The organism is sulfur-oxidizing endosymbiont of Gigantopelta aegis, assembly GCF_016097415.1.
Lineage (GTDB): Bacteria > Pseudomonadota > Gammaproteobacteria > GRL18 > GRL18 > GRL18.
On record NZ_JAEHGE010000004.1, the window covers coordinates 1 to 47,704 of the forward strand.

At 40.1% G+C, this 47,704-nt stretch carries 55 protein-coding genes and 1 pseudogene; 7 read left to right on the forward strand and 49 right to left on the reverse strand.

The genetic code is table 11. The annotated features are described in order from the left end of the window. From JEU79_RS24835 to JEU79_RS24930, 21 genes are all read right to left on the reverse strand, one after another. The coding region (locus tag JEU79_RS24835; RefSeq protein WP_214660676.1) for a TrbJ/VirB5 family protein at window positions 1–474 on the reverse strand (474 nt) is incomplete at its 3' end. Between the two features lie 38 nt (window positions 475–512). Beyond that, window positions 513–812, reverse strand: a complete 300-nt coding sequence (locus tag JEU79_RS24840; RefSeq protein ID WP_198266608.1) for a hypothetical protein — start codon at window positions 810–812, stop codon at window positions 513–515. Window positions 813–828: 16 nt separating this feature from the next. Then, window positions 829–1,932 carry a TraG/VirB4 family ATPase gene (locus JEU79_RS24845; RefSeq protein ID WP_214660677.1) on the reverse strand — a complete coding sequence of 368 codons (1,104 nt, stop codon included), beginning with the start codon at window positions 1,930–1,932 and terminating at the stop codon, window positions 829–831. Window positions 1,933–2,006: 74 nt separating this feature from the next. Then, on the reverse strand, window positions 2,007–3,005 hold the full coding sequence (locus JEU79_RS24850) for a transposase (RefSeq protein ID WP_246540715.1): 999 nt from the start codon (window positions 3,003–3,005) through the stop codon (window positions 2,007–2,009). Between the two features lie 77 nt (window positions 3,006–3,082). Then, a complete protein-coding gene (locus tag JEU79_RS27205; protein ID WP_198245627.1) occupies window positions 3,083–3,307 on the reverse strand; it encodes a hypothetical protein in 225 nt (74 codons plus the stop codon). 66 nt (window positions 3,308–3,373) lie between these two features. Then, window positions 3,374–4,723 carry a VirB4 family type IV secretion/conjugal transfer ATPase gene (locus JEU79_RS24855; RefSeq protein ID WP_198266610.1) on the reverse strand — a complete coding sequence of 450 codons (1,350 nt, stop codon included), beginning with the start codon at window positions 4,721–4,723 and terminating at the stop codon, window positions 3,374–3,376. Between the two features lie 10 nt (window positions 4,724–4,733). Then, a complete protein-coding gene (locus JEU79_RS24860; RefSeq protein WP_174484148.1) occupies window positions 4,734–4,985 on the reverse strand; it encodes a VirB3 family type IV secretion system protein in 252 nt (83 codons plus the stop codon). Between the two features lie 9 nt (window positions 4,986–4,994). Beyond that, a complete protein-coding gene (locus JEU79_RS24865) occupies window positions 4,995–5,315 on the reverse strand; it encodes a TrbC/VirB2 family type IV secretion system protein (protein WP_174484147.1) in 321 nt (106 codons plus the stop codon). Between the two features lie 69 nt (window positions 5,316–5,384). Continuing rightward, window positions 5,385–6,338, reverse strand: coding sequence for a P-type conjugative transfer ATPase TrbB (gene trbB, locus JEU79_RS24870; RefSeq protein ID WP_174484146.1), 954 nt, complete (start codon window positions 6,336–6,338; stop codon window positions 5,385–5,387). Beyond that, a complete protein-coding gene (locus JEU79_RS24875) occupies window positions 6,335–6,769 on the reverse strand; it encodes a hypothetical protein (RefSeq protein ID WP_174484145.1) in 435 nt (144 codons plus the stop codon). Before JEU79_RS24875 ends, trbB begins: the two co-directional genes overlap by 4 nt. Then, window positions 6,766–8,868 (reverse strand): IncP-type conjugal transfer protein TraG, encoded by a 2,103-nt coding sequence (traG, locus tag JEU79_RS24880; RefSeq protein ID WP_246540716.1) that lies wholly within the window; start codon window positions 8,866–8,868, stop codon window positions 6,766–6,768. The genes JEU79_RS24875 and traG overlap by 4 nt, the downstream gene beginning before the upstream one ends. Beyond that, window positions 8,865–10,682, reverse strand: a complete 1,818-nt coding sequence (locus JEU79_RS24885) for a DUF3363 domain-containing protein (RefSeq protein WP_198266611.1) — start codon at window positions 10,680–10,682, stop codon at window positions 8,865–8,867. The genes traG and JEU79_RS24885 overlap by 4 nt, the downstream gene beginning before the upstream one ends. A gap of 472 nt (window positions 10,683–11,154) precedes the next feature. Then, window positions 11,155–11,748 carry a lysozyme family protein gene (locus JEU79_RS24890; RefSeq protein WP_198266612.1) on the reverse strand — a complete coding sequence of 198 codons (594 nt, stop codon included), beginning with the start codon at window positions 11,746–11,748 and terminating at the stop codon, window positions 11,155–11,157. Next, window positions 11,736–12,182 carry a S26 family signal peptidase gene (locus tag JEU79_RS24895; protein ID WP_198266613.1) on the reverse strand — a complete coding sequence of 149 codons (447 nt, stop codon included), beginning with the start codon at window positions 12,180–12,182 and terminating at the stop codon, window positions 11,736–11,738. Before JEU79_RS24895 ends, JEU79_RS24890 begins: the two co-directional genes overlap by 13 nt. Before the next feature lie 55 nt (window positions 12,183–12,237). Beyond that, on the reverse strand, window positions 12,238–12,648 hold the full coding sequence (locus tag JEU79_RS24900) for a hypothetical protein (protein WP_198266614.1): 411 nt from the start codon (window positions 12,646–12,648) through the stop codon (window positions 12,238–12,240). 84 nt (window positions 12,649–12,732) lie between these two features. Next, on the reverse strand, window positions 12,733–13,032 hold the full coding sequence (locus JEU79_RS24905; RefSeq protein WP_174484139.1) for a TrfB-related DNA-binding protein: 300 nt from the start codon (window positions 13,030–13,032) through the stop codon (window positions 12,733–12,735). Beyond that, window positions 13,007–14,026, reverse strand: coding sequence for a ParB/RepB/Spo0J family partition protein (locus JEU79_RS24910; RefSeq protein WP_198266615.1), 1,020 nt, complete (start codon window positions 14,024–14,026; stop codon window positions 13,007–13,009). The genes JEU79_RS24905 and JEU79_RS24910 overlap by 26 nt, the downstream gene beginning before the upstream one ends. Window positions 14,027–14,028: 2 nt before the next feature. Further along, window positions 14,029–14,868, reverse strand: coding sequence for a ParA family protein (locus tag JEU79_RS24915; RefSeq protein ID WP_174484137.1), 840 nt, complete (start codon window positions 14,866–14,868; stop codon window positions 14,029–14,031). Window positions 14,869–14,996: 128 nt separating this feature from the next. Further along, window positions 14,997–15,416, reverse strand: coding sequence for an antirestriction protein (locus JEU79_RS24920; protein ID WP_198266616.1), 420 nt, complete (start codon window positions 15,414–15,416; stop codon window positions 14,997–14,999). Window positions 15,417–16,064: 648 nt separating this feature from the next. Next, window positions 16,065–17,009, reverse strand: a complete 945-nt coding sequence (locus JEU79_RS24925; protein WP_198266617.1) for a coiled-coil domain-containing protein — start codon at window positions 17,007–17,009, stop codon at window positions 16,065–16,067. 918 nt (window positions 17,010–17,927) lie between these two features. Then, entirely contained in the window at window positions 17,928–18,974 is a 1,047-nt protein-coding gene (locus tag JEU79_RS24930) for a hypothetical protein (protein ID WP_246540717.1), read from the reverse strand. Between the two features lie 302 nt (window positions 18,975–19,276). On the opposite strand from JEU79_RS24930, the gene JEU79_RS24935 reads away from it, so the two are divergent. Further along, window positions 19,277–19,555 carry a type II toxin-antitoxin system RelE/ParE family toxin gene (locus JEU79_RS24935; RefSeq protein ID WP_174482312.1) on the forward strand — a complete coding sequence of 93 codons (279 nt, stop codon included), beginning with the start codon at window positions 19,277–19,279 and terminating at the stop codon, window positions 19,553–19,555. A 5-nt stretch (window positions 19,556–19,560) separates the two neighbouring features. Then, window positions 19,561–19,854: a HigA family addiction module antitoxin gene (locus JEU79_RS24940; protein ID WP_343075030.1), complete on the forward strand. Its 294-nt coding sequence runs from the start codon at window positions 19,561–19,563 to the stop codon at window positions 19,852–19,854. A gap of 212 nt (window positions 19,855–20,066) precedes the next feature. On the opposite strand, the gene JEU79_RS27210 is transcribed toward JEU79_RS24940, so the two are convergent. The 13 genes from JEU79_RS27210 to JEU79_RS25005 form a co-directional block, all read right to left on the reverse strand. Continuing rightward, window positions 20,067–20,390, reverse strand: a complete 324-nt coding sequence (locus JEU79_RS27210) for a hypothetical protein (RefSeq protein ID WP_246540718.1) — start codon at window positions 20,388–20,390, stop codon at window positions 20,067–20,069. Between the two features lie 75 nt (window positions 20,391–20,465). Continuing rightward, window positions 20,466–21,368 carry an ArdC family protein gene (locus JEU79_RS24950; RefSeq protein WP_198266618.1) on the reverse strand — a complete coding sequence of 301 codons (903 nt, stop codon included), beginning with the start codon at window positions 21,366–21,368 and terminating at the stop codon, window positions 20,466–20,468. Between the two features lie 865 nt (window positions 21,369–22,233). Next, entirely contained in the window at window positions 22,234–22,419 is a 186-nt protein-coding gene (locus tag JEU79_RS24955) for a hypothetical protein (protein WP_198266619.1), read from the reverse strand. Then, window positions 22,412–22,630, reverse strand: coding sequence for a DUF2688 domain-containing protein (locus JEU79_RS24960; protein WP_198266620.1), 219 nt, complete (start codon window positions 22,628–22,630; stop codon window positions 22,412–22,414). The genes JEU79_RS24955 and JEU79_RS24960 overlap by 8 nt, the downstream gene beginning before the upstream one ends. Beyond that, the gene (locus tag JEU79_RS24965) at window positions 22,617–22,799 is read right to left on the reverse strand and encodes a hypothetical protein (RefSeq protein ID WP_198266621.1); all 183 of its coding nucleotides are present in this window, start codon (window positions 22,797–22,799) and stop codon (window positions 22,617–22,619) included. Before JEU79_RS24965 ends, JEU79_RS24960 begins: the two co-directional genes overlap by 14 nt. A gap of 1 nt (window position 22,800) precedes the next feature. Continuing rightward, the gene (locus tag JEU79_RS24970) at window positions 22,801–23,019 is read right to left on the reverse strand and encodes a hypothetical protein (RefSeq protein ID WP_198266622.1); all 219 of its coding nucleotides are present in this window, start codon (window positions 23,017–23,019) and stop codon (window positions 22,801–22,803) included. Between the two features lie 18 nt (window positions 23,020–23,037). Then, on the reverse strand, window positions 23,038–23,523 hold the full coding sequence (locus tag JEU79_RS24975; RefSeq protein WP_198266623.1) for a thermonuclease family protein: 486 nt from the start codon (window positions 23,521–23,523) through the stop codon (window positions 23,038–23,040). 17 nt (window positions 23,524–23,540) lie between these two features. Next, window positions 23,541–24,233 carry a YiaD family glycine zipper/OmpA-like lipoprotein gene (locus JEU79_RS24980; protein ID WP_198266624.1) on the reverse strand — a complete coding sequence of 231 codons (693 nt, stop codon included), beginning with the start codon at window positions 24,231–24,233 and terminating at the stop codon, window positions 23,541–23,543. Between the two features lie 27 nt (window positions 24,234–24,260). Beyond that, window positions 24,261–24,734, reverse strand: a complete 474-nt coding sequence (locus JEU79_RS24985) for a hypothetical protein (RefSeq protein WP_198266625.1) — start codon at window positions 24,732–24,734, stop codon at window positions 24,261–24,263. Window positions 24,735–25,180: 446 nt separating this feature from the next. Then, window positions 25,181–26,155 carry a toll/interleukin-1 receptor domain-containing protein gene (locus JEU79_RS24990; RefSeq protein ID WP_198266626.1) on the reverse strand — a complete coding sequence of 325 codons (975 nt, stop codon included), beginning with the start codon at window positions 26,153–26,155 and terminating at the stop codon, window positions 25,181–25,183. Between the two features lie 8 nt (window positions 26,156–26,163). After that, window positions 26,164–26,913, reverse strand: a complete 750-nt coding sequence (locus JEU79_RS24995; RefSeq protein ID WP_198266627.1) for an ImmA/IrrE family metallo-endopeptidase — start codon at window positions 26,911–26,913, stop codon at window positions 26,164–26,166. Beyond that, window positions 26,910–27,347, reverse strand: coding sequence for a hypothetical protein (locus JEU79_RS25000; protein WP_198266628.1), 438 nt, complete (start codon window positions 27,345–27,347; stop codon window positions 26,910–26,912). The genes JEU79_RS24995 and JEU79_RS25000 overlap by 4 nt, the downstream gene beginning before the upstream one ends. After that, window positions 27,340–27,891 carry a sigma-70 family RNA polymerase sigma factor gene (locus tag JEU79_RS25005; RefSeq protein ID WP_198266629.1) on the reverse strand — a complete coding sequence of 184 codons (552 nt, stop codon included), beginning with the start codon at window positions 27,889–27,891 and terminating at the stop codon, window positions 27,340–27,342. Before JEU79_RS25005 ends, JEU79_RS25000 begins: the two co-directional genes overlap by 8 nt. 150 nt (window positions 27,892–28,041) lie before the next feature. Between JEU79_RS25005 and JEU79_RS25010 the strand changes: the two genes are divergently transcribed. After that, entirely contained in the window at window positions 28,042–28,266 is a 225-nt protein-coding gene (locus tag JEU79_RS25010) for a DUF2188 domain-containing protein (RefSeq protein ID WP_198266630.1), read from the forward strand. Window positions 28,267–28,487: 221 nt separating this feature from the next. Here the strand turns inward: JEU79_RS25010 and JEU79_RS25015 are convergent, their stop codons facing one another. The 6 genes from JEU79_RS25015 to JEU79_RS25040 all read right to left on the reverse strand — a co-directional run bounded on the left by JEU79_RS25015 (window position 28,488) and on the right by JEU79_RS25040 (window position 38,432). Then, on the reverse strand, window positions 28,488–31,634 hold the full coding sequence (locus tag JEU79_RS25015; RefSeq protein WP_198266631.1) for a type I restriction endonuclease subunit R: 3,147 nt from the start codon (window positions 31,632–31,634) through the stop codon (window positions 28,488–28,490). 7 nt (window positions 31,635–31,641) lie between these two features. Continuing rightward, complete coding sequence (locus JEU79_RS25020; RefSeq protein ID WP_198266632.1) at window positions 31,642–34,065, reverse strand: S8 family peptidase; 2,424 nt, start codon at window positions 34,063–34,065, stop codon at window positions 31,642–31,644. Continuing rightward, window positions 34,065–35,075 carry an AAA family ATPase gene (locus tag JEU79_RS25025; RefSeq protein WP_198266633.1) on the reverse strand — a complete coding sequence of 337 codons (1,011 nt, stop codon included), beginning with the start codon at window positions 35,073–35,075 and terminating at the stop codon, window positions 34,065–34,067. The genes JEU79_RS25020 and JEU79_RS25025 overlap by 1 nt, the downstream gene beginning before the upstream one ends. Beyond that, on the reverse strand, window positions 35,072–36,259 hold the full coding sequence (locus tag JEU79_RS25030; protein ID WP_198266634.1) for a restriction endonuclease subunit S: 1,188 nt from the start codon (window positions 36,257–36,259) through the stop codon (window positions 35,072–35,074). The genes JEU79_RS25025 and JEU79_RS25030 overlap by 4 nt, the downstream gene beginning before the upstream one ends. Further along, window positions 36,256–37,791 (reverse strand): type I restriction-modification system subunit M, encoded by a 1,536-nt coding sequence (locus JEU79_RS25035; protein ID WP_198266635.1) that lies wholly within the window; start codon window positions 37,789–37,791, stop codon window positions 36,256–36,258. Before JEU79_RS25035 ends, JEU79_RS25030 begins: the two co-directional genes overlap by 4 nt. Before the next feature lie 77 nt (window positions 37,792–37,868). After that, complete coding sequence (locus JEU79_RS25040) at window positions 37,869–38,432, reverse strand: recombinase family protein (RefSeq protein WP_198266636.1); 564 nt, start codon at window positions 38,430–38,432, stop codon at window positions 37,869–37,871. A gap of 207 nt (window positions 38,433–38,639) precedes the next feature. On the opposite strand from JEU79_RS25040, the gene JEU79_RS27875 reads away from it, so the two are divergent. The 4 genes from JEU79_RS27875 to JEU79_RS25055 are packed head-to-tail and all read left to right on the forward strand — an operon-like array spanning window position 38,640 to window position 40,960. Further along, on the forward strand, window positions 38,640–38,861 hold the full coding sequence (locus JEU79_RS27875) for a recombinase family protein (RefSeq protein ID WP_281401116.1): 222 nt from the start codon (window positions 38,640–38,642) through the stop codon (window positions 38,859–38,861). 32 nt (window positions 38,862–38,893) lie between these two features. Then, window positions 38,894–39,151, forward strand: a complete 258-nt coding sequence (locus JEU79_RS27880) for a recombinase family protein (protein WP_281401117.1) — start codon at window positions 38,894–38,896, stop codon at window positions 39,149–39,151. Then, window positions 39,058–39,357, forward strand: a complete 300-nt coding sequence (locus JEU79_RS25050) for a hypothetical protein (protein ID WP_198266649.1) — start codon at window positions 39,058–39,060, stop codon at window positions 39,355–39,357. The genes JEU79_RS27880 and JEU79_RS25050 overlap by 94 nt, the downstream gene beginning before the upstream one ends. Further along, window positions 39,314–40,960 (forward strand): AAA family ATPase, encoded by a 1,647-nt coding sequence (locus JEU79_RS25055; protein WP_198266637.1) that lies wholly within the window; start codon window positions 39,314–39,316, stop codon window positions 40,958–40,960. The genes JEU79_RS25050 and JEU79_RS25055 overlap by 44 nt, the downstream gene beginning before the upstream one ends. A 786-nt stretch (window positions 40,961–41,746) precedes the next feature. On the opposite strand, the gene JEU79_RS29065 is transcribed toward JEU79_RS25055, so the two are convergent. From JEU79_RS29065 to JEU79_RS25095, 9 genes and pseudogenes are all read right to left on the reverse strand, one after another. Continuing rightward, the gene (locus tag JEU79_RS29065; protein ID WP_425511205.1) at window positions 41,747–42,040 is read right to left on the reverse strand and encodes a DUF5658 family protein; all 294 of its coding nucleotides are present in this window, start codon (window positions 42,038–42,040) and stop codon (window positions 41,747–41,749) included. Between the two features lie 10 nt (window positions 42,041–42,050). Next, window positions 42,051–42,398, reverse strand: coding sequence for a hypothetical protein (locus tag JEU79_RS25060; protein ID WP_198266638.1), 348 nt, complete (start codon window positions 42,396–42,398; stop codon window positions 42,051–42,053). Next, window positions 42,388–42,699 (reverse strand): chalcone isomerase family protein, encoded by a 312-nt coding sequence (locus JEU79_RS25065; RefSeq protein WP_214660678.1) that lies wholly within the window; start codon window positions 42,697–42,699, stop codon window positions 42,388–42,390. The genes JEU79_RS25060 and JEU79_RS25065 overlap by 11 nt, the downstream gene beginning before the upstream one ends. A gap of 16 nt (window positions 42,700–42,715) precedes the next feature. Then, window positions 42,716–44,005, reverse strand: coding sequence for a TraB/TrbI/VirB10 family type IV secretion system protein (locus JEU79_RS25070; protein ID WP_198266640.1), 1,290 nt, complete (start codon window positions 44,003–44,005; stop codon window positions 42,716–42,718). A gap of 36 nt (window positions 44,006–44,041) precedes the next feature. After that, entirely contained in the window at window positions 44,042–45,016 is a 975-nt protein-coding gene (trbG, locus tag JEU79_RS25075) for a P-type conjugative transfer protein TrbG (RefSeq protein WP_198266641.1), read from the reverse strand. A 52-nt stretch (window positions 45,017–45,068) separates the two neighbouring features. Then, window positions 45,069–45,764, reverse strand: a complete 696-nt coding sequence (gene trbF / locus JEU79_RS25080) for a conjugal transfer protein TrbF (protein ID WP_174484153.1) — start codon at window positions 45,762–45,764, stop codon at window positions 45,069–45,071. Window positions 45,765–45,785: 21 nt separating this feature from the next. After that, window positions 45,786–47,042: a type IV secretion system protein gene (locus tag JEU79_RS25085; protein WP_198266642.1), complete on the reverse strand. Its 1,257-nt coding sequence runs from the start codon at window positions 47,040–47,042 to the stop codon at window positions 45,786–45,788. 9 nt (window positions 47,043–47,051) lie between these two features. Next, a complete protein-coding gene (locus JEU79_RS25090) occupies window positions 47,052–47,309 on the reverse strand; it encodes an EexN family lipoprotein (RefSeq protein ID WP_198266643.1) in 258 nt (85 codons plus the stop codon). A gap of 74 nt (window positions 47,310–47,383) precedes the next feature. Then, window positions 47,384–47,704, reverse strand: a pseudogene (locus tag JEU79_RS25095) (hypothetical protein); the annotation flags it as partial.

The window sequence follows — 47,704 nt, forward strand, 5'->3', positions numbered from 1 at the left end:
GTTAACAGCATCTGTTAACGTGCTATTCCATGTTTGTCTGGCATTTCTTAAATTGCTGAAGTTATAGGTTGACCAGTCGCCGCCTTGCGGGAATATGGCGTTCATCTGTGATCTTATCCGGGCGGCATCATATTGAAGTGCTGCAACAGAATTCATGACATTGGTTATTTCAGCAGACTGAATCACATTGTCATTGATCAAACCAACCCACTCAGAAGCGCCTAGCCGATCCAGATTCTTGACCCAATTCGCAACCATTTGTATTTGCTGTGCAGTCTGCGTCACAGATTCTATCGTCTGCAAAACATTTTCAGCACTGGTAATAACTTGCTCTGCGGTTTGGGCGGCCTGTTCTGCCGAATCTGCCGTCCAGAAACCGGTTTGTATACCGATATGAGCAATATCAACAACTGGAATACCTGTTGCATTGACATGTGAAAACGGTATCAATGAGACAACAGACGTTGCAACCATGATTTTAAAGTTTCTCATGAGAACATTTTTTTTCAACATCATAACTCCCTCATATATTCAGAAACCAAATATTCACAAGAAATTGTTGTTGTTTCAGATGAAGCTGAAATCATTTTGTTAATGATAGTTATTGTTTTTTCATAATCTATATTTTTATGTTCAAAGCATTCATTAATCATTTTTTTAAATAAAAATACCCCTTCGTTAGCCTTTGGATCAGTTGGATTCAGTTGAAATGATCCCGGCTTTTTAATCAAAACCTTGTCGGCTGAATATGAAACAGACAAGTGAAATAATAAAAAAAACAGAACAAAAAAATAAGAAATTAAACTTTTCATTGCTATCCTCTAAAAATTAAGAAGCTACAGATAACGGTTCACTGACCATATCCGCTGCCCAGGTTAAATTACGTTGGCGTAATAATAATTCAGCCCATTGCTCCGATGAATGATTCTTTTCCAGATCATCCATAAAAGCTTGATCAGAAGGTGAAGAACGACCGACGAATGCCAGAGCAACATCCCCCAGTTCAAGATCAAACAGTCGTTTACCTTTGGGTGAACGGTAAAAATATTCTTTTTTCTGAACAGCTCTACTCAAATTAATAATTTCAGTTTCAGACAGTCCTAATTTGGTATAGGCTTCCGATGTTAAAGGATCGGTGGCACTGTTATCTGGCAAGAAGATTTTTGTCATACAGGCCGAAAGCAGAGTAGAACAGATTGGCGAATTAATGGCATCTTCAATTTCCTGAGTAGCAAACACCACAAAGACATTCTTTTTTCTGAGTGTTTTCAGCCATTGCCTTAACCGTGTAGCAAAAAATGGGTGATCCATAAACAGCCAGGCTTCATCCAGAATCAACAGAGTAGGGCGCCCATCAAAACGCTGCTCAATTCGATAGAATAAATAACCCAACGCGGGAACAATCGCGCTATTTCCCAAATCCATTAATGACCCCATTTCAATCATTGTCCAGAAGTCATCCTGCAACGTGTCGTTGTCACTATCGAATAACTGCCCATAGGTTCCCTCAAGCGTGTATTGCATCAACGCATCCCGAATATCTTGATTCTGGATTAATTGCTGTAAGCCGCCTATCGTTCGTTGTTTCCTAGGTGAAGTTGCCAACGATTGAAGCGCATTATGAATTTCTGTTTTATCCTTTGGCGTTAAGGTTAAATTCTGTAAATCCATAAGCGTTTCTATCCAACCTTCCGCCCAGTTCAAGTCCGATTTTTGATCAATATTGACTAACGGCTGAAAGGCAACGGGACGATCTTCATTGCCAGGTTCATAGATAGACCCACCGACCGCCATTGTTGCCGCTCTTGCAGTGCGATCTTTATCAAAAAAGACCACCTGTGCTTTCGGGTATCTTAGCCATTGCATAGCCAGTATGCCGAGCAATGTTGATTTACCGCTACCGGTCGGCCCAGCAATAAAGGTATGGCCCACATCACCGACTGATAAAGATAATCTGAAAGGGGTATTACCGGCATAAGCGCCAACTTAAGCCCCCAACCACTTGATTAAACACGACTTACGCCCAGCTCTCTGCATTGTCGAATCATTCCCAAAATCGGTTCAGGTAGACTCTGCAACGAACGTTTTCTCGGGCGTTCGCTAACGCTTTTCAAATAATCACGCTGAAAGCGTTCTTGCTTCGGAAAACAGGCGTTCAATCCTGATTTAATGTCCTCAGCAATCGTTTTATACAAACGCCAGGGTGTCAATGCACGCGGCCCATCCATTTTCGTCAAGGCCTTGGTAAAACACCGCTGCGCGATCTTTTCCGTAACCACCGCATACAGAAGTTTGCCCTGTAAATACAATTCGGCCAATTGACTGTCTTTACGGGCACGTAATTGATTGATCGCCAACAGGCTTTTCAGCCGTTTGATCACCAATTCCACCTGCCAGCGTACACGATAGAGCGCGGCAGCCGTTTCGGTGCTGAGCAACTCGACCGGCACGGACGTTAAAATTAAGACCCATTCACTGAGATAGAGCGTTTTTTCCTGGGCTGTACGTCCTTTGTTCTGCGCTCTGAGTTTCGCTTTACGCCGGGCTTGCGCCGCTTTTTCGGCAGGTAACGGAACCGCATGTACCGTGCAGGCGATTCGTTTAGTATCATGGCACAAATAAACCGGAATAGCCCCCGCTTGTTTCCCGAGACGTTGTAATTTCGTTTCCCAGTCAATTTTTATCATTTTGCCGTGCTCGTCAAGCTCGTATAAATTCATGCTGTGTGCGTTATAGCGCAGCACAATATCGCCACCTCGGTCAATAAAAGGCACCAACGACTTCGGTTGATTGTAGCCACGATCAATCAACACGACATCGCCCGATTCCAGCACATAATGGTCAAGGCTTTCGCCAATCTTGTCCGTACTGACTTCAACCTGGCGCAATGTCAGTGAAATCAAATCTATCGCGATATGTAGCCGATACGTGGTTTCTGTCGCACCGGGTTCCTGCACGGTCGAGCCATCAATAATAACGAAGCTTAATGAACCACTGTCAACCACCTGATGCAACCCAAATACGCCCGATAGCAAGGATTTTACCCAAGGAACGCAGGCCGCCAGTCTTTTTTACCGCCGTATCACTTAAGTGAGCCCTGTAAGTGAGCCACCTCGCCGGCGCAACTCCGCAAGGAGAAATCCAGACCACAGTAGAGCATCACCAACTGTAACAGTTGTAAGGGCGAACGGATCTTGCGCGCACGCGTGAAGGCTTTAAATTCATAGGCTTGTTGTTGATAATCTTCTGGAAGTTCTTGCACAAATTGTTCAAAACGAGTATCTATGTGAGGTGGCTGCTTTTTCATAGGGTTTTCACTTTTGTCGGCAAAAGACTCTATGTGGTGGCCACACCTTTATTTTTCAACACGTAATCAATGATTTAATGGCTTAAGTTGGCGCTTATGGGTATTACCGGTTGTATTACAAACCAGTAAAGGGGCCGCTATCCCCGTTTCTTTCGCCAGGTGATAATCATGTCGATCACCTGACCAAATGGCACTCAACGGGAATATATGTGCCACATTCAAGGTATTAATCAAGGGGCGGCGCACGTTGGAATATACATGACCTGGCAGCGAAGACAACCAAGCATGAAATGAATTGGTTGTTTCATGCCGCGTAGTAAAGCCCTTGCTATTAATCACCTGCATCACGGTATCTAACCGTTGATGACATATATCCAAATCTGGATGCCAGACAGTAATTGTCGAAGTGTAATAACCATACGCCACAACATCATTACCCAGTTCCTCTAAAGCGGCTTCCGCATCAACCGCATTACTTTCAGCCTCGGTATCGACAATACGTGACTCTGTACCTGATGCCTGTTCTTTAACCAGAGTAAATAATGACTTTCGTTTTGAAAACCAGTTCTTGCGATATTTATCAACCTCATTCTTTGCATCTTGATTGTCCAGACAGATAAACCGGCTTGACCAGCGATATTCAAGAGCCAGGTGATTGAGTCCATCCAAAATACCCGGCCATGCTTCCGATGGAAACCCGTTTATCGTAGCCGTCATGACATAGTTATTTCCCAACACAGGAATTTCACCGGGTTGATACGCCTGATCGGTCAGAATATGATCCAGATAGATTGGGGTATCAGGTGTTTTTACCGGATGTCTTCTTGATGAAACGGTGGAATGTAAATAAGTCAGCGTTTCATCATCATTCAATTCAACAACTTCTGGAAAAACATCCCGCATGATTCCGGCAATATGTTTGACCGTTTTAATGAAATAACTCAAGTCTCGCTGGTTATCATAATCCTGGTCGTGTGCATCACGATTCGGATCATCAATAAAAACAGCTTCCACTTTTTTAACCTTATCGGGTGGCATAACCCAGGTAAACGTTAAAAAATAATTGGATTCAAAGTGATCTCCTTCATCTTCATAATGTCCACGCCGTTCTTCATCGACAATCCAGCTTGCAGAATTTGGCCACTGACAGGACACATATTCATTTGTCCTGAAACGCTGGGACTCAGAGAAGTACGCCCATCCAGAACCCAGCCGTTTAAGAACATTGTTCAATCGTGCGCTACTGGATTGAAGTTCAGCCGGTGAAGAACTTCCCAAGTCAGGACCACGAAAAGCAATGGTTTTTTGCAAAACGCCATTTTTTTGCAAAATGACACCAGGGGCAACTAACATCGCCCAAGGCAAATAGTCACTTAACCACTTTGTTTTTTTCCGGTATTCGGATAAATTAAACATGCCATAACTCCTACGGGTCTAACCGGCGAGGGGCTTTCATTGCAAATTTGAAAACATCAAAAAAATAGGGATCTTTTTTAGTCAAAATTGCAAACCCGATATGAAAAATAAAAAAGATGGGGAGCACCCATATTTCCTGCAACCCGAAACCTACGGCGCAGGCGGTCGTCCACAAGATAAACGCCAACGTTCTAGGCAAGCCGACAATCAATATTGGGGTAATTAATCCCCGATGAATAGGGGCTGTGTAGCCATCTTCCATTGTTTTCTCCTAAATAAGCAATCCACCGGTAAAACCAAAGAAGGTCAAGCTCCAGGACAAGGCATTAAACGCAATAGTCAAACCTAAAACAATCCACATGGCACGGCGAATTAAACCACCACCTTCAGAAAACGCCAGACCAAACCCAAAAACGACAATTGAAATCGCACCGATTACACGAGCCACAGGCCCAGTTAATGAATTCAATAAATTGTTAAGCGGGGTTTCCCAAGGCATACCGGTTGTTGTCGCAGCCTCCGCATTTGTTCCCATGAGAAACATTAGGGTAAAAAGACTCAAGAAGAAAATGGTATTACGTCTATATTTCATAATGGTTCCTTTTAAGTTAAATGTATATAGAATTATATACTATGAAGTAAAATAAATGATTTCTTTTCGTTAGTCAACAGGTGAAATTAACCACTCACCATTTTTATATCCAGTCACCTCAGAGATACCCGATAGACACCGACCGGCAGGCGAGTTTTTATCACGTTTGATATGAACGCACAGGTCAATAGTCTGGGCCACAAACGCCTTTGGAGCCACCATATTATTTTCTTCAATCAATTGACACATGCGGGTTAACATTTCGCGGGTACTGTCTGCGTGAATGGTTGCAACACCGCCAGGGTGTCCTGTATTCCACGCCTTGAGTAAATCAAGGGCAGCTTTATCTCTAACCTCCCCAATGATGATCCGGTCAGGCCGCCACCTTAAACTGTCAAATAAAGCGCGCTGCAATGATACATTAGCATCCGTATAAAAGTGAACCTTGTTAAGTGCATTACACTGTAATTCTCGATTGTCTTCAATAATGATGACACGATCACCGGTTACTGAGATGACATCGAGCAAAGCATTTGCCAATGTAGTCTTACCAGAACCGGTTCCACCACCTAACAAGATATTTTTTCGATCCATGACCGCGTTATGCAAAATCTGCGACTGGCTCACCGTTAGAATGCCCTTGGCGACATAATCATTCAAATTAAAAACTTTTTTGGCCGGCAGCCGGATACATAGTGCAGGACTGTCTACCATTGGCGGCATGGATGCCTGGATTCTCGCATTCCATTGGGGTAGTGTACCTGCAACACTGGGGTTATCGGTTGAAATAGTCGTTTGCATGATGGAAGCAACCAGACGGATGGCCCGTTCTATTTCTGCCGTGGTTATTTGAATATCGGTTTGTTCCGGTGGCTCGCCTATCCTTTCAACCCAGACGCGGGTATCTGGATTGATCATCACTTCAACCACATCAGCGTCATTTAAAAGATGCAGAACAGGATCAAGAGCTGTAGTTAATTGTGTTTGCTTTCGTCGAACAACTTCATCACTAATATCTTTCATGGCTTATCCTCCCTTGCAGCGTCTAATTCATCTTCTGATATGGGTGAATCCTGAACCAAATCATCAACAAAATAATGCCCCCCTGATATTTGTGTCGCAACGTAATCACAAAACTGCTCATAGCGTTGTGCGGCATACCGCTGGGCATTTTCCTTGTCGTTGTCTGGAATACGCGGCGTATGAGCAAACCAGAGTTTGACAAACACGGATAAGGCTTCTGCCATCAATTGAATATCCCGATTGGCTTTAGCCAGAGCGCGTGTGTGCTTGTCCAATCGCCTGAACAACAATTTAGTATCAGTTGTTTCATCCAGATAAGCGCGTATCGCTGCATTGGTGACGCTGCTAATAGACTTGCCTGATTTCGCGCAATACTGACGCAAGTTCTTATCCAATTTAGGATCAAGATAGGTCTGGAACTTTTTATTCATAAAGGCAAGTCTCCCCCACTTTGGTCTCTGGATAATTCCTGTAGCCGTCCTTGTTGCCGCTGATTAATAAGGCGGCGTTGGGCTTGTTGATTATTGATATTTCGGTCTTCGTCTCTTTCATATTCCTTTTCATCTTTTATGCGGTCATCTTCTAATGATTCCATTTGTAGTGCTAATTCGTGTTCATCGAGACCACGTTCATTTTCATTATCTATTCCTGTATTGATACCGTCCTCATGAACAGGGGATATATCAAGAGAACCATCAGGATCAATGTTCTCATGAGAAACAGACATTTCTTCCGTCTTTTCGATATAAACCCAGGGATGCGTTATAGGTTTGGGAAATTCCTTGCGCTGTTCTTCTTCAGAATTCGGCGCCGGTAAATTAGCGCGTTTCATAAAACGAGGATCGTTGTAATAGGTAACTTTACGCCCGTAATAAGGGAACAACCCACCGATCAGAATTAAATTCGCATGAGGTGGCATATTGAGAATTTCACCAGGCGTTAATAATTGCCTGGGGGACTCCTGCTCGCTCACCATCACATGACCTAACCACGGGGCCAGACGGGAACCGGCATAGTTGGCCATTTTTCTAACCTGGGTGGATTGTCCCAGTAAATCCGATATGCGCTTTGCCGTTTTCTCATCCAGTGCGCCATAAGTAATCCGAATATGCGAAGTATCCAGAATGGCGTTATTGGAACCGTAATGTTTTTCGATCTGATTCAGAGATTGCGCGATTAAATAGGCACGAATTCCGTAACCAGGAAAATAAGCCAAGCCTGATTCTAAAAAGTCCATCCTCCCCAGCGTTGGAAATTCGTCAATCATCAATAACATTTTGTGCCGGTAATCCGGCTGCGAATGGTCATGACTCATGGACTCGGTAATCCGCCGCCCGATTTGATTAAGAACAAGACGAATTAATGGCCTAGTATCTTTAACCTCACTTACAGGAATAGTAAAATACAAACTGACAGGATTTTTTGAGTTCATCAGATCTTTTATTGAAAAATCAGATTCTCGAATATTGTTAGAAATTACAGGGTCACGATAGAGCGTTAAAAATGATGTTGCGGTACTCAGAACCGCTGACAATTCATTCTCAGATTTATTCAGCACCTCACGGGTCATACTAGCGACGATAGGATGAGGCCGATCACCTAAATGCCTATAGGTCATCATGTAAGTTAATGTCTGTGAAATATTTCTTCTTGGATCAGTCAAAAAACTGGCAACACCTGGAATACTTTTATCTTTTTCGGCATACAATACATGTAAAATAGCCGCAATTAAAAGTGCCTTACTGGTTCTTTCCCAGTGATCATTCTTATGGTTTGGATCACCGGTATCAACAATCATTTCTGCAATACCTTGTGCATCCCTAAATTCATTATCGCCTTTTCTGATTTCATACAATGGATTAAATTTCACGGATGAAACAGATGTGGGTTCAAACCGTAAAACATGGGAGAATTTTTTTCTGAAACCGGCTGTGATTTCCCAGTTTTCCCGCTTGATGTCATAAACAATGACGCTACCCTTCCAGGTCAATAAAGTTGGTATAACTAACCCTACACCTTTACCGCTTCTAGGCGGTGCAAATACCAGCGCATGTTCCGGCCCATTATGTTGCAGCAACTGACCATCAACCGTTTGACCGATAACAATGCCTTCACCAGCGAACAAACCCGCCTCTTTCAGCTCTTTTTCAGTGGACCAGCGAGCCGTTCCATAGGCATCCCCCGCCTTATTTCTCCTTGCCCTCCAAACCGCAATATAAACCAGTAAAATAGCCTCTATTGCAAATGATCCATAAATGAATAAATAAGACGTTGCAAAAACACCTCTCGCATAAACTTCATAGTAATACGTCCATTCAAAAACACGCCAGGGTATATAGACGGGATAGCCAAATAAAATAAACCAGGGATCACCCAGATTTTCTTGATACCCTAGTTCATATGCACAGTATTGCGTTGCCCCCCAAACACCCAGCGTAATTATCAAAACGCCCGATATTAAATTAATGTAATAAATTGAGCGAGAATCCTCTTTTATAATGCCCCAAGGGGCTTGTGTATTTTCGGTCATCGCTGTAGACCTTTTGTTAATGTTTTGACAATAGGTATATTCTGTTTTGAAAGGCCAAATGACACTGGCTTACCCAGTGAGCGTTTCATATTATCTCGCCAGGGAACCAGAGAGAACTCTTTATCAATACCATTGTTATGTTCAGATGTAATCAAAGCATAACCTTGGCCGCTGGGTGCAGTGATTTTTTTATGCAGCGTACCGGTAAACATTTCCTGTTTTAACGGCTTGTAACGTCTTAATGAACTGTCTGCGTAATCTTGTACTAACTTTTGTCTTTCAATGTTATCCAGCATTTTTAACAGCCCTTTTTCATTCCCCTTTAAGCCCAATTCCTTTTGCATAAATTCTTGCCGTTTTTTGATGGCCTGATTCAATTCTGACCCAAAAGAATAAGGCGCATTGTTTTCTACATGAATGGTATCAATCCACGCCCTGCCTTCGGCCTTTATTTGCTGCTGTAACAATCTTTCATCTATCGTACTGATACGAACCTTTCTTGGGTTTGGTGATTCCTGGTCACGCCGTGACAATTCAGCCGTTAAGTTGTCTTCAATCTTCCACAAACCACTACCTAATTGTTGAGCCAGCCCAAACCTGGATAAGCGACTAACACGGCGGCTAATCGCATCGGTATACCCCTCTGGTGTTACACCATTAGGAAGTAATTCAGGGTGCTTTATAACTTGTTTGACATGCTCTTTCTGGTCATAAATACCTTGATTTGATCTAGCAAATGTTTCTATTACGTAATCACTTTTCTTAATCCATGAATCCTGATAGTTTTCAACACTGACAATTGACCCGCGTTTGTATTCTGTAACATCAGTTCCTTTGTCCATTACAATGTAATTAGAACTTCCATCCTGACCTTCAACAATCATATAAAAACGGTCGTTGAGTTCATCATGTAACCCACTTCTCACAAGCCGACCTGTCACAACATTATCATGATCATCTTTATCATATATTCTGTATTTTGTTGGATCAGCCTTAATTTCTTTGTGCAGCGTTTTTATGATGTCACCACGCTCCCCCATTTCACGCAGATTAGTATCCCATCCATCTTGTAATATATATTCATGACTATTATCTTTTATCGCTAACCCGTAACCTACAAGATGATCCAGCCTAGCAATCAATTTTCCGTGTAATTTACGCGCATCTATATCATCAGGATAGACACTCATATCAACAATATTCCCATGAGAAACTTTATCAATTTTCCAGTCCAGTGATGTGAATCGTTCTTGTGTAATTTCCTTATTCAATGTTGTATCTATTTCATGTTCACTACGATGACCAAGTTCTTGTGTTGCCAGTTCTCTTGCTCGGTTCCTTATTCCATTCGATATATACTCACGATCAATCCAGACTTCTTCACCGTTTTTATCTAATCCACTAATCACTAAATGGGTGTGAGGATTGTCTGTGTTGTAATGATTTGCGGCCGTCCACACCAGATCACGGCCAAGGTCTGTTTGCACCCTTTCCATTAACTCGCGAGTGTATTCTGTAAGATTAAGTTCGTGTGCATCTTCCGGTGAAATGATAACCCTGAATTGGTGTGGCTCTCCTTCTGTATGTTCTGCCCATTCAATGTTTTTTTCTGTCCATTCTGTTAGGTCTTTATTCGATGTTTTACTATCAAATAGTTCCGCCTCTTTTCCGTCTTTTCCGGCCCCGTCTCTTTCAATATATTTCATGTGCAAACCGGCTGATTTTTTCCCGTAGGAGTTATTCATTTTAACAACACGGGCTTTGACGACAACACGCCTTGCTGAACTGCCTACGTTATAAACGGATTCTGCCATTCTTCCTCGCCTGGGACTTCCACCTCGGCTTGCACCTTTCCTGCCGTTTTTTTTCTGTCTCAATCCGACGCGCTTTGAAACATTGTTCCTGAAGCTTTTAACCATTGGAACAGGTTCGGATTTAGCCTTGCTTGTGGATGGACTAAAGATAGGCAGATCATCTAGGGAATCGGGGTAATTGGACATAAATCACCAATGTATCTATAATATTGCTAATAATATCAATAGTATATCATATTAATAGATATATAAAAACAAAAATGGATACACACTTATATCAATGTAATCAAAAACCTGTAAGGTTTTAGATACATTGCTTTATCTTGCCCTATCTATTAAACGCCTACACATGACCACTTTTTCTTTATTGGCATAAAACCAAGTTAAAGTGTTTGCTTCGCAAACGCTAAAATTTAATTGGGGCTTTGCCCCAAACCCCAAGGTATTTAAACAAGGATGATAGGTATTATTTTTATTTATCATCTAACATTTCACCACGTTCTTTGTCTATGTTGAAGTCTATAAAAACACTCTCTTTACTTCTTTTACCTTTTCCTATATCAAGGTGAACCGATTGGTTTTTTATCAAAGAGTTTTCATTTTTTTGGTTACTTTTTGACACAAATTGAATGCCTTTATGGATCACTTTATTGGTAAAAATGATTGACTTTTGACCTGTATATTTTGCATATTTTTTTATTGAACAGGTCGATATATCAATTTTACCTTCAGCTTTACAATGATCCATAAACATATCAATATTGGCTGTTCCTAACTGTATATTTAAACATTCATCAAGAAGATCATTGGCTGTATATCCGTTATTAATAGCATCACTTAAAGGGATTCCCATTAGTCCAATATAGGATTCCTTACCTGATTTCATAATTTCATTGATAGCACTAATTGAGTCATCTTTGTTCTGATAACCAACACCAAATTTAGAACCTTCAACTCTAACGTATATTGGATTGTTAAAGCTCTCATTCATGATGATTGACTGAATCAAATTATCATCGAATTTAATTGATAATGAGCATGAAAGAATCAGACTTAAAATATCCATAGTGGCGTTGCCTTTGCAATTAACTCGGCAGCAGGTATAGGACCATAATATCTTGAATCGAAGCTCTTGGAATTATCTATAAAGACAAAAACTTCTCCTTTTTTTACTGTTCCACAATATTTGAACCAGGGCATTTCTCTACCGTTTGAATCGTATTCTTCAATGGGACCATACGAAATATTGTTAACGATTACAGTTCTATTATTCGTACAAACAAAATCACCTGCCTTTGCACTAACAGGCTTTGTCAGTGTATCGCTTACGTTTAGCCACCTTCTATGAATGACCATTTCTTTTACCTGATCGGGAACATCAAAAACAATCAGATCACCATTTTTTACAGATTCAATATCAATGTCATTATTCAGATAATAAAAACCTTTTGGTATGCTATCTGTATGGTTATAAACGAGATATTTTTTGCCAGAATTCATAAAAATTATGGCTATAAATATGAATGTAGACAATACCAATAAAACAGGAATCAGATTAACTGGTTTCCTTTTCAAGGAGAGATAATAGATGTTTTTTTCCATAGCTTTTAGAATTAATAATTGCTTGAACCCTTAACCAAAAATCATCATCAAACTGATTTGGATCATAGCCATGATCTTCTAACCATTTCAGAGTTTTTATCAATTTATTTTTTTGCATGATATTGTTCCCATGAGAAATCAGATTGACTCCAGGACTTACAAATGGAATGGATATATCACCAACACCACGAAATAAATAAACATTTGTTTTTCTGACAACCGTTTCATAAAGAAATAATTCATTTTCACTCACTAGAGCAATTTTACCATTATCACTATTAACTATTTTAGTTGGCCTTCCATAAAGTAATTGCGTGTAAAATTTGTCATCTTTTCTGAACAATGAAACAGCAATAGTCATCAAAAAAATATTTCTAAAAATCCCCAAACAACAATCATGAATAATAAAAATTGTACAAATTTCATAATAGTGGCCTCACAAATTGATTTATAAAATTGAATGCTTAATCAGCAATTGTTGTTGAATTTTTTCAAATCTTTCTTTCAACTCAGGTGGAACAATGAGTTCTATTGAAGTCCACCCTTCAGGGCAATCAATTGATTCCAGATAACTTCGCCATACACGCAAAGCAGCTTTGTGAGCTGCTTGACGTGTGACACCAAACTTACGACCGACTTCTTCAGAACTCTTTTGATTAACGAGTATTTCATAAGCCATAAGTCGTGTTCTTTCGCTTATTTTTATGTTACTTATAACAGTATTAAACTTTTTCTTTGTTAACTTCATTGACAAAATTCATCCAGTCATCGTTAGATATTTCAATATCAATTAATACGCCGTCATCAAATGTGAAAGACAGTAACTTTCTATCTTGTAATGACTCAACTTTAAATGAATCTGGTACACCACCTACATTTAATAGCTTATCCTTTTTAACCTTTTTAGGTTTATTTTGTTCTTTTTTTCCATTTTCCATAGTGCTATCAGAGCTATCATTTAATACCGTTTCTATCGTATTAATTGACTCAATAACATCATCATTAAGTTTTACAGCATCAACATCATTTGAAGAATCAATATCAATAACATTGTTTTTCTTTGGCTTTGAAAGCCGTCTTTTTATATCTTCAACTTGCGTTCGCAATGATGTTCTTATTGTGGGTGATAGTATCCATGAATCGACTAATATTTTGGCTTCATCATGATTTTTACTGTCAAGTAAGGCCAACTCATAGAAAGCAGCAAAGTCATTGCTATAGCCTAATTTTATAAAGTCCCATAGATAGGAATTAGCTTTATATACGCGAACTCTTTTGCTGACATACTGGCTTTTTTTGCCTAACAATTCCGCCGTTTTTTTGGTTCCATGTGCCTTTGCTATTTTGGCAACAGCTTCTATTTCATCAGCTAATGACATATTATCGCGTTGTATGTTTTCAACCGTTTGGATAGTTAAAATCATACTGGATTCAATATCTCGAACTATGCAAGGAATCGTATCAAGTCCGGCCTTTTTTGAACCATCATAACGACGTTCCCCACAAATTATCATGTGGTATCCATCGTCATTTTCAGGACGTACAATAATAGGCTGGATCACACCCTCTTCCTTGATACTATTAGCCAGTTCATTATCTGCTTCCTTATTCCTGTCCCTTCTGGGTTGATCAGGATCAGGAATGACTTTATCAAGTGAAAGCAAGGTTATTTTTTCTCCCTTTTGAGGCTGATCAAGACTCAATGCGAGATTATCTATAGAGATAAGATTAATATTTTTCATCGTTAAGCCTCGTTCATTTCCATTTTATCGAGTAAGATTTTCATCGTATTTTTTATCTCTTTAGCGGCAATTCTGGTTGAACCTGATCGAGCCTGATACCAGACAGGGCGACGTGAAAAAGCGGAATTACTGATTGCTGACCTTTCAGCAATAACCTGGGAAATAACATTATTTCCTAATTGCTCTTTCATATAATTAGCCACCTGTTTTTGCAATGGGCTATGCGTGTTCAACCTGTTTATTACTAACCCTAGAAACTCCAGTTTTTTGTTTTTTTCTTCCTTAATGGCTCTGATTTTTTCAAAAAGACTGGCAACCCCATCAGATGAAAAAGCGTCTGGATTGATTGGCGAAAAAGCATAATCAGATGCCATCAGTGGAGCCAGCATACCAAAGCCTTTTGTTGGCGGCGTATCGCAAACAACCAAATCAAAATATTCAGACAAAGATCGTAGATTTTTAGAAAAAATTGATGCTGACTCAATCGGCAAACGCTCAACACTGAGCAACACATCATTCGCCGGAATAACAGAGAATCTATGCTTAACTGCATTATCTAATGAATCATGTAAAACATTATCCGGCTCTATATCGCCCTTTTTATGCGGCACAAAACAGACTGTTTTAGTTTGTAAATCCGTCATATCGAATAGATCACTGGCGGTTAAACACTCACCAACCTGATCAAGAGCAATAAACTGTTTAGTGGCATTGCATTGGCTATCCAGGTCAACAATAGCCACACTTAAACCCTGTTTTACGGCATAACAAGCCAAAGCAACACTGAGCGTTGTTTTACCAGTTCCACCTTTATGAACGGTGCATGTAACGATTTTACCCATTATAAAATCCTTAAAGAAAGCGATTAAAGCCGACACCAAGTATATAAATGTATATACCTAGTGTCAACCTTTATGTAATCATGTTACTGAAAATAATCCAAGAACAAAATAATTGTTCTCATGAGAATCTAATCTATTGCTTTGGCAATAACTCCGCCTTCGGGGTGTGACCAGGAATATTCCAGAAGCCAATGATACAAATTAATAAATTGATCACCACCACCAATGGATGACATATGGTTATAAGAAAACAGGCAAGCGACAATACCGGCAGCTTCCAGACTTAGCGATCCATCAAAGTAGTTATTAGCCCAGATCAAATTCAATGATTCAGCATCAAGACTGGGAGCCATAAAGAACCCCCCGTTCGATAATTCATAGAAATTCCAATATCCCCCCTGGTAATCAGAGCAAAGTTTTTCCATGTAATGATAAATAAGGTTTTCACAAATAAGAAATTTACCACCGAAATATTCAGGCAGTTTATTCATACGGATAGATTCAGGAACAACAACTGAATTTACAACAATTTCAACTTCTTCACACATAATTTAATCTCCTAGTGTCTTAAAAAAACCGGTTGGGGCGTGGTGTCCCTCAACCTTGTATATAATTATATATACTTTTATATACTGCGTCAACCTGTTTGTAAACTTTTTAACGTTTCACATGGAACAATATATTAATAAATACAATAACATAGGATTGACAAACCACCCTAGAAGTGATGCTCTTGGTGAGCTGCCGTGGAGAGCTACGAGAACCAAGGCGGTTCTCGTTTTAAATCAGCACGGCTGCGCCGTTCCTCATTTGTCTTCGCTTTTCACACCTGGGCTTTATTGGTGTTGCCCCCGTTTCGCCGCGTGATTCAATGAGACCGGGCAATTCCATTCTGCCAGGAGAAAAGCGAAGCGTACCTTGCAGAATGGAATTGATTGGTCTTGAATTCATGTTAACAGGAGAACGGGTTAACATTAAGAGCGACCAGGTTAACTAATTGCGTAACCCCGCGATAGGGATTGCAGAGGAAATGAAAGGAAGAAGCTGAGTTAGAGACGCTTCGGAAAAGAAAGTGGAGGGACGGAACTTGCTTGTCCGTTAGCTGAACTTACTCAGCCGTTTATTTCATTTCATTGGAACGGAAAGCCCGGTCCGTAGGGATCGCCCAAAATGTTCCCATGAGAAACTTTTTAACACTAATTTTTGCTTTTTCCCTGATTAGATTTAGCCAAATTCACCAGCTCATTTTGCAGAGATTCATTCTTTTTGTTCAATGATTCGATTGACTGGTTCAGGTTATCGCATCGTTCGTTAAGCCTGGCATTTTCTAACTTTAATTCGGCGTTTTCATGTTCCGTATCGGTGAATTTCTGGAACTGTTTTTTGTATTCTTCCTTTGTTTTTTCTGCCTGACGAGTTAATGAATCGATTTCATCTTTAAGAGACTGGATCAGAGAATTGGATTTTTCAGCATTAATTTCATCTGTTTGAATTTGATTTTGTAACTGCTTGACAGTGGCTTCAAGCGATTCAATTTCTTTCATCTGCTGCTGATTAACGGTGCATAAATGCGCGTTGGTATCCGCCGATGATTGAAGTTCATGATTCAGTGATTTTAATGACTCCCCTCGTTCATCTGCGATAGCCTGAAACTTCGCAACATCCTGGTGTGCAATATCCAGTTTTTGTTCAAATTCTCTCACTCGTTGCTGTTGATTTTCTAGTTGACTGGTCAGGGAATCAATCTGGTTTTCCAACAGGTCTATTTGCTCGCGGTCGTCCCGTTGTTGCATCAGAAACTCGTCTTTTTTCAGCTCATACGCCTGGGTAGCGACTTCAATAGCCTTGTTGATTTCACCTTGAATGACCGGCCAGGTGGAAACCAGGGACTTCTGAATATTCTCACAAGTCGCCCCTACCATATCCTTGAACCAGGGTGACTGAGGTTGTTCAGTAGCGGATTCATCTTCTTTAACAAAGTCATGTTTAAACTTGTCAAGAATTTCAGAACAGCGGCTATAACGGCCACCAACGGCCTGCTGAAGTTTTGCTGGTTTAATGGCATCAATGTCTATACCCTCCGCTAAAAGCTGATGGATAGCATCAATGTATTTTTCTTCGGGTATTTCGGGTCTGGCCATGAGAAGTCCTGCGATCTTAAGAATTAGTTAATTAGTTTGTTACTAACAAACTAATTAACTAACATATTAACAAATAACGAACAAATGTCAATAAAAAGGGTAACGTGGTCAGCTCACCTGGTTATCATAGACGTTACTCCTTGTTCGCTGCTGGTTAGCTCCGGCTCCCCTGCCCCATCACTCTTGGTTTAAGTACCTTGGGTGAAGCCGAAGGCTGAGGGCAAAGCCCTTATTAAAATGAAGTTATCCTGTAAGGATTCCTTATAGTTGGTGCTTGGAAAGTTATTTAAAGGTGTTTGTGTCGAAAAAGAAAAAAGGGTTAGTTTTTAAGTCATCTCTTTCTTTGATAGGGTTTATTGTTGCTTATAGAGCGAATAAGGCAAGTGAGATGGGACAGTAGGGGTGAAGCCGGAGGCTGAGGGGCTTAAGCCCCTTATAAAAGAAGTTGTCCTTTATGGACTCCTTTTAATTTTTTGCCTAATGAAGTTATCAACAAATTGAAAGGACGAATAAATAAAGATTAAATATAAGAATAAAAGAAGAAAAGAATAAGGATTTAGATAGTCATAATAAAATCAAAAAAAACAATACCTTAAATAAATAAAATTTTTTAAAATCGCGGTTATAACTACCACTTTCTTTTAACTCGCGGTTATAACTACCACTTCAGGGGCGAACTCGCGGTTATAACTACCACTTCTCGCGGTTATAACTACCACTTCAGGGGCGAACTCGCGGTTATAACTACCACCTTTTGAAAAAAAATAGGCTTTCTTGTGGCTAAAAATTGACCAATAATTGTACCTCGCGGTTATAACTACCACTTACACGCGGTTATAACTACCACTTCTCGCGGTTATAACTACCACCTACACGCGGTTATAACTACCACTTCCTTGAAGTTATCCACAGAATTAGCTATCTATCTATTTGTATTCCAACAGACAAAGCTTTTGTTTTTCCGTCTTTACAGCGTTTGTTAGCGGCTTTTTGCTCAGAGACAAAGTTTGTTGTTGGTGAAACTGTGTATTTAACATCAACAATTTTCCGGCCTTCTTTTCGGATGTCTTCAGTGAAATTGGCAATGACCCCGCGATCTATAAGCTCTGTGAGTGATGATCTGACTTTCTGCCTATTTTTGTCTTCTGTTTTTTGTTGTAACAGGCCGCTATCACGATAGACCTTGGAATACATAAAGTGATAGGTATTCATAAGATTTGCTTGCTTGAAGCGGTTGATTAACTGTTTATATATCCATCGGGTTAGTTGTTCATTACAGCTCATTAGCCGTTCATAGTTGAATTGCCTGTATTCTAAGGTGTTCACGCTATGACTGATAAAAAGGGGCAGGCGTGCAATGTGTTGCGAGTTAGTATCAGCTAAATAGTCATGACGATTTACACTCACCAGATCTTGTAAAATAGATCCTTTCCAAATTTCTTTCTTTTCTTTATAGAGAGTGATTACACACGAACTCATGACTTCTATGGCGTGTTTGATTTGTTTTTTATCGCGGCTGCGCCCCCTGTTTTTCAGTTCCTTTTGAATCATGCCCAGTGTAAACCGTACCCAACTTTCCGTTTTTTGGGGATTATGAATTCCGAATTGCTGATCTGTAAAAATCTTTTTTAATGCTTCTTCAACTAATTCTTCGGTAACACTGGGAAAAAAGGCTTTGTATTTTCCGTTTTCCTGCTCAATTAAAGCAGGTTGTATTTTTACCGTACAGGGAGAATCATTGTATGAAAAATTCCACTTATAAGGCTCTGCAAGCCCCCCTTCTGTTCTTAATTGACTAATTTGTCGAGGGGTAAAGAAATACTTGGGAATGCTTTCCCAGACCTCAACCATATTAGAGACATCGTTTTTATTATTACTTAAAAACTGGGTAAACAGGTCATATTGAACACTTTTAATTGATTCTTCGGGCGGTTCTTTCATAGGCATTTTTTTCTTATCTCGCACAATATACCCCTTATCCTGATAGGAGTATATAATACTATATACTTTAGGTTATAATATCAACTTCCTTCTTTCCCGAATGAAACATTAACAAATAGAAATAAAAAAGGGCAAACAAGAAGCTTGCCCTTTTGGGATACAGTTAAGTATCACCCTTGGCGGTCATCGGCTCCTCAGCCTGTACCGCGTTTTTAATATTACGCCAGTTAACACGAAAAAACAATGGATTACAAAAAAAAGTAATAAATTTTGCACCGCAAATATTTACTATTGCACAACATTAAATTAGCATGTAAAATCATCTCATGATAAAGAGCTTCAAACACAAGGGATTGCAAAAGTTTTTCACCTCGGGCAGCACGGCAGGGATACAAAGCAATCATGCTCCCCGCATAGAGGAACGCTTACAAGCTCTACACACTGCAAATACAATTGAGGATATGAACCTACCAGGCTGGCGGTTACATGCCTTAAAAGGCGATAAAACCGGCCTATGGTCAATTAATGTCAGTGGTAACTGGCGGATAGTCTTTGAGTTCAAAGACGGCCACGCTTATATTGTCAACTATGAAGATTACCATTAAAAATTATGATTGAACAACACAACCCCATGCACCCTGGGGAATTCATCAAACGGGTGTATTTAATACCCTGTCATATCGGCTCAAATGAGCTTGCCAGAAACCTTAAAGTCAGTGATGGCTTGGTTAGCCGGTTAATCAATGGAAAAACGGACGTATCACCGGCTATGGCCCTGAAATTGTCAAAAGTGTTGGGACGCTCCCCTGAAAGCTGGCTGCAAATGCAGGACAATTTCAACCTGCATCAAGCCAAAAAAGAACTGGATTTAAGCGAGTATGAACCGCTTGAACTAGCAGGGTGACACCGAGGACCACCAAGCGAGCTGGCCGCGTAACCCCGCGATAGGGATTGCAGAGGAAATGAAAGGAAAGGATGAGTTAGGGAAGCTTCGGCCAAGAAAGTGGAGGGACGGAACTTGCTTGACCGTTAGCTGAACTTACTCAGCCGTTTGTTTCATTGGAACGAAAAGCCCGGCCCGTAGGGATCGCCCAAAATATTCCCATGAAAAACGTTTTAAATATTCTTTTTCTCATGCTCAAGCAACGAATCTATTTTTGAAGCTAACGCATAAGTATTGTTGAACCCCTGAAAACCGAGTCTGGTATTCGGAAGAAGATTAAAGGCGTGGACACACGCCTTTAATATATCTTTATATACTTTTAACTCGGAATCACGCGCGAAATGTTCAGCTCTGCCGATAAAATCAGAATCCCACGTTTGAGCCAGTAAAATCGCTTCCGCTAATGTGCAACCATTGGGGTAAGACTCCCTAAGCTTTCCTGCCAAAATAACATTAACGCCATAAAAAGCCTGTTTCCCCGCCTCTGCTTTATTCATTTGTTTATCCTCTTAAATATCATCTTGTCATGCTTACCAAAAAGGCGGTCTTTCGACCGCCGAGCTATAGGAGGATCAGGCGGCATTCTGAGACAGAAAAGACTGGGTAGCCTGCTCTATCCATTCATGCGCTTTTTGTGCTTGCGCTGCGGCCTTGAAAATGGCTTTTTTGTCTTCTCTTAACACACCCAGCCAATGATCTATATAAGACGCATGATCTTGAACGGAACCGGATAAACCTAAACCGGCCATACAGAAATTAGCCCCAAGTTCTGCAACCAGCTCTTCAAAGGCATAAGCCCCTTTAGCCTGCTTGGAATCATAAGGAACACGATCACAACGGCTTTTATGTTTGGTTGCATGAACTAACTCATGTAAAGCCGTGGCATAATAATCATTCGCCGAAATAAAGCGGGTTCTGTCTGGCATAGTAATTTCATCGGTAGATGGCCGGTAAAACGCCCGTGTGCCGCCTTCATGAATCACCACACCTGAAGCCATCAAAACAGTTTCAGCGGCTTCTATGGAGTCAAAACCGCCCTCAAAATTGGTTTTAGGTTCGGGTAATTCAATCCCTTCTATCTGATCCAGATTAAAAACTATAAAAGAGCGCAACATCGGAATTTTTTCTATAATTCCCTCCCCATTTTCGTTGAATTCGCCGGTTTCTTTTTCCCATGTTTTATAAAAAATAACCATGGTTCCCTTTTCGCCTTTTTTAACGTGTCCGCCTTTTGCCGCTGCTTGCTTATAGGTCATCCAGCGAGACGACGAAAAACCGCGCAACTGCTGTTCCATCCACAACAGACAAACATTAATGCCACGGTAAAAATCACCGGATGAATGGTTAACCGGTAACGTCATTTCACCGGAACGATCCCAAGGGCAAACCCAAGGACTCACGCCTTGCTCTAAAGAATCAATAATTTTATCGGTAACTTCTTGGTATAAATCGCGCTTTGATTTTGAATAAGCCATGTTATGAACTCCTAGTGTCTTAAAAAAACCGGTTGGGGCGTGGTGTCCCTCAACCTTGTATATAATTATATATACTTTTATATACTGCGTCAACCTGTTTGTAAACTTTTTAACGTTTCACATGGAACAATATATTAATAAATACAATAATATAGGATTGACAAACCACCCTAAAAGTGATGCTCTTGGTGAGCTGCCGTGGAGAGCTACGAGAACCAAGCCGGTTCTCGTTTTAAATCAGCACGGCTGCGCCGTTCCTCATTTGTCTTCGCTTTTCATAACAAGGGCTTTATTGGTGTTGCCCCCGTTTCGCCGCGTGATTCAATGAGACCGGGCAATTCCATTCTGCCAGGAGAAAAGCGAAGCGTACCTTGCAGAATGGAATTGATTGGTCTTGAATCCACGCAATAGGCGAAACGGGGGCAACATCATTGTTGGAAAGGTGAATACATGATTTTAAAAAGTAAACAGTTGCGGTAGCATCTGTTTGCCCATAATCTAAAAATCAGGATAGTTGCGATAGCATCTATCCCTCATCAGAATAAAGATGAATTATGAAGGGCTTTGCCCTCAGCCTTCGGCTTCACCCAAGGTATTTACAACAAAGGTGATAGGATGGGGATATGAAGAATACAGGGTTACGTGGCCAGCGGACCTGATGGCCCTCGATGTTACCCCGCCGCGATAGGGATTGCAGAGGAAATGAAAGGAAAGGATGAGTTAGAGAAGCTTCGGCCAAGAAAGTGGAGGGACGGAACTTGCTTGACCGTTAGCTGAACTTACTCAGCCGTTTATTTCATTGGAACGGAAAGCCCGGCCCGTAGGGATCGCCCAAAATGTTCCCATGAGAAACTTTCTATCGCTGTCATGATTCAACGTTTAACAAACGCATAGCTGCAACCCGCCCCTGCTCCCATATATCATATTGCCAGCTAGATTTTTCGTAAGGATTTTCATTAGAACTTTTTTTAACACAACCCGCTTTATACCCTTCTGCTTCAATTTTTGTCCCTGCATTGCTTTGGTATTCAAGGTCAATAAATTCAATCATGGCTATTAGTTTGATAAAACTTTTCAGCTAATGCACGACCTTGTTTTAAGGCTATTTCCTGCTCGTTTAAAGGCGAACAATCACTGCAATAGCCTGCGTATTTTGCATGAAGAACATCGAGGCCGTGAATGGATCGGTTCGTCGTCGTAATTTCCTTACCACAGCCGCCTTTACACGGAAGAGTAAAAAACTGAACGCTATTTTTTCTCATAAGGGATTTCCCGTTCAAAATGTGGACCCTCTTTAGAATCCAGTTCAAAAAAAGAACATTGATCAATTTCAGCCGCAAGCAGCATCAATTGTTTCTTTTCCAAAGTCGAATAATAACGACAATGCTCAACAAAAAACCGGCCCGAATGCGGAATTGAAAATTTACACAATTCACACTGCATAATCACAACCTTTTTTCTGAAAGCCAGAAGACCTGGCAAATTCCTCAACCAGCGCATAATTAATCGACTCGCCCGATTCAATATCCCAACTCGGCACCTGATGAGTTTCTTTTAACCAAAGCAACAAATCATTCCAAACATCAGAACGAAACAGCTCATCATCCGACATATCAAAATATTCACAAGCCTGAGACGACAAACGGAACATGCAGAGACCTCCCGAAAATTAATGGCGAGATTGCCTGGCAAGCTTACGCCAAACCCAAGGTTCAATTCGCTGATCAGCCTGCAACCTCCAAAGACCTAAACCAGCGCGTTGCGCAGCCAACTGAAAAGCAGGTAAATCAGCATCCTGATTATATTTAGGATAAACCCAGGCATACCCTAAAGCCACCATTTCACGATTAACATTTAAACCATCATTTACAAAGACAACACCCAAAACACGTTTCCAACGATCCGGTTTAGGTTGCTCAACAACATGAACAACCTGACCAAAAACCAAACCGGACAAAACTTGTTTAGCCTTTTTACCTAAAGGCTGTGATTTTTCAGGACTATCAATATAACTAAGACGAACCTTAACAGAAGTCTTATCATCCGTTAAAACAACAATCGTATCGCCATCGACAACTCGAACAACACGACCATCCAGACCAAAGACCAGAGAAGGAAACCACAAGCCAGCAACTAAAAATAAAAATGTTCTCATGAGAAACTTTTAAAAAATTATATATTCACCGGCTCGATACTCAACTCAACCCGCCGATTCAAAGCACGACCATCACGGGTACTATTGGAAGCAATAGGAAACCGCTCGCTCATCCCCTGTACATAAAGCCTGGAAGGATTCACCCCTTGATGAATCAGATAAGAGGAAACAGACCGCGCTCTATCCTCACTCAATAACTGATTATGTTCAAAGCTGCCTTGAGAATCCGTAAATCCAAAAACTTTCAAGCGGGTATTGCCGAACTCATTCAAAACTAAAGCAACCGAATTGAGCGTTTCATAGAAATGCTGATTAATAGTTGAAGAATTCACTTCAAACGTAACATTAGCAGGCATAATCAGTTTAATATCCTGCCCTTGCCGAACAACGCGAACCCCTGTTTTTTCCAGTTTTTCACGTAGAATCTTTTCCTGGCTGTCCATATAGTAACCCGAACCGCCACCAATAAGAGCACCAGCTCCCGCACCGATACCCGCACCTAAAGCGGCGCCCTTACCGCCGCCGGCAATCGCACCGATAATAGCACCCAGCGCGGCTCCACCCGCTACCCCATAACCAACCCCTTTAGTCGTATTATTCACCTTTTTTTCACCGGTAACGGGATCAGTGCTATGGGTGGCATTGTTGAGCGTAGCACAACCACTCAGAAGAAAAACATTAAGAAGAAATACAACAAAAATCTTTTTCATAAATAATCCTAATCTAAATCAAAAAACTTAAGAATCCGTATTACCGGTGACCTGGTTAATATCACAACGCAATTGATTAAGCATTGCAGACAACTGAAGATGGCATTGATCGTAAAGCTCATGAAGCAAACGAATCTGTCTTCTTACGGTTTCTCGTTCTTCATAACGGGAAACCTTAGCGATGGCCTGTTGCTGTTTGTCAGAATCCACCCCGACATGGATATATTTACGCTTTCCTGCTTCATCGGTCGGCAAGAGCATATACATAATATTGGGTCTGTCAGTTTTATAGTGGATACGTGCTAACAAGCAACCTTGATCCGTTAAAGATTTATCCTTTTTCCTCAGCTTAACAATAATCTCATTAAGCTTTACCAGCTCCTTGTCTATAGTGCAGCCATGCGACATAATAGAGGCGGGATCATCTTCTGCTAGTGTCTTAGATGATTCTACAAGCGGTGAACGTGGTGGTTCACCGCTTACTTTATTTTCATTCGACATAAAGAAAATCCTTAAATGTTCTCATGAGAACATTTGTCAAATTAATGAACATTAACATCAGAGTTAATTCCTAGTGTCTTAGCAAAAGGCTGAAAGTGGTGTTTCAACCATGTATATAATTTTATATACTCTTGTTTTGGATGTCAACATACCCGCGAAGACAATCCTTATAAGTGGGAAAAGTTTCTCATGGGAACATTGAAGGCTTGATAGCCGTATTTAGTATTTTTAAGTCTTACAGACTGGTCTGATTAATACCAGGCGGGGACTGTTTGTTTTGTAAAACCCTTCTAATTTTTCATTTTATTTTATAATCATTACTTTATGCAGTTTTTTAATGATGAGTAAGACAGTAAATTAATGAAACCAGTGGATAAAATCACTTCTTGTGGACAGGCTTACATTTAAGCATGAGAATTGAAATTTATAAATACAAACCGTTACACCTAGTACTGCCTTTTTACTGGTTCAAAAAACATAGTCCAATAATATTCTGCTGCTCCTTCATTGGTAAGAATTTTTTCTGTTCGATGCAAATGTGACATTCCCATTGACTCCAAGCCTAAAATGTTACCATTGTCTTTGATACTCATACTTTCATTGAAGCTATTCCCTTGACCAAGCCCAGAGCTACTATACATTATCGATGATGAACCTTTTGAGCCAAGAAAATCGCCGAGCCAAATACCGCATTTAGAAGCTTGTTTCCCATTGATGTATATTATGGATTCAAATGAACGAGAATCAACCTTTTGAAAATTGGTATTTGTCCCAGGGTTTCGGATTTTAAGTTCTTGTAGTGATCCTTCAAAAAAACGTGCCATATAATCGAAAGCCTTAGTAATAAAAGTGTCTTTGTCGTGATCTGAAAAAGCCTTTGGTATGGCTAGATTACTTGAACGTGGCAATTCTGGTTTACTGGGTACTGAAGTTGGAATGCTTATACTTTTAAATGAACTGGTTGCCGTGGAAGGTATTTTCGCAGTCAAGTGTTTGGCTACTGTTTCAATGTTTTGGATAATTTCAAGGAATGCATCATCTAAACTGAGATATTTTTCAACTGGTTTACCATCTTTTGTCGCTGCTTGAAGCTGTCCAAAAGGTAGTCCAGTCCAATGACATGGACGCAGGATAATAGGAACAACAACTGCTTCCTTACGATTGTGGCGTGCAAGTGCTTCTGTCATTTCTAGTTCATAGCAATAACGAGAGGAAATGAAATCAGAGCTTATTAACAAGAGTATGATATCAGCTTGGCGTAACTCATCATCAATCCGGTCTGCCCATTTTTCACCTGAGATAATTCGCCGATCATGCCAGGTTTCTACAATGCCCTGATGTTGTAAGCATGTTAGATGTTTTTGGAGTTCGTTACGATAATTGTCATCAACATGAGAGTAAGATATAAAAATCTTTATCATATATTTCTTCAATTGAAAGTTAGTAAAGACAAAACATCACCTTCTATTGTTTGTATGCTTTGTTCGTAAATATTTTGATTATAGGCTTCTCTGCAATTGAACCATTTATCTGCGCCTATTTTTCTAGGTGATGTTTGATCATGTTCTCTGCCATATAGAATATCCATTGCGCTACTTTCATAATGCAATTCATTTTTTGGAAAAAAATGAATTGGTATCTTTGTGTTGCGTGTAAACCATTTTCGACCTAATTGCCCATTACATACAAGTACAGAAGGCCAAGAACCACGTTCAACCAAACTTATTGCTGTCGCAGGTATACTTGTTCCAAAAGATTTGGCAGTTTTTCTTATGGTGTCAAAATTTAGCTTTTTAAACTTATTCAAATATGGGCGTACAATATAGTTTGGCAATAATAAATTAGAAGCAAATTTATCAGCCTGTCTTTCTAATATTGCCACATCCGAATGATGACCTCCGATATCATCGGCCCTACAAACTAGGGTTCTACCTCTGTGATAATACCAGTGTCCAATTTCATGCCCTATAGAAAATTGTTGCCTCACTTTTGGGCTGCTAGAGTTAACTGTAATAATGGCTTTATTATCAGAACCAACAATACGTGCTTCACATCCATCTAGCGGTCTTCTTTTTATTGTTGCACCAACATGATATGCGATAGCTTCAAGGTCTATTTCTTCTGGTTCAGTAATTCCTAGTTCTTGAAGCAGTTGCTCTGCTTCAGTAAGTCCATTCATTTTTTATTGCCTTCTTCGTCTATTAGACCAAGTTCCAGCATATCTTCAAACATTCCCTCAATATCATTTTCTGTTTGTATACCTTCACCTTTACGGGCTGCAAGTGTCAATTTTTGGTTAAGTTCCGGATCTTTTGTCGTAAAGTTTTCTATTACAGATTTTTTTTGAGCATTAGAAAGGGATATGACATTACTTTTTGTGGTCATTTTTTTATATTCATTAACTTGTTTTTTAGCTTCAGTTAATTTGATTTTTGATGCACGTAAAACTGCACTATTTATAACGTCACGTATATGATTGTTTTCTTCTGATAGATCATTAAACTGTTCTCCTGCCTCTAATAATATTTCTTTATCACTGAGTTCAATAATATCTTCTACTAATGCATCAGTCAGTTTTTCAAGTTGCTCTATGCTGGTGATTTTTTTAGTCATTTTCTCTACCATTTGGATAATGTTTATTTAAACTTCTCCTTAGCCTTTTTTGTACACTACCGTATTTTGTTCTATCCCATCCCCAAAATTCACATATTTCATTGGGTGTGAATCCATCATAAAGTCCCATTAAATAAGAAGTTATATCTTCATCATCTTTGAACAATTCTAAAATCGAGTTCAATTCTTGATAAGCAGTGGCCTTTTCTTCTGGTGAAACAGATTTATCCTGTAATGATGAAGTTGAATCATCAATAGATTCATGCTTTTCGTTTTTCCTCCTTTCGTTGAAAGCAATACTCCGCATGGTTTGAGATATAAATGCTATTAAAGAGACATTAATAGGATATTTTCTTTTTCCTGAAAGGGCTCTAAAAATGGCTTCATTTAGTATTTCATCAACATCCATTGAACAATGATAAGAGTATTGTTTTGCAATACTATGTAATCTACAAATATCGACCTCTGATAAATTCTTAATTGCATTGTTAATATCTAATGGCGACCAAAATTCATCTGCTTCTTCGACAAATTCTACATGCATGTTTTTTCCTATAGTACGTACATATATGAATGCTCATAGCAATATAAAATGCGGACAAAAATAATTTTCAGTTTAATGTCCTGGATTAATAACCTGGTGAGCATTAAGTAATAATGGGGCTTCCCAGACAGAAACGAAAGAGGCTTAAAAATGAGTAAGAAAAATCAACATGTTGTTCCACACGGTGATGACTGGGCTGTAAAAGGCGCAGGTAATAGCAAAGCCACATCAGTGCATTCGACTCAAGGGGAGGCAATTGAACGTGCTCGTGAAATTGCACAGAACCAGCAGTCAGAGCTTTTGATTCATGGTGAAAATGGCCGTATTAGAGAGAAAAACTCTTACGGAAATGACCCTTATCCACCAAAAGGGTAATTAACCTGGCTTCGGGTACTTATATCCGAAGCCAACCTGATTTTTAATTAAAGGAACATAATAAAAATACAAGGCGCAGTTATAAAAGATCAAGGTGTATCATTTGCAATTGTTATCGTGAAACAATTTGTAATCCAGTCACAAATAGAGTTTCAGAAATCGGTAAGGTCTTTTTCAAGTTGCTTTCCGGTTTTATCTTTATAAAAACGCTAGGGCTAAAATTATGTTGTCGTTAATTCAGTAGCGATCATTTCAGCTTGTTTAAGGACGGTTTCAGTAGCAAGTAATTGCATATCTGGCGGATAGCCAAATTGTCGTAAGGTTCTTTTTACAATCACTTTTAATTTGGCTCTTACACTTTCTTTTATCGTCCAGTCAATTGAAGCATTTTCCCGTACTCTTTTCGTCAATATAACCGCTAATTCGCGTAATTGATCGTGCTGCATGAGTTCTTTTGCACTTTCATTATTGGCAACTGCCGTATAAAACGCATATTCAAAATCAGTAAGCCCAAGTGTTTTCGCTTCATTATCTGAGGCGACAATTTCCTTACTGATTTTAATCAGCTCATCCATGACCTCAGCGGCAGTCAGGATTTTGTTCTGATATTTTTTAATCGCTATTTCGAGCATTTCCATTAAGGATTTGCTTTGTACTAGGTTCTTTTTAGCCCGAGCTTTCAGCTCGTCATTAAGCAGTTTTTTAAGCACTTCCAAAGCTACGTTTTTATGCTCCATGCCTTTAAGTTCGAGTAAAAAATCTTCGGAAAGAATGGAAATATCCGGCTTTTTGATTCCGGCAGCATCGAATACGTCAATGACCTGTTCAGATACCAGGGCTTTGTCGATTACTTGGCGAATGGTGGTTTCAATTTCTTCATTGGTCTTGCCGGAGCCCGTGCCATCAAATTTAGCTAGCCGTGCTTTGACCGCTTGAAAAAATGCCACTTCATCTTTGGCTGCCATGGCTTGTTCATGAGGAATAGCAATGGCGAAGGCTTGGGATAATGCGGTAACTTCGTTGATATAGCGTTTTTTGCCGTCTTTCAGACCCAAAATATGTTCTTCGGCGGCCAGGATAAGGGAAAGTTTTTCGGAAGTATCCGCTTCAAAATAATCTTCATAAGCAAACCCGTGATACATTGCAGAAATCACTTCGAGTTTTTCCAGCATCACCTCAACTGCTTGTTCTTGCACTAAAGTCGGATCACCTTTACCGCCCGCATCAGAATAAAAGGATAAGGCTTCTTTTAAATCGGAGGCAATGCCTAAGTAATCCACCACCAGGCCGCCCGGCTTATCCAGATAAACCCGGTTTACCCGTGCAATGGCTTGCATCAAATTATGGCCTTTCATTGGTTTGTCGATATATAGCGTATGCATACTTGGCGCATCAAAGCCAGTGAGCCACATATCGCGGACAATAACGAGCTTTAATTCATCGTCATTGTCTTTCATACGTTCAGCTAGGGCTTTACGTTGCTTTTTAGTGGTGTGATGTTGAGCCATTTTGGGCCCATCTGACGATGAGGCCGTCATGATGACTTTAATAGCGCCTTTATTTAGATCATCAGAATGCCATTCCGGTTTGAGTTTGATGATTTCATCATATAAATCCACGGCAATGCGACGAGACATGCTCACGATCATGCCTTTACCGGCAAACACTTCCTGCCGTGCTTCAAAATGACTGACAATATCTTTAGCAATATTTTGAATTCGCTGATGACTACCAATTAACGCTTCAATTTGCGTCCATTTGGCTTTAGCTTTTTGCGTATCAGTCAGATCTTCTTGGTCTAGCTCCTTGTCTAGCTCGGCAATTAGTTTTTTTCCTTCATCGCTCAAACTCACCTTCGCCAGGCGGCTTTCATAATAGATGCGAACCGTAGCGCCATCTTCGACCGCTTGGGCAATATCGTAAATATCAACATAATCCCCAAATACTGCCGGTGTGTTGACATCGGTTTTTTCAATCGGTGTGCCGGTAAAGCCTAAATAAGTGGCATTGGGCAAAGCATCACGCAGATATTTAGCAAAGCCGTAAACGACTTTTTTACCGATGACTTCCCCGTGTTCGTTTTTTTCATCCGCAGTTTTGGCTTTAAAGCCATATTGGGTGCGGTGCGCTTCATCGGCAATAACGATGATATTACGCCGGTCGGATAATTCATCATAGACATTACCTTCTTCCGGCTGGAATTTTTGGATCGTGGAAAAAATTACGCCGCCTGAGGCCACTTTTAACAGTTCTTTGAGTTGTTGTCTATCTTCGACCTGCTTAGGTTCTTGCCGTAATAACTGAGCTGAGGCGGCAAAGGTATCAAACAATTGATCGTCAAGATCGTTACGGTCGGTAATCACCAACACGGTTGGATTATCCAAAGCCAACACGATTTTGCCGGTATAAAATACCATGGAAAGTGATTTGCCAGAACCTTGCGTATGCCAAACTACACCGGCTTTTTGGTCTCCACCAATGCTTACAGCGGTCAAGGTTTTATTAATCGCTTTATTCACAGCATAGTATTGATGATAAGCCGCGATTTTTTTAACCGTGTTAATGCTAATTACACCGGTTTTTAAGTCTTCTTTTTTGGATTTTTCAAACACCACAAAATACCGGATCAAATCCAGCAAGGTGGTTTTGTTCAGCATCCCGTTGATTAGGGTTTCAAGCTGGCTGACCAGGTGTGAAGCTTCCGCTTTGCCATCTTCGCTTTTCCAGGCCATAAACCGGCTTAATCCTGCCGATAAAGAGCCTGCTTTGGCTTCCAAGCCATCAGAGATCACCAATAAAGCGTTATAGGTAAACAGGCTTGGGATTGTCTGTTTGTAGGTTTCTAACTGTTTATAAGCGGATTTAATCGTGGCGTTTTCATCGGTTGCATTTTTAAGTTCAATGACGACTAGCGGTAAGCCATTGACGAAAAGGACAAGATCAGGGCGTTTATTTTGGTTATTTTCAATAACCGTGAATTGATTAGCGACCACAAATTCATTGTTTTCTGGGTGTTCAAAATCAATCAGCCAAACCAGATCACCGCGATCCTGTCCATCTTTCTGAAAGCTAACATTGATCCCTTCAGTCATCATCCGGTGGAAAGTTTCGTTATTCGTCAGTAATTCCGGTGAATGGATGCGTTCTACCTCTTTTTGCGCTTCTTGTAATGAAGAGAGTGGAACGGATGGGTTGATGCGCTGAAAGGCTGAAAACAGCCGGTCTTTTAAAATCATCTCATCATAATGGCTACGCTCTGGCCTTTCGCCATCAGGGGCAATATCCGGTGCATGGATGTATTGATAGCCTTGTTTTTCAAACAGCTTGATAGCAAAGTCTTCAATGGCGTTTTCGGTGAGATTGGTCATTTAATTCTTATCTAACCCTTGTTCTTGTCTGAATATTTGTTCTGATGGCATTATAAAGTTCTATTTCTTTTTCATGCTCAAATATCACTGAAATGCAATAATCTTGCTCTCTGTTTGCATCCGTTATCCATTTATTAAAATTCAAAAGAACCAGTGATACAGGCGAGGAAGGTCTGCTATTAGGTTCTCTCTGATATAATTTCCATGCCTTTTGGTGACAACCTGCTTTTCTGATGTTTGCGCCTGGAAAAAAATCGATCTCGTATTTTTTCAAATCATTAGGTACTCCGATCTGTTCAGAATTTTCTGAAATTACACCATATTTTTCTATTAAGATCTGGGGATTCACTGAATGAAATAGGTGAAATTCCATGCGGTTACCTAAATAACTATCACCACGTGTTGCACGGGTTTCAGGCGTAAAAGTAAGGGTGATGCTTATTTTTTTCTTTCCGGATTCAGTAAAAAAAAGTTCTGGTAGTTGGAGTGAATAAACCTTGATTTGGTTAAGTGCGATTTTCCCTTCATCCCAAAGAACTGCTCGGTTATCGAAGGAATATAAAGATTTATCGTAATTGCTCAATCCGTAACCACAAACAGACAAATGACATTGTTCAGCTTTTTTCTTGTTTTCAGTGCAATAAAAATCCTTATTTGGCGAGAAAGGGTAATCTGCTCCTGCCAACAACATGTTCTTAATAAAGTTGGCTGATTTATCCGGAAAATGGTTAGCTATTTTCCCAGCAAGATGAGCAACCTTTGGTGCCGAAAAGCTTGTGCCTGTATAAAATTGGATAATATTATCCATCACCCTATTATTTAAAAGAGCAAGCTTACCGCCTTTATCTTCCACAATACGTCCATAATTGTCTGAAAGAATCAGGTTTCCCCCGTATTCAACCAACTCCGGTTTAATCATTCCATTGATTCCAAAACCAGTTCTAGTAAATGGGGAGGGTTGATTGTATTTTGCTATTGCTGTTTTAATATCCTCCGCACCATATCGCTCATTTTCAATTCGAATTTCATCTGCAATTGAGCCAATACTCAATGCCAGAGCAGATGTTGCGGGGTTTATGATCTTAAAATCTTCATTTTCTATAAGATATCGTGGATAGTTTTCAGTAATTTCATTAATGGGTTCAAAAAAATTTAGCGGGGATTGATTACCAGCAGATACTATGAAAACAACGTGAGGAAAAGTAAAGGCAAGTTCATCAATCAAAGCTGCCAGTGGCAATTGACGAGAATAATGCTTGTGCCATATTTCATGGTGATTACCTAACGAAATGTTGACTACTTTGATTTGGTACTCAGAGTTGGATAAGAAGTTTTCTACAGCATCTTTAAACTGATGTTCGATTAGTTTTTCTGGATCATAAACTGCCGATACTGTCCCTGTAATACCATTTGTTTCTGCATACATCACCTTGGCAGAGAATAGCCAGTTTGAAGGGGAAAAGTTTTTGTTATTCAGGCACTCCTCAATATCACCATAAACAGCACAACCGGCCACGGCGGTTCCATGTCCAACAGTATCTTGTGTTTCTGTTTCTCCCGATTGGAAGTTTTCTTCATCGCCAACACATGTTTGCAGCATAGGATGATTAGAAACAATCCCTGAATCAATCACTAAAATTCCTGTAGCATTTTCTTCAGGTGCTTTGAATTCAATGCTTTCCACATCGGGTTGCATCATTTCAAAGGGGTTAAATTGAACCATAGAAGGCCTATCGGCACGGGCAACTTCTTTTAATTGAATGACTTCATCAAAAATAGTTTTAGTGAGTTTTACCCTGAGTAAGACAAAGGATTTTGTTATCAGAGTGTCAGAAATTCTGAATTGGGAAAAATCAGGGTAAGATTCTTTCATTTGTTGGATGAACCGTTCATTTCTCTGCTTATCATCCATTTTCCACAATTCAAGATCAATAAAATCAGCAGTATCATCCAAAGGTTGTATTTTTAGTCGTTCACCAATCTTTTCTTCCAATGGGATTTCATCAAATGACTCAATGGCATGGAAAAAATCGTAGTTTGCTCCTTCCTCTGAGCCATACGTGCTCAGTTTTTTTTTGAATCGGCTTAAGTCATCATCGTCGCTGAATACAACCCAAAAGCCCTTTCTCCCTTCTGCAACTGATAAAACATGGATACCCATAGATACCAACGTTTTCTCAAAAGCATCAGGCGAGACGCTTTGGTTGATTTCTATTTCAAATATCAACGTGGGGTCAATTTTCCCGGAAAGCTGGTTTTTTAATGTGGAAAATTTACTGCTTAAGCTTTCGGCTTTTTGGGTTGCTTGTTGTGAAAAGTGGGCTTTGTTTCTACCTTGCGGTAATGAGAACCCACCCCCAGTATTCCTACGTTTTTGCCGTTCAATATTATCTTGAAATAAAGGGAGTTTCAGATGTTGATGTTTTTCCATTATTCATCCCTCTGTCCATTTTTTTTAATTTTTTCTCGGCGGATAAATTGTTCAATTGCTGTTTCCAAGTCCCCCATTTCCAAAATGTTTCTTGCATCAATAATGACGGACTTCATAGCCTCTTCTGTGACCATTTTTATATCCGCTGGTGATAATCCCTGACTGGTTATTGCAGCTTTTGATAGGTTAATTTTTTTATCGCGTTTGATTGGTCGTAAAAAACGCTCAAAAAGTTTTTTACGAGCTTCTTCATCAGGCAGTACATAATCAATAACTGCATCGAAGCGCCTCCAAATAGCACTGTCGAGCATATTCTGGTGATTAGTGGCAGCAAACAAGATGCTATCGCCTTTGAAGTTATCCAGCATTTGCAAAAAGTTATTGACCACCCGTTTGATTTCGCCATGTTCATAAGCGTCATCACGGTTTTTGCCGATAATATCAAATTCATCAAAGAGTACTATCCAAGTATCGTTTTCAATAAAATCAAAAACTTTTCGTAGATTTCCTGCTGTTTCTCCCAAATAGGATGAGATAATTGCATCAAAACGAATATAAACTAAGGGAATATTTAGCATAGAGCTAATGATTTGTGCGGAAAATGTTTTGCCTGTTCCTGGATCCCCACAGAGCAGAATTTTCTTTTTATAGCTTAGGTTATAGGTCGCTAAAATATCTGCATCCTTAAATTCACGGACAATGCGTTCTAGCTGGTCTTTGGTGTAACTGGATAAAATAAGGCTGTCGAAATCCTGTTCAAAATGCTGTATTTCCAACAAAGGAAAGCCTTTCTCCGTATCTCTTGGAATCGGAAGGCTTTGTTTGAAGCGTTTTGCATTGTTCGAAACGCACGCAGATTGATACAGTGCTTTTTCAAGCTCCTTGGCAACAATTGTATGTTTCTTGCGTTTTTCCCTTTCAATATATTCTCTTGCTGTCTGTATAAAGGCTTCGTTATCCTTGTTATTAAATGACAAGAAGAGTTGTTTTATTAGTTCTGAATTCGTCATGTTTTTAACTCCTTGTCATATTGTATCCGAACTTCACCGCTCATCAGTTTGGGTAATAGGGTATCACGGAGTTTTTCTAGTGATTTTATTTGTTTTGAATTTGCTATTTCCTTGTCGAGTATAGGATTCATTTGTTTTGACATGGCTTCGATTTCTTCAGGAGAAGGAATCAAAACTATTGCTGTATCCAAGTCGCCGCGTTTGATATGCCCCATTGTGGTTGCATGGCTTCTTGAAATGGATATGAATTCATCAAGGTGGTGTTTGCACCACATGAGATAAAACCACTTTGGAAAATCATCTGAGGCAACCTTAAAAAGGTGTTGATTCAACACGCACCTTTCACCATCCCAAACTTTAACCATCAATGATGCTGACCATGCAAAAATTACATCACCATTTTCTACAATATATTCAGGTTTAACCTCGCTCGTAACCCAATCAGATGATTCTGAAATTCCATTGCTAAGTTCCTTGATTTTTAAAACTGGGAGTTTTTCTAAATCATTTTTAGGTGGAAATTTCTGACAAGCTAGACCATTCAAGAAATTAGCAACGTTGCTTAATGGCTTCTCCTCCCAATCCTCCTGTGCCTCCTCAATAAACCACTGGCGAAACAACGTTTCCGCCATCGCCTCCAGGGTTTTGTTCTGGCGGTGCAGAAGGTCGATTTTATCGTCTAGACTGGACAGGACGGAGGCTATGGCTTTTTGTTCTGGAAGGAGTGGAAGGGCTATTTCAAAGTTTTCGATCATTCCTTTTGTTAGCGCTCGTCTTGTAGCGCCTATTTCTGATTGCGATAAAAGCTCCTCTTTCATCGCTTGAAGCAAGTAAAGAATAAATAAATAATCGGCCTGTTCTGAATTCAAACGAACTATAGATACATGCTGATTAACTCTTGCGGGTAAGATCGAATTCGGTACTAAGCAGCATCGAGCCACACTATCTCCTGTTATGTTCAGTAATACATCATTTTTCTCAACAGTTACGTTTTTTAGTTCATAAGCTTGAGTTTCGTCAATGAAAGCTAAGCCATTTTTTGAAAACTGAAAGTCTAAAACATTTTGACTACGAATTAAGGATATTCCAGCTTCTTTGTAAGCATTACTCCCACCTCTTGGTGTAGCCCCACTACCAATTTTTGATGAAATTGCCCCAAGAGTAGTTTGATTCCACTCACTCATAACCTCACCTTCGCCAGATTTTCAGCAATGGCTTTATTCAGCTCGGCTTCTTCCGCTAACTGCGCGTCAAATTCTGCTTTCAGCGCAGTAAAGCGTTCCTTGAAATCGAAATCATCTTCTTCTATTGACAAGCCAACATAGCGTCCCGGTGTTAAGACATAATCCAGTTCCTTGACTCGCTCAATTGGAGTGGATGCGCAAAATCCCTTAATGTCTTCATACTCACCTTCACCGGTTCGCCAGGCATGGTAGGTGTCGGCGATTCCCTTAATATCCTCGTACGACAGTTCACGGGTACGGCGGTTAATTAGATACCCCATATTGCGAGCATCAATGAACAGAATTTCATTTTTGCATGGATGGCCGTTGCTTCTGGAACGGTTCATAAACCACAGTGCCGCCGGAATCTGGGTATTCAAAAACAACTTGGCGGGCAGGTTTACGATGCAATCAATTAAATTACCATCTTCGATTAAGGCTCTGCGAATGTCGCCTTCACCACTGGTTTTGCTGGTCAGTGCGCCTTTGGCTAAAACGATCCCGGCTTTGCCGGTTGGGGACAGGTGATAAATAAAATGCTGGAGCCAGGCAAAATTAGCGCTACCGGATGGTGGGGTTCCATATTGCCACCTGCCATCATTACGCAGTAAATCACCGCTCCAGTCGCTGTCATTAAAAGGTGGATTGGCAATAATGAAATCGGCTTTTAGGTCTTTATGGGCATCATTTAAGAATGATCCTTCGTTGTTCCATTTGACTTGTGAGCTATCAATGCCACGAATGGCCAGGTTCATTTTTGCCAGCCGCCAGGTGGTCTGGTTGCTTTCCTGGCCGTAAATGGAAATATCGTTGATTTTGCCCTGATGTTCTTCGACAAATTTTTCTGATTGCACAAACATCCCGCCCGAACCACAACAGGGATCAAAGACGCGACCTTTGTAGGGTTCCAGCATAGAAACCAATAATTCTACGATACTACGAGGCGTATAGAACTGTCCGCCTTGCTTGCCTTCCGCCAAGGCAAATTCACCGAGGAAATATTCAAACACATGCCCTAGAATATCGGCACTTCGTGATTTGGCATCACCAAGCGCTATATTGCCGACCAGATCAATTAGGCCGCCCAGATTAGTTGGATCAAGATTTTGCCGCGCATAAACTTTGGGTAATACGCCTTTGAGCGAAGAATTTTCTTTTTCAATGGCATCCATTGCGGCATCAATAAATTTGCCAATTTCAGGTTGTTTAGCTTTAGCAAGTAAAAATGACCAACGGGCTTCTGGCGGTACGAAGAAAACATTTTCCGCCTTGTATTCGTCCTTGTCTTCAGGATCGGCTCCGGCATATTCACCAACACCTGCTTGCAGTTTGGCGAAAAGTTCTTCAAATGAATCCGAAATATATTTAAGGAATATTAAGCCGAGTACCACATGCTTATATTCTGCTGCATCAATATTTTTTCGTAGTTTGTCAGCGGCTTTCCAAAGCTGTTTTTCTAACAGTTCTTCTTTGGTGTTTTTTGCCTTTGCCATGTGATGTCCTTTTAGTATTTATATTTAAAATGTATAAGATAAAAATATACTTGTGAAGTGTAATGAATATTTCATTATCAAATCCCCCCTCTACCGCCAGGTAAATGTCGGTAGAGTGTGGACGGGGCTACTTTTAACCGGGCAGCTACTTCCTCGACTGTAATATCAGGGTCGGCGAGCATGGCTTTAGCAGCCTGAATATCTTTATCCGTTAGAGCGGGTGGCCTCCCTCCTTTCTTGCCTCTGGCTCTGGCTGCATCAAGCCCAGCCTTGGTTCGTTCTTTGATAATCGATCGTTCAAATTCTGCTAATGATGCAAAAATATGGAAGATCAACTTGCCGCCTGATGTAGTGGTATCAATATTTTCAGTCAGGGATTTAAACCCTATCCCTCGATTTTCTAAATCTTCGACTGTTTCGATTAGTTGCTTAATAGAGCGAGCTAACCGGTCGAGTTTCCAGACAACAAGCGTATCCCCTTCTCTAATATATTCGAGAGCTGCTTTTAATTCTGGTCGATCTCGTTGAGCGCCGGAAGCCTTTTCGGTGAAAACCTTTTCGCAGCCTGCTGCTTCCAGTGCGTCAGTTTGTAAATCCTGTTTTTGATCTTGTGTCGAAACGCGAGCATAACCAACCAGCATAATAAAACCTCCCAAAACTCATATAAAGTATGGATTATTAAGAGATTAATTTCAAGAGACAGTTTTAAGATAACTTGAGCTATAAATAGGGTTGATTTGTTCACATCTTCTCAATTCTCTCAAAAACGAACGTTTTTGAGAGGGTTATAAACTACAAACGTCCTTTTGTAGTTTATAACCCTGACCTTTTCTGTTATCTTTTTCTGCATGGAAACCAAGAAATTCATAGCCTATTACCGCGTATCGACAGACAAGCAAGGCCGTGGTGATCTGATCCAGTCTTTTACCGAAATCGAAAGCGGTAGAAAAAATAACCGACCAGAATTACTAATAGCGTTAGATGAATGCCGAAAGAATAAGGCCGCTTTAGTTATTGCTAAACTAGGTCGTCTTGCTCGCAATGTTTATTTCATCAGTGGTCTGGTCTGATGGAAAGCAGTATGGAGTTCGTGGCTGTGGATATGCCGGAAGCCAATCGGCTCACCATTCATATATTGACCGCTGTGGCCGAACATGAACGGGAGATGATAAGTCAACGTACAAAGGTGGCTCTACAGGCGGCAAAGAACCGAGGGGTGAGGCTTGGTAGCCCTACCCCAAAAACGGGGCGGCTATCCGTTCAAAAGTGTTGCAGGAAAAGGCGGATCGTTTTGCCGAAAATGTGTTGTCCATTATCAAAGAACTACAACTCCAAGGTATTACCAGTTATAAAGCTTTAGCACGTACGTTGAATGTTTGCGGTATTCCAGCAACCAATAATTGTCAATGGTACGGTGCAACAGCGAAAAAGTACTATATAGAGCAGAACAATACGAGGCTTGAATTTACAAAAAATGTCATCATATCTGGTAGGATTAAATATAAGACAGGAGCAATTCCAAATGCCAGATGGTTCATACTCTTTTTCTTATCCGGGTGTCGATAATCAGACTCAAAATATCCCATTAAATAACGGAGACATACTTTTTGTTCTTGGTGCGAATGGAACTGGAAAATCGGGGTTAATTCATAAGATTTATACTCAGAATGCAGGTAAAGCAAAGCGAATTTCTGCTCATCGTCAGACATGGTTTAACTCAAATGCACTCGATTTTACTCCTGCAACTAGAATGCAAGCTGCACAAAATATAAATTCCAGAGATTCACAGATACAGTCCAGATGGAAAGATGAAAATGGTGTACAAAAGTCGCAGATTGTTATTTTTGATTTAATTAATGCAGAAAACGTTCGTGCGCGTGAAATAGCTAAAGCTATAGATCAGAATAATACTGCTCGTGCAGAAGAATATGCTAAAGCTAATCATCCGCCAATAGAAGTACTAAATCATCTTCTTCAGCTTTCAAATTTACCAATTAAAATTTTTGTTGAAAAAAATGAAAAAGTTTTTGCCAGAAAGAACAATGGAAATCCATACAGTATTGCCGAGCTTTCTGATGGAGAGAGAAACGCAATTTTAATTGCATCTGATGTATTAACAGCCGAAGAAAATACCTTGTTTTTAATAGATGAACCGGAGCGACATCTTCATCGTTCTATTATTTCCCCCCTTCTTTCTTCGCTTTTCCAAAAAAGGCCAGACTGTGCATTTATAATTGCGACTCATGATGTTGGTTTGCCCATGGATAACCCTGAATCTAATGTGTTAGTCGTACGTGGATGCGAGTGGAATGGATCGCAAATTTCTGCTTGGGATGCTGATCTTATATCAGCAGATCATGACATTGATTATCATGTTAAGAAAGATATTCTTGGTTCAAGGCGCACACTGCTTTTTATAGAAGGAAATCAAAATAGCCTAGACCAGCATATTTACCAAATTTTATTTCCTGATATATCTGTTATTCCTCAAGGAAATTGTACTGCGGTTGAGCGAGTTGTTAATGGTATTACTTCCACAGAAACCCTTCATTGGGTTAAAGCTTTTGGTTTGATTGATGCAGATGATAGACAACAAGATGAATTGGATAAATTGAAAGAAAACAATATTTTTTCTTTGCCATGTTATTCAGTAGAGTCACTGTATTATGGTACAGATATGATCTATCAAATTGCTCTTAAACAAGCGTCTGTAACAGGAGAGGACGCGGGTATATTGAAAAACACAGCCTTACAAGAAGCCATGACTGCGATTGAGCCACATAAAGAACGACTATGTTCACGTCTTTGTGAACGAAAAGTAAGAACCGAAATTAAATTTCCCGATTGGGAATATATTAAAAATAGAGACGATTTTGGGTTCGATTTAGACTTGAAATCGATCAGGGAAACGGAAATACAAAAATTCGATTCTTATATGGAAGCCCAAGATATCAATTCAATCATTGGGCGTTACCCAGTTAGAGAAACACCAATATTAAATAAAATTGCAGGAGCATTGGGTTTTCAGAATCGTGGAAAATACGAGAGTTCAGTCAGACAACTACTTATTGATAACGAAGAAGTCCGTATTAAAACACGAAATTTATTGGGTGACCTTGTAACTGTTATAAAAGGAGAACAAGAACCGACAGAAAGACTTTGCGCATAATACTAACATGCCCTTTTGATGGATATATGATCTGCTAACAATCCTAAGTGTTATCGTTTTGTCTAATTTTAAATGATTATCATATTCGAAATAGAAAATTTAGGAGAGTAGACTACATTTGCTTTTATCGAGGGAGCATTGGAGCGAGAAGACCGATTGTTCTATCAGCCTTGAATATAAACAGATTCATATGACTGAGAGAAACGTCCGACTGCTGGGTGGAATTCCCACTAACAACAAGAACCGCAACATACTAAAAGCAACCAAAACTAAGGAGGTGTCTATGAAAAAATTGATCCTCAAAATTCGCTATACGATAAGTTTGGCTGTAGGACTGTTGGTCTTAGTTGGCGCTGGAGGGGCACAATATATTTGTGCTCGATCCAATGCTTCTTTCCTATAAACATAAAACATTTCGATACTAATTGTCTAAAGTTAATCGCAAATACGAACAAAAGAAAAGTTTTCTCTACCATCATTTAAATGTTCTCATGAGAACATTTAAACCTAAATTTAGTATTAGCAAAAAAGTAAACAGTTGCGATAACATCTATCACCACATCAGAGTAAAGATGAATCATGAAGGGCTTTGCCCTCAGCCTTCGGCTTCACCCAAGGTATTTAAACCAAGAGTGATGCGGTAGGGGGCCGGAGCTAACCGGCTGCGAACGAGGGGTAACGTCTATGGTAACCAGGTGAGCTGGCCACGTTACCCCTTTTGTTTATGCAATAGGCTGGTTACAGCAGTTACTAGGCCACAAAGAGGGTAGATACCTAGTAAACATGCTATTCAGCCGTGATCTTCTTATATTCCTTATAAAGAAAGAATAGACCGCAAATATATACAATATTCGCGGCTATTAATTCAAGTTCCATAAAATACTGGCTAAAAACCATCCAGCCAACAAATATAATAAACAATAGCTTGAATACTAAAAGACCAGAATACCCCCAACGATTAATAAAAACACGTATAAAAGGGTTGGACTCATGACCACCGGCTGAAACGATTTTAATCGTGAAAAACAGGTCAATAAAATTCAGAAAAACGAAAAAAATTAAAAGGATAAAAATATTCAAAAAGTTAAACTTAACTTGTTTCTAACGTTGCATCCTTTATAGTCGAACTCATTCCAGATTGAAAATCAGATGATTTGGTTTTTTCTTTTTTTTCATCGCCATTAATATCAGAAGAACCACTTTTGGTCTCATCTGAATCAGCATCAGGGGAATAGTTTTTTAACCATTTCTTGAACTCTTTATCTCGCTTTAAATGATGTTCTAAAATAGCTTCAAGAACTATCGATTCATCACAACTCGGGTTAACTTCCTTCGCAGCTTTCACATAAAGATTAAAATTTTTAACCAAGTCTTCACGAAGTTTAAAATTGACACGAACAGGCTCAGAAACCTTTGGAATAGTCAGACTAATTGCCATGCATTATATCCTCTTTTGAATTGATAAGTTTTTTGTTTAATGCAAATCGTAATAACGCAGTATAGTATAATCTACGTGCGCTGCTTTGCTCTTTTGTTGCTAATTGTACGGCTTCATTTTTCAATTTTTCGGGTAATTTAAGATTAATAGTCAAGCCAGCAGACGGACTGGCATAAAAGATCGGATGATGTTCACCTGGAGCAATATTTTTGAATGAATCAATAAATTCTTTGATCGCTTTAGCATAGACTTCTTGCAATATTTCATCATGTACTTTTGTATAGTTTTTAATAGCATTCACTAGCTCAGGTTCAGCTTTAGTTTGTTGCAAAATTAGTGTCAAAACGCATTCCCCTATTGGCGTTATATGGTTCCAATATCATGTCTTTGTTAACAAAAACATTCACTGCAAATCCAGGGGCTATTGTTATTGTTGGCTGCCGATTTAACATTTTATCGACAATTTTTTGACCAGTTCTATTAATATCCTGCCCAATACTTGATACAAAACCTTGACTCAAAGTTGGACTAAAACCTGTCTGACTACCTTGCGAAGAGGTGACGGCGGCGGACATAATACTGGACAAAATAACCCCCCCAGCTAATTGTAACCAATGGCGGTCTACCTTGTCTTTAAAACCTGCATATCCAGTCAAATCAACACCAGGCATTCCTTCCAGATTGATAGATGCACCATTTGGCATAATTAACCGCTGCCAGACTACCAGAACACGTTCCTGACCGAAAGCAACACCAGAATCATATTGCCCAACCAAGCGCGTTCCTTGAGGAATTAATAGATAATTACCGGTCACAGTATCAAAAACATTTTCACGAACTTGCCCGACAATTTGACCTGGCAAATCAGAATTAATACCCGTGATCAATGTCGTTGGAATGATAGTTCCTGCTTTCACTTCATATGGTGAAACCGGATGAGTTATTGCGGCTTTTAAGTAAGCATTTGGTGAATCTTTACTGTATTTTTCAAGAAAGCTGGATTTATCGCTTTGTTTATTCTGTGAGTCCCATTCCGTCTTCTGTTTCAGAGCCGATAAATCGGGTGAATAAGTCGGTCGATTACCACGCAATGCAGAACGTCTTTCGGCTAAATTGGAATGTAATTCAGCTTGATTTTTTTCTGATAAATCTTGCTCTCTTTTTTCATTAAATCCTGGAAAAAAAACATCGGCTTTCATGGCCTGTATGCGTTCGGCTATCAGGCGTTGTTCTTCAGGGGTTAATTCACGTTTGGCTGGAGCAACGGGTCGTTTAAATGTGGTTGTTTTAGCAACCACACCGACATGCCCCATATCACCCTCAAGAGCTGGCCCCAGTTTAGGCACGGGCCTTGGAATCTCTGAATAGTTTTTAGGACCAGTTTTTACAAAGCCAGGCAGCCGATTATCATCGGCTGGAACCAGGTTATCTTCAGCAACACCTACATTATCAGGTTCACTCAGCATAGCGACAGCAAAAGCAATGATAATGATACCGATTGCAGCAAAAACAAGTGCGATAATCGGGCCTTGCTTTAACCGTCTAGGTTGAGCTGTGGACATTCTAAGTGAAGCACTATCCGGGCTAATTTTATCTGTTTCTGACATAATTTCATCCTTTTAAAATGTTCTCATGAGAACATTTTAAGAACCTTTGTTATCATTCATAATTAAAACAATTTCTTCGCCGCCTTCTTGGGCAATACGTAATTCAGCTTGATTAAACAGGCGATCAACAATGTAATAGTTTTCTTTTACCCGATAGTTAACCATCTGTAAGTCACCGTGCTTCAAAACATAAAGGGCAGGGGCTTCACTAGAGGCCAGTGCATCAGGAAATTGAATATAGGTCTTTTTGCCATTATCAAATACACGTACAGGTTTCCAGACTGGCGAGCCTTCATCGACTTCAATCGTGTAATTAAAATTAGCATGACTAATATCTACTGATGACGTTTGAATCATCTCATTTTCACGGCGTATTTCTTCTGCTTGCGCGGAATATAAATCCAGTTCATCTTGCGCGTAAATCCACGACACAGCCGACATATATGTTTTCTTATAAGAATGCAGCTCGATATGATACGTCCGTCTGTTGGTGGTTAATATCAGCGTAGTATTCAAGTCTGGTCGGGTTGGCTTAATGTATAGATGTTGAATCTTTTGGCCGTTTTTATAGGATGTACTGGAACCGGCTTTCCAGCGAACAGGATCACCGATACCAGGCTTGCCTAACAGCTCTTCACCTGGTTGCAATTGAATATCCGTCAGTTTAAACGGAGCACAAAAAATCTGATACAAGGCTCCTTCCGCATAATCGTATTGCATAATGGCATTGAAATAGCCGTAATGATCCGGTTTATATGTGGCCGCTGCATTAGCCGCTTCAATGATGCGATAAGGCGGCTTGTTGTTTGGCTTTTTCTTGCGATCTTCTTCGGAAAACGTTCTCAATTGATGCGCTGCTATGACCTTAGGAACGGTAACGACTTTAGGAACAGGTTCAATATATTCAGTTTTTACCGCCTTCACATAATCATCACGGCTGATGGGTTTTTGAGTAGCACAGCCATTGATAACAAAGGCAAATGAAAGAATAAATAGAGCATGTAAATACATAATTAATCCTTGAAAGTATATAAAAATATATGCACGAATATTAAAAAAAAGCTTACCGGAATACCTTTGACCAAGAGTAATGCGTGATGTACATTCCCAATGGATTCTTGGCTAATTTTTCTTTACTGTCGGGTATTTGCATTTCAACCTTAAAGGTTCCCCGCCAATGTTCTTTTCCCAGCATATCGCCTTTTTTAGACCAAATTTGTTCACTCCAATCTATTTGCCAAGTATCGGGTGAAAGTCTTAATGTATCTTCAATCGAAATACTGACCGTTTGTGTTTCCATCCGTTTGAACGGCGATAATGCCCTTGTTTCTGAATTCAGTTGATTAACCGCTTCATCGGCAATGTAGTTATAGGCATCGAGCCAGTTTTGCCGTACCACCATCATATCTGAGGACAATGAACGGGTCATACGCAGAAAACGCCGTAAATGAAATTCAATTTGTTTTTCTGATGGTCGCCATTCCGCCATACTTTGTCCGGCACGACCTGAATACCTGGCATTACCCAGTTGGTCAACTTGAACAACCTCAACTTCCGTTTTAGGCAACTGGCCTAAGTAAATCATGCCGCCTACACTAACTAATGAAATAAACATGCTGCCAAAGGCAGCGATCCGCCAGTTCTCAGCTTGCTTTCTTGAACTCCCTATCCGTTCATCCCAAACCTGTTCTGCTCGTTGATAGGGCGTTTCGGGTATGGGATTTTCATTTTCCCATTTTGCTGTTTTTGCTTCTTTCACATTAAAACTCCAGAGTGAATGCTATAAATTAGGGTTTATATTGCCGCCTGAAGGCCGAGCTTCCTGTGGTATTGAATGGTGCATTGAAGCGGCTCGCTGCATAGTGCGTTTGGCCCATGCGGGGGCTTCAGATGATGTACTCGCAGCCGTTGTTTTTTTATCCATTCCCATTGTCACCCTTGCGCCGTTAGTTGATGCATTAGAAAGCGTTTCTCCTGCCTTACCTGCCATATTCGAGACAGTGCTTTTCACTTGATTTCCTGCTGCTGAACCCATACCATAAAGAGAACCCAATGCAGCGGAAGCCGCCCTGTTGACTGGATTTGTTGAAGAACTGGCCGCAAGAGCCAGATTCGCACCAGTAGAAGCCGAACCATACGCTGCCGCTCCTAAACGTGCTGCACCTCCGGTCATCGAAGCAGCGGCCCTTGTTGCATTCGCTAACCCAGCCGCCGCTCCCGCGGCCATAAAACCACCGGCCACTGTGTTTTGAACAGCAGTACCCGCAGATAGGGAAGGGGAACCTGCAATGAGTCCGGCGGCTATACCAGGGGCGTTCCAGGCAAGAAAACCAATGGCACCCACTGTTAAAATTAATGAAAAAATTTCATTAAGCGTAGCCGTAGCAGTTAAAGTAGCAGCGAGAATAACTGGGCCAGAAACACTCAAAATAAACGACAGAACCATCATCTTTATACCGGAAGCAATAACCGCACCTATCGACTTCTCAGCCAGAAATTTAGTATGTTTCATTAGCCCAAAAGGTAAAAAAATACTGACTATGGCAACAATCAAATAAAATTCAAGAACAGTAATAAAAACCTGAATAGCGATTAACAGAAAGATGGCCATGACAATTAAATACAGAATCGAAATAATAATTTTCTGTCCTATTTGAGTCCACGGCAAAGCTTCAACCTTATCCATAATGGGCTGACTCACATCCAGTCCTTTTCCTGCTATTGCAGACGGGTCAAGTAAATTAAAAGTCAACCCGCCAGCGGCGGTACTACCGGCCTGAATCAATGAATTCACAAATTGATTCACCAATACAGGAAATGAACTGACTATCCAGAACCAGATACCGATAAATAATATTTTTTTTATGGCATCCAGAATTTGCCCAGCACCTAACGCCCAATATAAACCAAACAAAACCACCTCTATTCCTAACAGTACTAGGAACAACCACAAGGTTGATGGATAAAGATTCCCATAACCTAATGAGAAAATACCAATAAAGTTCAATAATGTGGTAGTCAGGGTATTAAAACTCATAGCTATACCTTACCAACCAAGACTATTTATTGCTCGCAAAACCGCCTGACAATCTGAAGAACTCTTAAACTCCTGCCTGGGCATTTTGTTACATTTATTCCTTTGTAATTTCAACTCATCTTGATGATTTTTAAAATATTCTGTTTTTTTATCTAGTGATACTTCTTTAAGTGTTTTTTCCTTGACATAGTTGGCAGCATCTACTTCTTCCTGACTGCACCCATTTAAAACAGTCAAAATCAAGGGTATTAATAGTAAATATTTCATAATAATTATTGGATTGGTTGTAATGATGGTGGAACCTTTACTTTAGGCTCACGATTAATAGTAAATATTCATAATCATCTTACAGGTGGTAAAGACGATGGAACTGTGACTGCCGCCCCTCGATTGGTGTAACTAGACATGAATCGAACATATTGTTCCTGTCCGGCCTCTCTTTCAGCAATCTCCATTTGATGTTTGATCGCAAACATCCGTTGAGTCGCAATCATGGATTGGTTCATATCATTAACGGATGCAATCAGCGCAGCATTTAATTGATTACCGACTTGAATTTGTCGAACGGTTCCATCTGCACCATTACTATCATTAAGTAATGTTTGGATACGGTTATTACGTGCCGCGATTTTGTTGATTGCTGCCTGTGCCTGCATAGCCCC

What these genes read in the sequence shown, in the direction of transcription:
- JEU79_RS24840 (WP_198266608.1), bottom strand. Translation starts at nt 812, where the DNA reads ATGAAAAGTTTAATTTCTTATTTTTTTGTTCTGTTTTTTTTATTATTT.
- JEU79_RS27205 (WP_198245627.1), bottom strand. Translation starts at nt 3,307, where the DNA reads ATGAAAAAGCAGCCACCTCACATAGATACTCGTTTTGAACAATTTGTG.
- JEU79_RS24855 (WP_198266610.1), bottom strand. Translation starts at nt 4,723, where the DNA reads ATGTTTAATTTATCCGAATACCGGAAAAAAACAAAGTGGTTAAGTGAC.
- JEU79_RS24860 (WP_174484148.1), bottom strand. Translation starts at nt 4,985, where the DNA reads ATGGAAGATGGCTACACAGCCCCTATTCATCGGGGATTAATTACCCCA.
- JEU79_RS24865 (WP_174484147.1), bottom strand. Translation starts at nt 5,315, where the DNA reads ATGAAATATAGACGTAATACCATTTTCTTCTTGAGTCTTTTTACCCTA.
- trbB (WP_174484146.1), bottom strand. Translation starts at nt 6,338, where the DNA reads ATGAAAGATATTAGTGATGAAGTTGTTCGACGAAAGCAAACACAATTA.
- JEU79_RS24875 (WP_174484145.1), bottom strand. Translation starts at nt 6,769, where the DNA reads ATGAATAAAAAGTTCCAGACCTATCTTGATCCTAAATTGGATAAGAAC.
- traG (WP_246540716.1), bottom strand. Translation starts at nt 8,868, where the DNA reads ATGACCGAAAATACACAAGCCCCTTGGGGCATTATAAAAGAGGATTCT.
- JEU79_RS24885 (WP_198266611.1), bottom strand. Translation starts at nt 10,682, where the DNA reads ATGGCAGAATCCGTTTATAACGTAGGCAGTTCAGCAAGGCGTGTTGTC.
- JEU79_RS24890 (WP_198266612.1), bottom strand. Translation starts at nt 11,748, where the DNA reads ATGGATATTTTAAGTCTGATTCTTTCATGCTCATTATCAATTAAATTC.
- JEU79_RS24895 (WP_198266613.1), bottom strand. Translation starts at nt 12,182, where the DNA reads ATGAATTCTGGCAAAAAATATCTCGTTTATAACCATACAGATAGCATA.
- JEU79_RS24905 (WP_174484139.1), bottom strand. Translation starts at nt 13,032, where the DNA reads ATGAAGTTAACAAAGAAAAAGTTTAATACTGTTATAAGTAACATAAAA.
- JEU79_RS24910 (WP_198266615.1), bottom strand. Translation starts at nt 14,026, where the DNA reads ATGAAAAATATTAATCTTATCTCTATAGATAATCTCGCATTGAGTCTT.
- JEU79_RS24915 (WP_174484137.1), bottom strand. Translation starts at nt 14,868, where the DNA reads ATGGGTAAAATCGTTACATGCACCGTTCATAAAGGTGGAACTGGTAAA.
- JEU79_RS24920 (WP_198266616.1), bottom strand. Translation starts at nt 15,416, where the DNA reads ATGTGTGAAGAAGTTGAAATTGTTGTAAATTCAGTTGTTGTTCCTGAA.
- JEU79_RS24925 (WP_198266617.1), bottom strand. Translation starts at nt 17,009, where the DNA reads ATGGCCAGACCCGAAATACCCGAAGAAAAATACATTGATGCTATCCAT.
- JEU79_RS24935 (WP_174482312.1), top strand. Translation starts at nt 19,277, where the DNA reads ATGATAAAGAGCTTCAAACACAAGGGATTGCAAAAGTTTTTCACCTCG.
- JEU79_RS24940 (WP_343075030.1), top strand. Translation starts at nt 19,561, where the DNA reads ATGATTGAACAACACAACCCCATGCACCCTGGGGAATTCATCAAACGG.
- JEU79_RS27210 (WP_246540718.1), bottom strand. Translation starts at nt 20,390, where the DNA reads ATGAATAAAGCAGAGGCGGGGAAACAGGCTTTTTATGGCGTTAATGTT.
- JEU79_RS24950 (WP_198266618.1), bottom strand. Translation starts at nt 21,368, where the DNA reads ATGGCTTATTCAAAATCAAAGCGCGATTTATACCAAGAAGTTACCGAT.
- JEU79_RS24955 (WP_198266619.1), bottom strand. Translation starts at nt 22,419, where the DNA reads ATGATTGAATTTATTGACCTTGAATACCAAAGCAATGCAGGGACAAAA.
- JEU79_RS24960 (WP_198266620.1), bottom strand. Translation starts at nt 22,630, where the DNA reads ATGAGAAAAAATAGCGTTCAGTTTTTTACTCTTCCGTGTAAAGGCGGC.
- JEU79_RS24970 (WP_198266622.1), bottom strand. Translation starts at nt 23,019, where the DNA reads ATGTTCCGTTTGTCGTCTCAGGCTTGTGAATATTTTGATATGTCGGAT.
- JEU79_RS24975 (WP_198266623.1), bottom strand. Translation starts at nt 23,523, where the DNA reads ATGAGAACATTTTTATTTTTAGTTGCTGGCTTGTGGTTTCCTTCTCTG.
- JEU79_RS24980 (WP_198266624.1), bottom strand. Translation starts at nt 24,233, where the DNA reads ATGAAAAAGATTTTTGTTGTATTTCTTCTTAATGTTTTTCTTCTGAGT.
- JEU79_RS24985 (WP_198266625.1), bottom strand. Translation starts at nt 24,734, where the DNA reads ATGTCGAATGAAAATAAAGTAAGCGGTGAACCACCACGTTCACCGCTT.
- JEU79_RS24990 (WP_198266626.1), bottom strand. Translation starts at nt 26,155, where the DNA reads ATGATAAAGATTTTTATATCTTACTCTCATGTTGATGACAATTATCGT.
- JEU79_RS24995 (WP_198266627.1), bottom strand. Translation starts at nt 26,913, where the DNA reads ATGAATGGACTTACTGAAGCAGAGCAACTGCTTCAAGAACTAGGAATT.
- JEU79_RS25000 (WP_198266628.1), bottom strand. Translation starts at nt 27,347, where the DNA reads ATGACTAAAAAAATCACCAGCATAGAGCAACTTGAAAAACTGACTGAT.
- JEU79_RS25005 (WP_198266629.1), bottom strand. Translation starts at nt 27,891, where the DNA reads ATGCATGTAGAATTTGTCGAAGAAGCAGATGAATTTTGGTCGCCATTA.
- JEU79_RS25010 (WP_198266630.1), top strand. Translation starts at nt 28,042, where the DNA reads ATGAGTAAGAAAAATCAACATGTTGTTCCACACGGTGATGACTGGGCT.
- JEU79_RS25015 (WP_198266631.1), bottom strand. Translation starts at nt 31,634, where the DNA reads ATGACCAATCTCACCGAAAACGCCATTGAAGACTTTGCTATCAAGCTG.
- JEU79_RS25020 (WP_198266632.1), bottom strand. Translation starts at nt 34,065, where the DNA reads ATGGAAAAACATCAACATCTGAAACTCCCTTTATTTCAAGATAATATT.
- JEU79_RS25025 (WP_198266633.1), bottom strand. Translation starts at nt 35,075, where the DNA reads ATGACGAATTCAGAACTAATAAAACAACTCTTCTTGTCATTTAATAAC.
- JEU79_RS25030 (WP_198266634.1), bottom strand. Translation starts at nt 36,259, where the DNA reads ATGAGTGAGTGGAATCAAACTACTCTTGGGGCAATTTCATCAAAAATT.
- JEU79_RS25035 (WP_198266635.1), bottom strand. Translation starts at nt 37,791, where the DNA reads ATGGCAAAGGCAAAAAACACCAAAGAAGAACTGTTAGAAAAACAGCTT.
- JEU79_RS25040 (WP_198266636.1), bottom strand. Translation starts at nt 38,432, where the DNA reads ATGCTGGTTGGTTATGCTCGCGTTTCGACACAAGATCAAAAACAGGAT.
- JEU79_RS27875 (WP_281401116.1), top strand. Translation starts at nt 38,640, where the DNA reads ATGGAAACCAAGAAATTCATAGCCTATTACCGCGTATCGACAGACAAG.
- JEU79_RS27880 (WP_281401117.1), top strand. Translation starts at nt 38,894, where the DNA reads ATGCCGGAAGCCAATCGGCTCACCATTCATATATTGACCGCTGTGGCC.
- JEU79_RS25055 (WP_198266637.1), top strand. Translation starts at nt 39,314, where the DNA reads ATGCCAGATGGTTCATACTCTTTTTCTTATCCGGGTGTCGATAATCAG.
- JEU79_RS25060 (WP_198266638.1), bottom strand. Translation starts at nt 42,398, where the DNA reads ATGGCAATTAGTCTGACTATTCCAAAGGTTTCTGAGCCTGTTCGTGTC.
- JEU79_RS25070 (WP_198266640.1), bottom strand. Translation starts at nt 44,005, where the DNA reads ATGTCAGAAACAGATAAAATTAGCCCGGATAGTGCTTCACTTAGAATG.
- trbG (WP_198266641.1), bottom strand. Translation starts at nt 45,016, where the DNA reads ATGTATTTACATGCTCTATTTATTCTTTCATTTGCCTTTGTTATCAAT.
- JEU79_RS25085 (WP_198266642.1), bottom strand. Translation starts at nt 47,042, where the DNA reads ATGAGTTTTAATACCCTGACTACCACATTATTGAACTTTATTGGTATT.
- JEU79_RS25090 (WP_198266643.1), bottom strand. Translation starts at nt 47,309, where the DNA reads ATGAAATATTTACTATTAATACCCTTGATTTTGACTGTTTTAAATGGG.